Source organism: Mycobacterium barrassiae (assembly GCF_025822765.1).
GTDB classification, from domain to species: domain Bacteria; phylum Actinomycetota; class Actinomycetes; order Mycobacteriales; family Mycobacteriaceae; genus Mycobacterium; species Mycobacterium barrassiae.
Genome location: NZ_JACKUK010000045.1, coordinates 8,675 through 65,475, shown reverse-complemented (window position 1 = coordinate 65,475; position 56,801 = coordinate 8,675). Strand labels below are relative to the sequence as shown.

General features: G+C 63.1%; 55 protein-coding genes and 1 pseudogene (2 of these 56 running past the window's edge). 27 read left to right on the top strand and 29 right to left on the bottom strand.

Annotated elements, in window-relative coordinates:
- Nucleotides 1–139 carry the 3' end of a hypothetical protein gene (locus H7J93_RS28685; RefSeq protein WP_372508064.1) on the top strand. 314 nt of this gene lie to the left of the window's left edge, so the window shows 139 of its 453 coding nt (coding positions 315–453); its start codon lies beyond the left edge, outside the window; the stop codon is at nt 137–139.
- The gene (locus H7J93_RS28680; RefSeq protein WP_267309651.1) at nt 136–1,506 is read left to right on the top strand and encodes a hypothetical protein; all 1,371 of its coding nucleotides are present in this window, start codon (nt 136–138) and stop codon (nt 1,504–1,506) included. The genes H7J93_RS28685 and H7J93_RS28680 overlap by 4 nt, the downstream gene beginning before the upstream one ends.
- A 357-nt stretch (nt 1,507–1,863) precedes the next feature.
- Here the strand turns inward: H7J93_RS28680 and ctaE are convergent, their stop codons facing one another.
- Nucleotides 1,864–2,457, bottom strand: a complete 594-nt coding sequence (gene ctaE / locus H7J93_RS28675) for an aa3-type cytochrome oxidase subunit III (protein WP_059088549.1) — start codon at nt 2,455–2,457, stop codon at nt 1,864–1,866.
- A 289-nt stretch (nt 2,458–2,746) separates the two neighbouring features.
- Between ctaE and ripC the strand changes: the two genes are divergently transcribed.
- Entirely contained in the window at nt 2,747–3,838 is a 1,092-nt protein-coding gene (gene ripC, locus H7J93_RS28670; RefSeq protein ID WP_267309650.1) for a peptidoglycan hydrolase RipC, read from the top strand.
- Here the strand turns inward: ripC and H7J93_RS28665 are convergent.
- A complete protein-coding gene (locus H7J93_RS28665; protein WP_267309649.1) occupies nt 3,835–5,067 on the bottom strand; it encodes a L,D-transpeptidase in 1,233 nt (410 codons plus the stop codon). The genes ripC and H7J93_RS28665 overlap by 4 nt on opposite strands.
- Before the next feature lie 348 nt (nt 5,068–5,415).
- Between H7J93_RS28665 and H7J93_RS28660 the strand changes: the two genes are divergently transcribed.
- Together H7J93_RS28660 and H7J93_RS28655 are read left to right on the top strand one after the other, a co-directional pair.
- The gene (locus tag H7J93_RS28660) at nt 5,416–6,000 is read left to right on the top strand and encodes a TlpA family protein disulfide reductase (protein ID WP_267309648.1); all 585 of its coding nucleotides are present in this window, start codon (nt 5,416–5,418) and stop codon (nt 5,998–6,000) included.
- A gap of 85 nt (nt 6,001–6,085) precedes the next feature.
- On the top strand, nt 6,086–7,018 hold the full coding sequence (locus tag H7J93_RS28655; RefSeq protein ID WP_267309670.1) for a cytochrome c oxidase assembly protein: 933 nt from the start codon (nt 6,086–6,088) through the stop codon (nt 7,016–7,018).
- A 61-nt stretch (nt 7,019–7,079) separates the two neighbouring features.
- Here the strand turns inward: H7J93_RS28655 and H7J93_RS28650 are convergent, their stop codons facing one another.
- The 5 genes from H7J93_RS28650 to H7J93_RS28630 form a co-directional block, all read right to left on the bottom strand.
- Nucleotides 7,080–7,784, bottom strand: a complete 705-nt coding sequence (locus H7J93_RS28650; RefSeq protein WP_267309647.1) for a DUF305 domain-containing protein — start codon at nt 7,782–7,784, stop codon at nt 7,080–7,082.
- 394 nt (nt 7,785–8,178) lie between these two features.
- Nucleotides 8,179–9,123 (bottom strand): M56 family metallopeptidase, encoded by a 945-nt coding sequence (locus H7J93_RS28645; RefSeq protein ID WP_267309646.1) that lies wholly within the window; start codon nt 9,121–9,123, stop codon nt 8,179–8,181.
- Nucleotides 9,120–9,506 (bottom strand): BlaI/MecI/CopY family transcriptional regulator, encoded by a 387-nt coding sequence (locus H7J93_RS28640; RefSeq protein WP_066811077.1) that lies wholly within the window; start codon nt 9,504–9,506, stop codon nt 9,120–9,122. The genes H7J93_RS28645 and H7J93_RS28640 overlap by 4 nt, the downstream gene beginning before the upstream one ends.
- Nucleotides 9,507–9,606: 100 nt before the next feature.
- Nucleotides 9,607–10,200, bottom strand: a complete 594-nt coding sequence (locus H7J93_RS28635; protein WP_267309645.1) for a M23 family metallopeptidase — start codon at nt 10,198–10,200, stop codon at nt 9,607–9,609.
- Between the two features lie 17 nt (nt 10,201–10,217).
- Complete coding sequence (locus tag H7J93_RS28630) at nt 10,218–10,403, bottom strand: hypothetical protein (protein ID WP_267309644.1); 186 nt, start codon at nt 10,401–10,403, stop codon at nt 10,218–10,220.
- Nucleotides 10,404–11,060: 657 nt separating this feature from the next.
- Here H7J93_RS28630 and ctaD point away from each other — a divergent pair.
- From ctaD to H7J93_RS28615, 3 genes are all read left to right on the top strand, one after another.
- Nucleotides 11,061–12,806: an aa3-type cytochrome oxidase subunit I gene (gene ctaD / locus H7J93_RS28625; RefSeq protein ID WP_267309643.1), complete on the top strand. Its 1,746-nt coding sequence runs from the start codon at nt 11,061–11,063 to the stop codon at nt 12,804–12,806.
- Nucleotides 12,807–12,898: 92 nt separating this feature from the next.
- Complete coding sequence (locus H7J93_RS28620; RefSeq protein ID WP_372508063.1) at nt 12,899–15,484, top strand: heavy metal translocating P-type ATPase; 2,586 nt, start codon at nt 12,899–12,901, stop codon at nt 15,482–15,484.
- Nucleotides 15,485–15,486: 2 nt separating this feature from the next.
- Complete coding sequence (locus tag H7J93_RS28615; protein WP_267309641.1) at nt 15,487–16,161, top strand: adenylate/guanylate cyclase domain-containing protein; 675 nt, start codon at nt 15,487–15,489, stop codon at nt 16,159–16,161.
- A 59-nt stretch (nt 16,162–16,220) separates the two neighbouring features.
- Here H7J93_RS28615 and H7J93_RS28610 read toward each other — a convergent pair whose 3' ends face one another.
- Entirely contained in the window at nt 16,221–17,159 is a 939-nt protein-coding gene (locus tag H7J93_RS28610; protein ID WP_267309640.1) for a L,D-transpeptidase, read from the bottom strand.
- Nucleotides 17,160–17,329: 170 nt separating this feature from the next.
- On the opposite strand from H7J93_RS28610, the gene H7J93_RS28605 reads away from it, so the two are divergent.
- Together H7J93_RS28605 and H7J93_RS28600 are read left to right on the top strand one after the other, a co-directional pair.
- Nucleotides 17,330–18,100 carry a cytochrome c biogenesis CcdA family protein gene (locus H7J93_RS28605; RefSeq protein WP_267309639.1) on the top strand — a complete coding sequence of 257 codons (771 nt, stop codon included), beginning with the start codon at nt 17,330–17,332 and terminating at the stop codon, nt 18,098–18,100.
- A 40-nt stretch (nt 18,101–18,140) separates the two neighbouring features.
- A complete protein-coding gene (locus H7J93_RS28600; RefSeq protein ID WP_267309638.1) occupies nt 18,141–20,069 on the top strand; it encodes a bifunctional copper resistance protein CopD/cytochrome c oxidase assembly protein in 1,929 nt (642 codons plus the stop codon).
- A gap of 40 nt (nt 20,070–20,109) precedes the next feature.
- On the opposite strand, the gene H7J93_RS28595 is transcribed toward H7J93_RS28600, so the two are convergent.
- The 4 genes from H7J93_RS28595 to H7J93_RS28580 form a co-directional block, all read right to left on the bottom strand.
- Entirely contained in the window at nt 20,110–20,775 is a 666-nt protein-coding gene (locus H7J93_RS28595) for a DsbA family protein (protein WP_267309637.1), read from the bottom strand.
- 202 nt (nt 20,776–20,977) lie between these two features.
- On the bottom strand, nt 20,978–21,559 hold the full coding sequence (locus tag H7J93_RS28590; RefSeq protein WP_267309636.1) for a hypothetical protein: 582 nt from the start codon (nt 21,557–21,559) through the stop codon (nt 20,978–20,980).
- Nucleotides 21,560–21,706: 147 nt separating this feature from the next.
- Entirely contained in the window at nt 21,707–21,976 is a 270-nt protein-coding gene (locus H7J93_RS28585) for a metal-sensitive transcriptional regulator (protein ID WP_066811056.1), read from the bottom strand.
- 74 nt (nt 21,977–22,050) lie between these two features.
- Entirely contained in the window at nt 22,051–22,923 is an 873-nt protein-coding gene (locus tag H7J93_RS28580) for a sulfite exporter TauE/SafE family protein (protein ID WP_267309635.1), read from the bottom strand.
- 231 nt (nt 22,924–23,154) lie between these two features.
- On the opposite strand from H7J93_RS28580, the gene H7J93_RS28575 reads away from it, so the two are divergent.
- A complete protein-coding gene (locus H7J93_RS28575; RefSeq protein ID WP_267309634.1) occupies nt 23,155–24,558 on the top strand; it encodes an MBL fold metallo-hydrolase in 1,404 nt (467 codons plus the stop codon).
- Nucleotides 24,559–24,588: 30 nt separating this feature from the next.
- On the opposite strand, the gene H7J93_RS29340 is transcribed toward H7J93_RS28575, so the two are convergent.
- From H7J93_RS29340 to H7J93_RS28560, 3 genes are all read right to left on the bottom strand, one after another.
- Entirely contained in the window at nt 24,589–25,284 is a 696-nt protein-coding gene (locus tag H7J93_RS29340; protein ID WP_267309633.1) for an adenylate/guanylate cyclase domain-containing protein, read from the bottom strand.
- 325 nt (nt 25,285–25,609) lie between these two features.
- Entirely contained in the window at nt 25,610–26,236 is a 627-nt protein-coding gene (locus H7J93_RS28565) for a methyltransferase family protein (protein ID WP_083997716.1), read from the bottom strand.
- Nucleotides 26,236–26,868 (bottom strand): class I SAM-dependent methyltransferase, encoded by a 633-nt coding sequence (locus H7J93_RS28560; RefSeq protein ID WP_267309632.1) that lies wholly within the window; start codon nt 26,866–26,868, stop codon nt 26,236–26,238. The genes H7J93_RS28565 and H7J93_RS28560 overlap by 1 nt, the downstream gene beginning before the upstream one ends.
- A gap of 285 nt (nt 26,869–27,153) precedes the next feature.
- On the opposite strand from H7J93_RS28560, the gene H7J93_RS28555 reads away from it, so the two are divergent.
- The 4 genes from H7J93_RS28555 (at nt 27,154) to H7J93_RS28540 (ending at nt 31,116) form a co-directional block, all read left to right on the top strand.
- Nucleotides 27,154–27,540: an ArsR/SmtB family transcription factor gene (locus H7J93_RS28555; protein ID WP_083997715.1), complete on the top strand. Its 387-nt coding sequence runs from the start codon at nt 27,154–27,156 to the stop codon at nt 27,538–27,540.
- Nucleotides 27,537–29,507: a heavy metal translocating P-type ATPase gene (locus H7J93_RS28550; protein WP_083406465.1), complete on the top strand. Its 1,971-nt coding sequence runs from the start codon at nt 27,537–27,539 to the stop codon at nt 29,505–29,507. The genes H7J93_RS28555 and H7J93_RS28550 overlap by 4 nt, the downstream gene beginning before the upstream one ends.
- A gap of 94 nt (nt 29,508–29,601) precedes the next feature.
- Entirely contained in the window at nt 29,602–30,195 is a 594-nt protein-coding gene (locus H7J93_RS28545) for a cadmium resistance transporter (RefSeq protein ID WP_267309669.1), read from the top strand.
- Between the two features lie 159 nt (nt 30,196–30,354).
- Entirely contained in the window at nt 30,355–31,116 is a 762-nt protein-coding gene (locus H7J93_RS28540) for a serine hydrolase (protein WP_267309668.1), read from the top strand.
- A 405-nt stretch (nt 31,117–31,521) separates the two neighbouring features.
- Here the strand turns inward: H7J93_RS28540 and H7J93_RS28535 are convergent, their stop codons facing one another.
- Nucleotides 31,522–32,274, bottom strand: a complete 753-nt coding sequence (locus H7J93_RS28535) for a helix-turn-helix transcriptional regulator (protein WP_267309631.1) — start codon at nt 32,272–32,274, stop codon at nt 31,522–31,524.
- A 115-nt stretch (nt 32,275–32,389) separates the two neighbouring features.
- Here H7J93_RS28535 and H7J93_RS28530 point away from each other — a divergent pair, with 115 nt between their 5' ends.
- The gene (locus H7J93_RS28530; protein WP_267309630.1) at nt 32,390–33,295 is read left to right on the top strand and encodes a sterol desaturase family protein; all 906 of its coding nucleotides are present in this window, start codon (nt 32,390–32,392) and stop codon (nt 33,293–33,295) included.
- Nucleotides 33,296–33,339: 44 nt separating this feature from the next.
- Here the strand turns inward: H7J93_RS28530 and H7J93_RS28525 are convergent, their stop codons facing one another.
- Complete coding sequence (locus H7J93_RS28525; RefSeq protein ID WP_267309673.1) at nt 33,340–33,555, bottom strand: hypothetical protein; 216 nt, start codon at nt 33,553–33,555, stop codon at nt 33,340–33,342.
- On the opposite strand from H7J93_RS28525, the gene H7J93_RS28520 reads away from it, so the two are divergent.
- Entirely contained in the window at nt 33,466–35,016 is a 1,551-nt protein-coding gene (locus tag H7J93_RS28520) for an amidohydrolase family protein (RefSeq protein ID WP_267309667.1), read from the top strand. The two genes, H7J93_RS28525 and H7J93_RS28520, sit on opposite strands and share 90 nt — an antisense overlap.
- A gap of 264 nt (nt 35,017–35,280) precedes the next feature.
- Nucleotides 35,281–35,937 carry a DUF305 domain-containing protein gene (locus H7J93_RS28515; protein WP_267309629.1) on the top strand — a complete coding sequence of 219 codons (657 nt, stop codon included), beginning with the start codon at nt 35,281–35,283 and terminating at the stop codon, nt 35,935–35,937.
- 41 nt (nt 35,938–35,978) lie between these two features.
- On the opposite strand, the gene H7J93_RS28510 is transcribed toward H7J93_RS28515, so the two are convergent.
- Together H7J93_RS28510 and H7J93_RS28505 are read right to left on the bottom strand one after the other, a co-directional pair.
- Nucleotides 35,979–37,136 (bottom strand): sensor histidine kinase, encoded by a 1,158-nt coding sequence (locus H7J93_RS28510; protein WP_267309628.1) that lies wholly within the window; start codon nt 37,134–37,136, stop codon nt 35,979–35,981.
- Nucleotides 37,133–37,885 carry a response regulator gene (locus H7J93_RS28505; protein ID WP_066811022.1) on the bottom strand — a complete coding sequence of 251 codons (753 nt, stop codon included), beginning with the start codon at nt 37,883–37,885 and terminating at the stop codon, nt 37,133–37,135. The genes H7J93_RS28510 and H7J93_RS28505 overlap by 4 nt, the downstream gene beginning before the upstream one ends.
- A 916-nt stretch (nt 37,886–38,801) precedes the next feature.
- Between H7J93_RS28505 and H7J93_RS28500 the strand changes: the two genes are divergently transcribed.
- Together H7J93_RS28500 and H7J93_RS28495 are read left to right on the top strand one after the other, a co-directional pair.
- Nucleotides 38,802–39,650 (top strand): M56 family metallopeptidase, encoded by an 849-nt coding sequence (locus H7J93_RS28500; RefSeq protein WP_267309627.1) that lies wholly within the window; start codon nt 38,802–38,804, stop codon nt 39,648–39,650.
- Between the two features lie 202 nt (nt 39,651–39,852).
- Nucleotides 39,853–40,563, top strand: a complete 711-nt coding sequence (locus tag H7J93_RS28495) for a winged helix-turn-helix transcriptional regulator (protein WP_267309626.1) — start codon at nt 39,853–39,855, stop codon at nt 40,561–40,563.
- 35 nt (nt 40,564–40,598) lie between these two features.
- Here the strand turns inward: H7J93_RS28495 and ripB are convergent, their stop codons facing one another.
- Both ripB and H7J93_RS28485 read right to left on the bottom strand, forming a co-directional pair.
- Complete coding sequence (gene ripB / locus H7J93_RS28490; RefSeq protein ID WP_267309625.1) at nt 40,599–41,348, bottom strand: NlpC/P60 family peptidoglycan endopeptidase RipB; 750 nt, start codon at nt 41,346–41,348, stop codon at nt 40,599–40,601.
- A 425-nt stretch (nt 41,349–41,773) separates the two neighbouring features.
- A complete protein-coding gene (locus H7J93_RS28485) occupies nt 41,774–42,643 on the bottom strand; it encodes a L,D-transpeptidase (RefSeq protein WP_267309624.1) in 870 nt (289 codons plus the stop codon).
- A 728-nt stretch (nt 42,644–43,371) separates the two neighbouring features.
- Between H7J93_RS28485 and H7J93_RS28480 the strand changes: the two genes are divergently transcribed.
- The 4 genes from H7J93_RS28480 (at nt 43,372) to H7J93_RS28465 (ending at nt 47,074) form a co-directional block, all read left to right on the top strand.
- The gene (locus tag H7J93_RS28480) at nt 43,372–43,980 is read left to right on the top strand and encodes a DUF4396 domain-containing protein (RefSeq protein ID WP_267309623.1); all 609 of its coding nucleotides are present in this window, start codon (nt 43,372–43,374) and stop codon (nt 43,978–43,980) included.
- A 10-nt stretch (nt 43,981–43,990) separates the two neighbouring features.
- Nucleotides 43,991–44,593, top strand: a complete 603-nt coding sequence (gene lpqS, locus H7J93_RS28475; RefSeq protein ID WP_267309622.1) for a putative copper homeostasis (lipo)protein LpqS — start codon at nt 43,991–43,993, stop codon at nt 44,591–44,593.
- A 112-nt stretch (nt 44,594–44,705) separates the two neighbouring features.
- Complete coding sequence (locus H7J93_RS28470) at nt 44,706–45,815, top strand: PLP-dependent cysteine synthase family protein (RefSeq protein WP_267309621.1); 1,110 nt, start codon at nt 44,706–44,708, stop codon at nt 45,813–45,815.
- Nucleotides 45,812–47,074: an MDR family MFS transporter gene (locus H7J93_RS28465; RefSeq protein WP_267309620.1), complete on the top strand. Its 1,263-nt coding sequence runs from the start codon at nt 45,812–45,814 to the stop codon at nt 47,072–47,074. Before H7J93_RS28470 ends, H7J93_RS28465 begins: the two co-directional genes overlap by 4 nt.
- Nucleotides 47,075–47,153: 79 nt before the next feature.
- Here H7J93_RS28465 and H7J93_RS28460 read toward each other — a convergent pair whose 3' ends face one another.
- Nucleotides 47,154–47,666, bottom strand: coding sequence for a rhodanese-like domain-containing protein (locus H7J93_RS28460; protein ID WP_083406456.1), 513 nt, complete (start codon nt 47,664–47,666; stop codon nt 47,154–47,156).
- Between the two features lie 102 nt (nt 47,667–47,768).
- Here H7J93_RS28460 and H7J93_RS28455 point away from each other — a divergent pair, with 102 nt between their 5' ends.
- Nucleotides 47,769–48,482 carry a DUF1326 domain-containing protein gene (locus tag H7J93_RS28455; protein WP_267309619.1) on the top strand — a complete coding sequence of 238 codons (714 nt, stop codon included), beginning with the start codon at nt 47,769–47,771 and terminating at the stop codon, nt 48,480–48,482.
- Between the two features lie 265 nt (nt 48,483–48,747).
- On the top strand, nt 48,748–49,257 hold the full coding sequence (locus tag H7J93_RS28450; protein WP_267309666.1) for an MPT63 family protein: 510 nt from the start codon (nt 48,748–48,750) through the stop codon (nt 49,255–49,257).
- Between the two features lie 26 nt (nt 49,258–49,283).
- Here the strand turns inward: H7J93_RS28450 and H7J93_RS28445 are convergent, their stop codons facing one another.
- From H7J93_RS28445 to H7J93_RS28420, 6 genes are all read right to left on the bottom strand, one after another.
- The gene (locus tag H7J93_RS28445; protein WP_267309618.1) at nt 49,284–49,985 is read right to left on the bottom strand and encodes a hypothetical protein; all 702 of its coding nucleotides are present in this window, start codon (nt 49,983–49,985) and stop codon (nt 49,284–49,286) included.
- A gap of 250 nt (nt 49,986–50,235) precedes the next feature.
- A complete protein-coding gene (locus H7J93_RS28440) occupies nt 50,236–50,703 on the bottom strand; it encodes a hypothetical protein (RefSeq protein WP_233151512.1) in 468 nt (155 codons plus the stop codon).
- 577 nt (nt 50,704–51,280) lie between these two features.
- Complete coding sequence (locus H7J93_RS28435; RefSeq protein WP_267309617.1) at nt 51,281–51,514, bottom strand: hypothetical protein; 234 nt, start codon at nt 51,512–51,514, stop codon at nt 51,281–51,283.
- Nucleotides 51,515–51,771: 257 nt separating this feature from the next.
- Entirely contained in the window at nt 51,772–53,118 is a 1,347-nt protein-coding gene (locus H7J93_RS28430; protein WP_267309616.1) for an ApeA N-terminal domain 1-containing protein, read from the bottom strand.
- Nucleotides 53,119–53,190: 72 nt separating this feature from the next.
- On the bottom strand, nt 53,191–53,460 hold the full coding sequence (locus tag H7J93_RS28425; RefSeq protein WP_267309615.1) for a hypothetical protein: 270 nt from the start codon (nt 53,458–53,460) through the stop codon (nt 53,191–53,193).
- 197 nt (nt 53,461–53,657) lie between these two features.
- On the bottom strand, nt 53,658–54,524 hold the full coding sequence (locus tag H7J93_RS28420; RefSeq protein ID WP_267309614.1) for a TIR domain-containing protein: 867 nt from the start codon (nt 54,522–54,524) through the stop codon (nt 53,658–53,660).
- Between the two features lie 326 nt (nt 54,525–54,850).
- Between H7J93_RS28420 and H7J93_RS28415 the strand changes: the two genes are divergently transcribed.
- Nucleotides 54,851–56,359 (top strand): ApeA N-terminal domain 1-containing protein, encoded by a 1,509-nt coding sequence (locus H7J93_RS28415; RefSeq protein ID WP_267309613.1) that lies wholly within the window; start codon nt 54,851–54,853, stop codon nt 56,357–56,359.
- Nucleotides 56,360–56,679: 320 nt separating this feature from the next.
- Here H7J93_RS28415 and H7J93_RS28410 read toward each other — a convergent pair.
- Nucleotides 56,680–56,801, bottom strand: a pseudogene (locus H7J93_RS28410) (transposase); its annotated part runs 49 nt beyond the window's last position; the annotation flags it as partial.

The window sequence follows — 56,801 nt, the reverse complement described above, 5'->3', positions numbered from 1 at the left end:
TTCAGTGCCTGAGCACACTTTTCAGGTCGAGCCTCGGCCGGACCAGCAGTTCGAGTTCACGGTTGACGTGCCGGGCCAGGTCGACATCGAGTTGCATGATCTCAATCGCACGGTCGTGACGATCCAAGTTCGGCCGTGACACCTGCGCGGAGCGTGGATGTGCTGGCGCACGGCGTAGGCGGTTCCACTGACCTTCCGGTGCCGCTGTCGTTCGCGTTGATAGGCGCTGCGTGGGCGTTGACCGCGACTTTCGCTGTGGTCGCATTGGCTTGGAAGACACCACGTTTCGACCCGAACAAACCGGGGCGCGACCTACCGACGTGGATTACCCGCGCCGTGGACTCTGTGGTACTGCGATGGATGGTGTCGCTGGCAGCGTTGTTCTTCGCGGTTTGGGTGGTCGTTGCGGCGGTCTTCGGACCGGACGGTGGTGAGAACGCCTTGCCGGGGGTGTTCTACGTGCTGCTCTGGGTCGGGCTGGTGGCGGTGTCGGTGATCGTCGGCCCGGTGTGGAGAGTCATCTCGCCGATGCGGACGGTATATCGGTTGCTTGGCATGAGGCGTCGTGAGTCATCCGACCGGCCCACGTCGCGTGAGTATCCAAAGTCGTGGGGGTTCTGGCCGGCGGCGTTCGGTCTCTTGGCTTTCGTTTGGCTCGAATTGGCCAGCCCGGACCCCGGCTCGCTGACGGCGATCAAAGCGTGGCTGCTCACGTACACGGTTCTAATGTTGTTGGGCGCTGGACTTTTCGGTTCGCGCTGGTTCGCCCGGGCCGACCCGTTCGAGGTCTACAGCATGGCCGTGTCGCGGCTCGCGCCATTTCGGCGCAGCCCCGTGACCGCCCGGATCACGGCGATCAACCCGATGGACCACTTACCGACCATGCCGATCCGTCCGGGAAGCGTAGCCGTCCTCGCGGTGTTGCTTGGCTCTACGGCCTTCGACAGCTTCTCGCAATCACCCGCGTTCCGTAATTTCGTGGATCGGTATGCGGCATCGTTACCGGTGCTAAGCGAATCCTGGGCCGCCTCTCTACTTCGGACCGTCGGTTTGGTGGTGTTCGTGTCCGTTGTCGGCGTGACCTTCTGGGCTGCGGCGAGGGCAACCGGCGGGGTGGACCCGGACCGCCGCCGGCAACTACCCGGCGAACTGGCTCATTCGTTGATACCGATCGTCGTCGGTTACATCTTCGCCCACTACCTCTCATATCTGGTTGAGCGCGGCCAAGAGACCATCGTGCGGCTGGCCGATCCGTTAGGCCGCGGGTGGCACCTACTCGGGTTGGATTCGACCGACGTGGTGTACGTGCTGTCCCAACACCCTTCGGTGCTGTGGACGATCAAGGTCTCGTGCGTGGTGATCGGCCACATCGTGGCTGTGATCGCCGCGCACGATCGAGCGCTGCGGTTACTTCCGAAACGGAATCAAGTCAGCGGACAGCTCGCGATGATGCTCACCATGGTCGGGTACACCTTCACCGGCTTGTATCTGTTGTTCGGGGGTTAACGACGATCGGCCGGGACGCTGATGCACTTCGGGTGAGGTGGTGGCGTTCACTCTTGCCAGCCCGAAGCAGGATGACTGCGATCGCCATCAGGCCGAAGAGCGCACCCCCCAATATATAAAGGGCTGGGCTTGCACCTTCGGGTTGTTGCCCGCTGTGGGTGTCGTCGTAGGAATGCTTGGTTGGAGTGGGAATGGCAGGGGTTTGCGAGGTTGTCGTCGACGCAGACTGCACCGACGGGTCTGCAGCGCCAGACGGCACAGCATTCGAGACCAGTCCTACCAGTATCGCGGCGAAAGCAAGCACGATCGCCTGCCGGGCGCGACGACCGACTTGGCGCAGGCACGGCGTTGCAGTCGTCACCGTACGAAGTAGATCGTGGCGAACAGTGCGATCCAGACGATGTCCACGAAATGCCAGTAGTACGAGACGACGATGGCGGCCGTCGCCTGCGCCGGGGTGAACTTGCTCATTCGCGTGCGCATGAGCAGGAAGACGAAGGCGACTAGACCGCCTATGACGTGCAATCCATGAAACCCAGTCGTCAAGTAGAAGACGGAGCCATACGCGCTGCTCGACAGGGTCGTTCCCTCATGCACCAGGTTGATGTACTCGTAGCCTTGGCCTAGAACGAAGAAGAACCCCATGACGAAAGTGACGAGGTACCACCGGCGCAGTCCGAAGACGTCACCGCGTTCGGCGGCAAAGACACCCATTTGACACGTGAACGACGACGCGATGAGTACCAATGTCACCGGCACCGCGAGCGCGAGGTTCAACTCTGTGGGCGGCGGCGGCCATTCGTCAGCCTGGGAGCGAGCGGTGAAGTACATCGCAAATAAGCCGGCAAAAAACATCAGCTCGCTGGATAACCACACGATGGTCCCGACGGAGACCATGTTGGGCCGGTTTAGAGAATGAACCCGGGCCGTGATGGCGGTTCCACTTGTCATGCCGTCCCTCAATGCAAATCCGCAGGCGATCTACTAAGTCACTGCATACTATGGCACATAGTAGATAGACGTCCGGCCACCTGGACGCTGGCATTCGCGAGATGCGAAAGACCCTCTGCAACTCGACCTTCCACCCGAATCGCCGAGTTGTGGACGCGCAAGCAGTGGTGTGGACGACGTCTGCCGCGCTTCTATGCAGTTGAAATCCGACGCATTCGCTCGTAACCTTTTCGTGATCTACGTAGTTAGACCATAGATGCCCTGCGGTGTGAGGATCTGTGTTTTGAAGATGGACTGCCCTGCCGCGATATGCCGATCGGCGGGTGCTCTCGTCGTGGCGATCGTGCTTGCATTGACGCTCGGCAACTCGACGGGCACCGGCCGGGCCGACCCAGCCGCCGATGCGTTGGCCCGCATGACGGAGCTGTCTCGGGAGGCCGAGCGAACCTCGGAAGCCATCTACTCGGCCGAGCTCGACCTCGAGGCGAAACTGGCAGCACAGCGCCAAGCCGAGGATCGCCAACGCGCCGAGTCTGAGGCCTTGACCGCGGCGCGAGCAGATCTGCGCGAGTATCAGAAAATCGTGGACCAGGTGGCGGCCGCGTCCTACATGGGAGGTGCGACCAGCGGCATCAGCGCCGTGCTGGCCGCAGAGTCTCCGCAAAGCTTGCTCGACGAACTCTCCTTCGACCGCCTGATGGCCACCCAGATGTCGGACCGCATCGCGGCCTATCGCGCCGCATCAACCCGTGCCGAGAGTGCCGCCCGCGCGGCCGAATCTTCGACGCTCGATGCCAGGACGGCAGCAGAACAGGCGTCAGCGGTCCGTGCAGGCCTTCAGGCCGAGCAGAGTCGGCTGCGCACCCAGATCGCAGACGTGGAGGCTCAATACCGAGCATTGACTCCGGATCAGCGTGCCGCGCTGGCGGACCCTGGACCGGTGCCGCCTCAGCCGCCTCCGCCAGCGGGGGACCCCGCCATCGTGGCGATGCCTGAGATGGGACTGCCGCCGGTCGCGCCGGGGCCCACCGGCTCGCCGGAGGGTGCGGCGGTCGTGCAGGCCGCGTTGAGCCGCGTCGGATCTCCGTACTCTTGGGGCGCGACCGGACCGAACGCATTTGACTGCTCAGGACTCATCAAGTGGGCATTCCTCCAGAACGGCAAATCGCTGCCGCGGTCGAGTCAAGCCCTGGCCGCCGGTGGGCAGCCCGTCGCCACGTCCGACGTCCAGCCCGGTGACATCGTCACCTTCTATTCAGACGCCTCGCATGCGGGAATCTACATCGGAGACGGGAACATGGTGCACGCCTCGACGTACGGCACCCCCGTCAAGGTGGCGCCGATCTCGTCGGCTCCGATTTACAACGTTCGACGATATTAGCCCGTTACTGTGGCGTTTCCCGCTTTCCATTGGTCCCACGGGATGTTCCAGTCGCCGAGTCCGTCAGTACCAGAAAGGGTGGGCCCCACCGTGTTGACGACCTCGACGATGTCGCCGCGTTTGGTGTTGTCGTAGAACCATTTACCGTCCTCCGTACTGGCGTTGAGGCAACCGTGGCTGACGTTGGCGCGCCCCTGGCTGCCGACCGACCATGGGGCAGCGTGGACGTAGATCCCGCTGTAGGACATCTGGGTGGCCCAGTTGACCTCGGTTCGGTACCCGTCAGGTGAGTTCACCGGCACGCCGTAGGTCGAAGAGTCCATCACCAGGAATGAGTATCGATCGCCGATGACATACGTGCCGTTGTCGGTGGGCGTCTTGTCCTTGCCCATGGAAATCGGCATAGTTTTGACGACGTTGCCGTTGACCCGCACGGTCATCGTCTTGGTGGTGTCGTCAGCGGTTGCGATCACCTCGTCGCCGATGGTGAAGCGAGTGGAGGCATCGTCCTGGCCAAACAACCCTTGACCCAGATCAACCCCATAGGCCTTAACTTGGACGTCGACCGACGTTCCCGGCTTCCAATATTGCGCCGGCCGCCAACGAACCTCGCGATCGTTCAACCAGTAGAACGCACCCTCGACCGGAGGGTTCGTGGTGACGGTAATCGCCTGCTGGGCGGCGAGACGGTCAGGAATGTTCTCGTCGAAGCGCACGGCGATGGGCTGCCCGACGCCCACGACTTCGCCGTCGTTGGGTAGCACATACGGCATCGTGAGGTTCTGGGGCGAGTGGGTCTCGAAGGTTGCACTGGTCTGTGCTACTCCACCGAGCCCACGCGCTTCCGCGTTGAGCGTGTATTGCCGGTTGTAGCCCAGCGGTTCCGCAGAACTCCACGTGACACCGTCAGGACTCATCTCGCCGGCGACGACGCGCCCCTGCTCGTTGACCAATGTCACTGCCCCCAACACCCCGGCGTCGGCGGTAACGGTCACGGGTGACTCAACCGGAACCCCGATCGCGCCATCAGTCACAGACGCCTGGACTTTCGGCACGAGCAAATCGCCAAAGGGTGTTCCCTTGTCAACAATGGCCTGGGGCTGCTGCGGCGGCGGCGAACCGCCGCAGGCGCCAACCCCCAGGACAACGCCGGCAATTGCCAGTAGCACCAACGTCGTCCACCCGAAGCCCCTGCGCCGATGGATGGCCGCGGAGCCGATCCGCCTCATTTGTGTTTATCCCGTCATTCGCCATGAACTGGTGTCGTTACCATCGTACGTAGTCTGTACGTAGAACGTGTTCTGTGAGCGGACCTCGAAGCGTTGGGCCTGACGTCGAGTGCCTTGAGGTAGTTCTGGCGATGACGCACGTCACGCGTGGCAATCTCCCGGGTCGGATCGCGCGACCCGATTCGCGGCAGGGTTGGGAAGAAGATGAAACGTGAGATAGGTCATCCGCAGGTTTCTGCATTACCTCCGCCGAGGATCGACACGGACGATGAACGTGTGCGGGGCCGAGGACGAACCGCATCCGTTTCTTCGGCGATACGACGACACATTATTGCGGGCGTTAGCGCGATGCTGCTTGGTGCCGCAGTGTCCGGGTGTTCGAGTGGCGACGACGCGGTCGCGCAGGGTGGCACGTTCGAATTCGTTTCGCCAGGAGGGCAAGTCGACATCTACTATGACCCGCCGCAGGACCGCGGTAGCCCCGGACCGATACGCGGACCTGACCTGATGGACCCGAACCGCACGGTGTCCGTCGATGACTTCGCCGGCCAGGTGGTGGTCATCAACGTGTGGGGGCAGTGGTGTGGTCCATGCCGCACCGAGATGCCGGAATTGCAGCGGGTGTACGACGCGACCCGCAACGCGGGAGTCGCTTTTGTTGGCATCGATGTCCGCGACAACAACCGCCAGGCCGCGGTCGATTTCATCGTTGACCGTAAGGTCACCTTTCCGTCGATCTATGACCCGCCGATGCGCACGATGATCGCCCTGGGGGCCAGGTATCCCACCACGGTGATTCCCTCCACGATCGTGTTGGACCGAGCCCATCGCGTCGCCGCGGTGTTTCTGCGGGCGCTGCTTGCCGAGGATCTCGAACCGGTGGTTCGACGCCTCGCAGTCGAGCCCGCCACCGACACCGGGCCACCACAGTGAACGGCGACTGCGCGCCACTTCGTTGGCGCGACGAACGGTGATTGGTCAAGTGGCGATTCCTGCGTCGCCACCGTCGGTATCGGCGATGCTTGGCTGGCTGCCGCCGCCGGTTCCGCTTCTTCCCATGGTGGCGGTCGGCTTGGCGGTGTGGTATCTGGTGGCCGTTCGAATCGTCAGGTCGCACGGCCGGCAATGGACGTGGATGCGAACTGCGAGTTTCCTGGCTGGGTGCACCGCCTTGGCGGCGGTGACGGGTCTGGCCATCGACAGCTATGGCTATCGGTTGTTCAGTGCCTTCATGTTTCAGCACCTGACGCTATCGATACTCGTCCCGCCGCTGCTGGTGTTGGGCGCACCTGGCCGGCTGTTGCTCAGGTCGACACCACACCGTGGCGTTGGACGCTACGTCTTGATCGCTGCGTTGGGGGCATTACGTTGCCGCGCGAGCCGAATCGTCTTGCACCCCGGCTTCACCATTCCGGTGTTTCTTCTGAGCTACTACGGCCTTTATCTGTCCGACCTGTTCGACGCGGCGGCGGCCAGCGTCGCCGGCCACGTCGCACTGCAAGTGTTCTTCCTCGCCAGCGGGCTGCTGTTCATCCTGCCGATCTTGTCGACTGGTCCGCTGCCGGTCCGGCAGAGCAATCTAGGTCGTTTCTTCGATATCTTCGTCGAGATGCCGCTGCACGTCTTCATCGGTGTAATTCTGATGATGGCACCACGCGCGCTGACCGACACATTCGCGCAGCCGCCGGCGAATTGGAACGTCGACCCGGTCGCCGATCAGGCGGTCGCCGGCGCCTTGGCATGGTCTTACGGTGAACCTGTTGCCCTATTGACCACCTTGATCTTCGCCATCCGCTGGCGTCGTGACGAGGAGTCGGAGTCGGCGAAGAGGGAAGCCGACGTCGAACGCGGCGACGCCGAACTGGCCGCATACAACGCATTTCTGCGCGGACTGCATCAACGGCCGCCGCGACCCACCGGGGCGGAAGGCGTTGCGAACGAGCACAACTGACGGGGGATGTCGACAACGCCTGGGAGTACATCCGGTCGTGGTGCACCTCGCTGCGCAGCGTTCAGCGTTGCAGCGCCTCCATGACGGAGGTCTCGGCCTCCTGACTTTCGACGAGCAATCGGGCAATGGCCATCGCTGCGGGGTGCGACCCTGATTGAAGTTGGTCACGCGCGGCAGACATCGTGAACTGGTGCTGCCTGATCATCAATTCGAGATACACCTCCGCCGCATGTGCTCCGGCCGCGTCGCGAAGGCGGCGGAAATCGACTTCGGTGGCGAGGGGGTGTTCGCCTGGCTGAACCGGAAGGTTTTGTGCGCCCGCCGGAGGAGCTGAGCTGGCGCTCATCGGGGCAAATCCCCAGGCCAGGAGAAGCGCCTGCAGCTCATCGGTGCGCCGGGAACTGTCGGCCGTGATTCGGCCTGCGATGGCGACGATTTCGGGTGCAAGACCGTCCTTGACCATAGCCAGGTTGCTCAACGCAATAGCTTGTGCGCTGTGGTCGATGATGTCGCGTGCGAATAAGACATCGAACCGGGTGTGTGCTTCTTCGGCGGTGACAACCGAGGTACTTGAAGAACGTTGCGCCGAAACACCCTCTGTCTCAACACATCCCGCTACAATAATTGTGATCAGGATTCCGAATGCGACGGATAGCCGGCGGAATTTGCCACCTATACGAGGTGTCAGTTCGAGCGTACGCAGTGCATCAGGTGCTTCACGCAGACATGACGAGAGCGTCCGGGGGCCGCGTTCTCCGAAGGCCATCACCACACCTCGTATCGGGTGACCAATGAAGCGATGGTCACATACGTAGTGACATAGTAGATTGGTGCCGTGAAGAGCGCACTGGCAGTGTCCTGCGGTGGGCCGCGATGGAGCTGGAACCGACAGCGCCGAGCGCTACAGAGGGAACGGCTGACTCGCCGATGGATTGTGGCTGCCCTGCTGCTGGCCTTCGGGTTAGCGGTGGTGGCCTTGCTCATGGCCGAACCGACGTCCGCTGACCGCGCCATTGCGGCTGCGCTTTCGTACGTTTAGACGCGCAGACTGAAGCGTCCTCCGTGATGTTCACATCCTCGACCCCAAGGCTGCTGGGCAGCAGAGCATTCGAGGTGCGCTGCGCAGAATTGCGATGGACCGAGTCGAGTGCGCTAGCGGGTCACGCGAAGCAGATCAATACACCCGATAGTGATAACGCGACGATAGCCACCGGGGTAGCGGCCATCGCCGCGACCGCACCACTGAGCGTGAGGTGGGTTTGTACTCGTGCGAATCCATTGGGTGGATCCGATAACCGCTCGGCACGCGCGAGCACGGCAACACCGGCGGCAGCCAAACCGTGGGCCGGCGTGTGGGCGCCTGAAAGGGTCAACAGACCCGCCAGCAGCGGCTGACGACCGTGTCGCCGCGCGGCGGCGTCATCGGCACACATCTCCAGCAGAGAACTGATGTGCGTGGCTGCGCTTGTGAAGAGCCCGATCTTGGGCAGCGCGGTGGTCAGTCCGCGCATCGCGGCGACGACGTAGGCATGGCGCCCGTGGAGGTGAGCACGCTCATGGGCGATGACGGCCGCCAGTTGCGCTTCATCGAGTGCGGCGAGAGCAGCCGTGGTTACGACGATCGCCGGTGGACGGCCCGCCACGCAGTACGCCGCACGCTCGGATGCCTCGATGTACACGACGTCGCTGCCGTCTGAACTACCGACCAGGCGCACGGCGTCTGCGTGCGCGAAGGTGTGCCTGCGCATGCGACTCAAAGCGCGGCCGACTCGAACGCAAACTGCCAGCAGGCTCCCGGCAGCGATGGCCACTGCGGCTGTTGCCACTATTCGGGCCGGCCACCCCGCGTGCCCGACGAGAATTGCATGGAGACGCTCCAGACAGGATACGAGTAACGCGTCAGGGCTGTCCCAGTGCCCGGCGCCCTCGATGAGTAGCAGAGCGATAGCAGCAATCGAGCAGCCGAGCACGGTAACGACGGCCGTGAGCCAAGCTGATATCGCCAGGCGTGGAGCCCCGCCATCGGCTGTGATCCGGGCCAAAAGCTTCGGCCCGATCGATAGGACTGCCACGACGTACAGCAGCAATGCCGCCGTGACGGTCATCGCCGACCAGACTTACGGGCAACGCGCCGCAGCGCAGCGCGCAAGTCCGCCGATTCCTCCGCGTCGATTTGCGCCACGAAATGACTGAGGACCGCCTCGGATCGGCCGCCGCCGCTTAGGGCCTCAAGCATCAGACGGGCGCTGTGCTCTTCTCGAGTCAGCGTCGGTCGGTATCGGTAGGCCTTACCGTCGCGTTTCCGCGACAGCCAGCCCTTGCCATGCAGATTGTCCATCGTCGACATCACGGTGGTGTATGCGATGTGACGTTCGATGCTCAACTCGTCGAATATCTCCCTAACCGTGGTATCGGTCTCGGGATCGCGATTCCAGAGGCGATCCATGATCGCCGCCTCGAGCTCTCCGAAGCCACGCACCCGCGCCATGAACGAACCTCCTGAATTAGTCAGTAGGTAGCTTACGGTGTCGGCAGCATCTGACGCTGAATTGTGGTCTGGTAGACCTAGTCAGTTGCGGATCCACCTGCTACTGGCGGGGCACCCCGCGCTCCTGCAACCACGCCATCGGGTCAATCTTGTCCGATCCGTTGCGGTGGACCTCAAAATGCAGATGTGGACCTGTCGAATTGCCACGGTTGCCCATGGTGGCAATTTGATCGCCAGCCAAGACACGGTCGCCTTCTTGAACCGTCGCAGTGTCGATATGACCGTAGAGCGTGACCGTGCCATCCGAGGCGCGGATCTTGACCCACATGCCGTAACCGGGTGTCGGCCCGGAAGCGACCACCTCGCCATCGGAGGCGGCATAGATCGGCGTGCCGACGGCGTTGGCGATGTCGAGTCCCGCGTGCAGGGAGCCCCACCGTGTTCCGAATCCCGAAGTCAAAATGCCACGGGCCGGAAAGACGAACTGCGGGCGTCGCATTCGCGCCTCTCGCTGGGCACGCTCTTGGGCGAATGCCGCTCCGCGAACCAGTTCTTCTTGGTGGACTGCGGAGTCGAAACTGTTGGCTACTTGGACGATCTGCACTCCCGCCGCGTCCGGTACGGAATCGCCTTGCGCTGTTGTGGCGTCCGCGATCAAAGTCGGGTTGGCCGGAACTTCCGACGCTTCCACCATCGCATTCGCCCCAGCGGCTATGGCCCCAGCAGCAACACCCGCAACGACGAGCCGGCCGTGCACTGACCCGGCGCCCGCGGGCGTTCTCCGATGTGTCGCGGGTATCCGACGGTGCGCACCGGCCGACGTTGCACGTTGGCCAGCTTCTTGAACGTACACGCGTGAAGGGCCAGTGGAGGCGGGGCGAGGAGATCGCGATGCACGCGTAGGCGCAAGTAGAAGTAGTGGCCACTCGTCGGTCAGGTCGTTCAGATCGTCGAGCTCGGGTGCGGTCAGTACCTCGACGTCGGTGGCGAAAGGACTGCGATTGACCGTTGAATCGGCCGCCGGGCTGAACTCATTGACAGGGATGATCTCAGTGACGTCGGCGTCCCACAGGTGCTCGCGTGGCGCGTTCGACCGCGCGGTCAGGCGGTGAGACACCAATTCGAGACGTTCCTTACCGTTACCGGTTTGTTATCAGGTTGGCGAGACGCTAACCGAACACCCGCGATTCGGCAAGTTCATGGTCGCCGCTTATCGCGCGCGATCGCCTTCCGGCCAAGTTCATGCCCCATGTCAAGACGTGGTCACCAGGCAATCCCTCGAGGTAGTTGCGACTATTAGATGTGTACGTACGTAGTTGAAGACTATTCGGCAAACGAAGCAAGCTGCCGACGCCTCCGTCAAGCGGGAGGGCCGGAGCGGGTGCGAGTACTCGGCACCCGCCCCAGCGGGACACCCGTCGTGCCGGGTGATGCGGCTTGCCGGTAGGGGCGTGTTCAACTACCTCGATTAGTACTAGGCTACTCAGTAGAACAACCTACTGAGTAGATCAGTAGATCGCACATCACGTCACCGAACGTAGCGGGAGGATTTCGTTGGTCGCCGAAGCGCCGCCTGTCGGAGAACTCGAGGCACGCCGTCCCTTCCCGGCCCGCGTGGGACCCAAAGGCACCTTGATCTACAAGCTGGTGACGACCACTGATCACAAGCTGATCGGCATGATGTACGTCGTCACGTGCTTCGTGTTCTTTTTCGCTGGCGGGTTGATGGCGTTGTTCATCCGGACCGAGCTGGCGATACCGGGGCTGCAGTTCCTCAGCAACGAGCAGTACAACCAGCTGTTCACCATGCATGGCACGGTGATGTTGCTGTTTTACGCAACGCCGATCGTGTTCGGGTTCGCCAACCTGGTTTTGCCGCTGCAGATCGGTGCTCCCGACGTCGCCTTCCCGCGGCTCAATGCATTCTCGTTCTGGTTGTTCTTGTTCGGTGCGCTGATCGCGATGGGCGGCTTCATCACGCCGGGCGGCGCCGCTGATTTCGGTTGGACCGCCTACACGCCCTTGTCGAATGCCATCAGTAGCCCGGGCGCCGGCGCGGATTTGTGGATCATGGGCCTTATCGTCGGCGGGTTGGGCACCATCCTGGGCGCGGTCAACATGATCACCACGGTGGTGTGTATGCGCGCGCCTGGTATGACGATGTTCCGGATGCCGATCTTTACCTGGAACATTCTGGTGACGTCGATCCTCGTGCTGGTCGCGTTTCCGATCTTGACGGCCGCCCTTTTCGCTTTGGCGGCCGACCGCCATCTGGGCGCTCACGTTTACGACCCGGCCAACGGCGGAGTGTTGTTGTGGCAGCACTTGTTTTGGTTTTTCGGCCACCCCGAGGTGTACATCATCGCGTTGCCGTTCTTCGGCATCGTGTCCGAGATCTTCCCTGTCTTCAGCCGTAAACCGATCTTTGGCTATACCACGCTGATCTACGCGACGCTCTCGATCGCCGCTCTGTCGGTCGCGGTGTGGGCGCACCACATGTACGCAACGGGTGCCGTTCTCCTACCGTTCTTTTCGTTCATGACGTTCCTCATCGCGGTGCCCACCGGTATCAAGTTTTTCAACTGGATAGGCACGATGTGGAAGGGGCAGTTGACTTTCGAAACACCGATGCTCTTCTCGGTCGGCTTCCTCGTCACCTTCCTGCTCGGTGGTCTGTCGGGTGTGCTGCTGGCCAGCCCCCCGCTGGACTTCCAAGTCACTGACAGCTACTTCGTGGTGGCGCACTTCCACTACGTGCTCTTCGGCACGATCGTGTTCGCGACCTACGCGGGCATCTACTTCTGGTTCCCGAAGATGACGGGCCGCCTGTTGGATGAGCGATTGGGCAAGCTGCACTTCTGGCTGACGTTCATCGGATTCCACACCACCTTCCTGGTGCAGCACTGGCTCGGGAACGAAGGCATGCCGCGCCGCTACGCCGACTACCTACCCACCGACGGCTTCACCACCCTGAATGTCATCTCCACGATCGGTGCGTTCATCCTGGGAGTCTCGACGCTTCCGTTCGTATGGAACGTGTTCAAGAGCTGGCGCTACGGCGAGCCGGTCACTGTCGACGACCCGTGGGGCTACGGCAACTCACTGGAATGGGCCACGAGTTGTCCGCCGCCGCGGCACAACTTCACCGAGCTGCCGCGTATCCGTTCGGAACGACCGGCTTTCGAGCTGCACTATCCGCATATGGTCGACCGGATGCGCGCCGAGGCGCACGTCGGGCGCGCCCATGGGCCAGACGACGGGGACGTGACGCGGCTTGACGATGAACATGTCCGTACCTGATTGAGCGCGGTCGGGCCGGGGCAGGGCGTCGGGCGACGCACTGAACCCGCGCCGAACGATTAAACGTAGGTATTGACTCAGTACATGCATACATGCGTATAGTCGCATGTATGACACGTCGCGACGAGTGCGATATGAACCGCGATGCTGATCGTCTCTATGCGAACGAGACATTGGCGCTTGACCTGGCGGACCTCTTGCCGGGCAGTGACGACCGCTGCGCGGACCGTTTGACGCGCGATTTGGCAGCGACTCCGCTGATTGACGAAGTTCACGTCGTCGACGGCGGGACGCTCACGCCGCGCCTGTGCGTGCACTACGACGCTGCCGCGGCGACGGCAGTCGATGTGCAACGACGCGCTTGGCAGGTCGCCGAAACCATCAATTCGCATTACGGCCATCTGCGCTGGTTGCTGACCGGAACCGCAGAGGATGACGAATCGACGAGGACGGCACTGGTCGACCGATTAACCAGGATGCCCGGCGTCGTCGCCGCAACCGCTGCAACGAACTCACTCGAAGTGGAGTTCGAACGATCTTCGGTCACGGCCCAGGAATTGGTAGACGTGATCGCCGCCGTCGCTGGACCAGACACGACACCTTCGACTGTCGCTGAGACGGACCATGCCGTGGACCACGGTGCAAGGGAAGGGGAGCACACCGGGCACCAGCATGAGCACGGCGGAATCTTTGGCGAGCGCACCGAGCTGATCTTCGCGGGCCTGGCGGGGACGCTTCTTCTGGTGGGTTGGTTGCTAGCGACCTTCGCCGACACACCGCGTTCCGCGGAGTTGGTGGTCTACTCCCTGGCCTTTTTCTTCGGTGCGTTCTTCACCGTGCAGGAAGCCTTCGCCAGCGTTCGTCAGGGTCGGTTCGAGATCGACTTCCTGATGCTGGTGTCGGCCGCCGGTGCGGCGGCGCTCGGTGAAGTCGCCGAAGGCGCGCTTCTGCTGTTCTTGTTCAGTGTCGGCCACGCGCTGGAGGGCTATGCGATGGGGCGAGCCCGCCGAGCGATCGAAGCGCTCGCCGAGATCGCTCCGAAGACGGCACTGATCCGCCGCGGCGGCACGGGCGACACTGTGGAAGTGCCGGTGGGCGACCTGCGCGTTGGGGATATCGTCGTCGTGCGACCCAACATGCGGCTTGCTGCCGACGGCTTCGTCGTGGCTGGCGCCACTAGCGTTGATCAGGCCCCCGTGACCGGGGAAAGCGTTCCCGTCGATAAGTATCCGGTTCCGGATGTGGCGGCAGCCGCGGCGTCGCCCGACCTCATTGACGCGGCATCGCGGGTGTTCGCCGGGACGATCAACGGTGCCGGCGCCATCGAGATCCAGGTGACTCGGCTCGCCGGTGACTCCACTCTGGCCCGAGTCGTCCGGTTGGTGGCCGAGGCGCAAACCAAGACGACATCCACCCAGCGGTTCACCGACCGGTTTCAGCGGATTTTCGTGCCGACGATCCTCATCGGAGTCGTCCTGCTGCTGTTCGCCGGTTTCGTGGTCGATGAACCGTTCACTGCCACCGTGTACCGCGCACTCGCCGTGCTGGTGGCTGCCAGTCCGTGTGCGCTGGCGATCGCCACGCCCAGTGCGGTTTTGTCGGCGGTGGCGCGAGCGGCCAGAGCCGGAATCCTGATGAAAGGCGGAGCCGCGCTCGAAGAGTTGGGCCGGGTGGATGTGCTGGCTTTCGACAAGACCGGCACCCTCACCGAGGGCAGGCCCAGGATCGCCGACGTCGTTGCCAGCACGGACAGTGATGAGGTGGAGCTTCTTACTGTCGCCGTCGCCGTTGAGGAGCAGAGCGATCATCCGCTGGCCCGTGCCATCGTCCGCGACGGCCGCGAGCGCCTCGCTGGGGCGACGGTACCCCGCGCGACGGACGTTCGAGCTCTCACAGGCCGCGGCATCGTGGCGTCCGTCGAAAGGGTCGACGTCCGCATCGGCAAGACCGAAATGTTCACCGGCGCCAACGAGCGACCGCCAGCCTATTTGGCCGGCGAGGTGAAGCGCCTCGAACGGGCCGGGCGCACCACGATGCTCGTCCGCGCAGGCGAGCGTTGGCTGGGTGCGATCGGACTGATGGACGTTCCTCGCGCAGAAGCGTCGGCGGTCATCGCCCGTCTCGCCGAGATCGGGGTTTCAAAGACCGTGATGCTGTCCGGAGACAACCAGCGGGTGGCCGACGCCGTCGCCGGCGAAGTCGGTGTTGCCTACGCCCGCGGCAACCTGATGCCCGAGGACAAGGTGGCTGAGATCGCTGCTCTGCGTGAGCGTTACGGACGCGTGGGCATGGTGGGAGACGGCGTCAACGACGCGCCCGCAATGGCGGCCGCAAGCGTAGGCATCGCGATGGGTGCGGCCGGTTCCGACGTTGCCTTGGAAACCGCTGACGTCGCGCTGATGGCCGACGATCTGCGAGCGTTGCCGTTCGCCGTGAGCCTGAGTCGGCGCTCCTCACGGATCATCAAGCAGAATCTATGGGCGAGTCTCGGCATCGTCGCGCTTCTCATTCCAGCGACGATCCTCGGATTGGGCATCGGTCCCGCCGTGCTCATTCACGAGGGCTCGACACTGATCGTGGTCGCCAATGCACTTCGGCTCTTAGGGATGCGGATGGAACCCGTGAGAGCCCCAGAACCGAGCGTTACGGCGGACGCGAGGCTCGGACAGGATTCGTGATGATGTTGAGTGCAGCAGCGAACTTCGAGCACGCCGATTTGGAAGCAGCCGTCGTCTTCGTCGACATGTCTGGCTTCACCGCGTTCACCGAAACCCACGGCGATCACAGCGCTGCACAGCTGGCAGAAACATTCGCCGCCTCAGCCACACGGGTTCTCGGTCCCGCCGACGAGGTCATCAAGACAATCGGCGATGCGGTGCTGGTGGTGTGTGAGAACCCGGCTACGGCAGTGACTTTCCTCCGAAGACTCACCGCCGAGATCAGGCGCGTCCAAGGCTTTCCGATGTTGCGGGCCGGCATCGCCGCTGGCCCCGTGGTGAAGCGACGCGGAGACGTCTTCGGTTCGACGGTCAACACCGCGGCGAGGCTCGCTAGCCTCGCGCAGGCCGGGCAGATCGTCGTCAATGACGGTGTCGCGTCGGCGCTTCCGGCAGCCGATATCGCGGCGATGACCGCGTTGGGATCACTGACGCTGCGCAACGTCGGATCGCCTATTGGTGCATTTGCTCTCGACATCGGTACCCATCACCGCGAGCATGTGGATCCTGTCTGTCGGATGCACGTCGCGACGGGCGTCCGAGAATTGACGATCACGCATGCGGGTACGTCGTACCGGTTCTGTTCGACCGCCTGCATGCAGCAATTTGCTCAGCGCATCGACGGTGACACCACCTAGCCTCCGGGCACCGAGGAGCGGCCACCGGCTCGGGAGACTCGGGACCCGTTGTGCCCGTATCAGATCTGCCAGTCCTGCGCACCGTCGTTCTCGTCGTACACGCCGACGGAGTTCTTGACCACGACCGGGTCGCCGCTACCAAACGTGTCGTAGAACCACTGGGCGTTGGCTGGACTGAGGTTGGGACAGCCGTGGCTGACGTTCCGTTTGCCTTGGTCCGCCACCGACCAGGGTGCGCCGTGAACGAAGATGCCCGCGTTGTTGATGCGCACCGCGTCCTTGACTTTGAGCTTGTAGCCCTCGGCGGAGTTGATGGGCACGCCGTAGGTCGAGGAGTCCATCACCATGTCGGCGAACTTCTCGAGCACGTAGTAGGTGCCGTTGGGTGTTTCATAGCCCGGCTTACCTAGAGACACGGGAATGGTCTTCTCGAGCACGCCGTTGCGCATCACCTCCATTTGGAGGGTTGCGTTATCGATGGTCGCCACCAACGCGTCACCGGTGCGAAAGCTCGACTTAGTTCCGCCCGCGTCGACGGTCACCGTGGTGTTGGCGGGCCAGAAGTCGATCGGGCGCCACCTGAGTTGAGTCGCGCTCATCCAGTAGAACTTGCCCGGAACCGGGGGGTTCGACGAGACGTGGACGGCTTGTTCGGCTAACGGTCGGTCGGCGATCGGCCGTTGGAAGTTGACGATGATGGGCTTGGCGACGCCAACGGTTGAGCCGTTCACCGGGTTGAACGTGGGTGGCGCGAATACTGGCGGGCCGAGGTACGGTGCCGGATTCTGGCCGGCGGGTGGGTCTGCAGTCGCCGGTGCCGACCCGAGGGACGGCACGAAAGGGTTCGACGACGTCGGTACTGGGATCCCCATAGGGTCGCCGGGCGTAGGCACGGGTACTGGTGGTTGGGCGGAGGCTGACGGCGCGGCCAGGAGCGTCATCGCCGCGAAGAACGATGTCAATATCGCGACGACTGGCGTTAGCGGCGGACACCGCATACAGGTCTTCTCCCATCCACTGGTCGCCGTCAATGCGTTAGAGGACGTCGACGGCCGCCGAGTTGCTACGTAGTTGCATAGTAGATGATGGTGCAGCGCATAGCGTGACTGCTGACCTACGTAGTAGATGTGGGAGTTCAGGACAGGTGGATGGAAGAGTCTGAAACGCCGTGACTAGTTTCACGGAGATCGCGACGTCTGGACATGTGCTGTTGGCCGTGCTTGTCTCGGTGCTGGCGGGGCTGGTGTCATTTGCATCGCCGTGCGTCGTTCCGCTCGTACCCGGGTATCTGTCCTATTTGGCGGCCATTGTTGGCGTCGACGACGAGGCACGTGCCCACCGGCAAGTCAGTGCGCACTTGCGGGTCGCTGGCGCCGCGGGTTTGTTCGTGGCTGGCTTCACGTCGGTGTTCCTGATGGGTTCTGTCGCGATCCTGGGCCTGACGTCGACGGTGATCAGTAACGGGTTGTGGTTGCAACGCCTTGGTGGGGTCATCACGATCTTGATGGGTCTGGTGTTTATGGGTGTCATCCCTGCACTGCAACGGGAAGCGCGTTTGGCGCCGAAGTCGTTGTCAACGCTCGGGGGTGCACCGCTGCTTGGGGCGGTCTTCGGGCTCGGCTGGACTCCTTGTTTGGGTCCGACGCTTACGGGGGTCATAGCAGTGGCCTCTGCCACCGAGGGGCCAACTGTGTTTCGTGGCGTTTTGCTTGTAGTCGCCTACTGTCTCGGGTTGGGCAGCCCGTTTGTGCTGTTGGCAATCGCATCCGGGCGCGCAGTTAAGGCGTTGGGCTGGCTTCGTCGAAACACGCGGCGAATTCAGATTTTTGGTGGCGTGCTCCTCGTCGTCGTCGGCATCGCCTTGCTGACCGGATTGTGGAATGAGGTGGTGACGTGGGTGCGCGATGTCTTCGTCAGCAACACCACACTTCCGATATGACGGTGCGTGAGCGGCCTTCTGCGCTGACGGAGCGCAAGACGTGACGGCGACTTCCGTTGCCGGTGGGCGTCGCCGGGTGGTGTGGCCGGTGTTGCTCGGTGTCGCATTGGTGGCGGGCGTGACCGCCGGCGCGATCGGCGCCCTCATGTTGGACGACGCGCTTGAGGTAACAGGACTCAGAGATCCTGGGCCGATCACTGCCTACGGGCTGCCCTTCCTGCGCGGCGCCGGTGAGATCGCTGCGATAGTGACGATCGGGCACTTCTTGTTCGCCGCCTTCCTCGTGCCGCCACAAACCGGTGGAGTGCTCGACGTTGATGGGTACCGCGCGGTGCGGGTCGGCGCTGTCGCTTGTGTGGTGTGGGCGATGTGCGCTGCGCTATTGGTGGCGCTGACCGTCTCCGATGTGTCGGGGGTGCCCTTAGCTGAGCTGACACCGCTGGATGTTTGGTCGGCGGCCGGCCTTGTCGAAACCACTGCGGCGTGGCGCACCACCTTCATCCTGGCCGCAGTCGTCGCCGTGGCGAGTCTGACGGTGTTGCGGTGGTCGTGGACACCTGGCCTATTGATCGGGGGGCTGGTGACTTTGGTGCCGGTCGCCGTGACGGGGCACTCTTCCACGGGCGGTTCACACGATATTGCGACCAACAGCCTGCTCATCCATCTGGTTGCCGGGTCGTTGTGGGCCGGTGGACTGCTCGCGCTGGTCGTACACGCGCTGCGCCGTGGCAGTTACACCGACCTCGCCGCTCGACGATTCTCGCGACTGGCGCTTGGATGCTTCGTTGCGATGGCTGTCAGTGGGCTCATCAATGCCGCGGTGCGGATCGACCTGACGAACCTCTGGACCAGTACCTATGGACTCTTGATTCTGGCGAAGGTGGCGGCGCTTGTTAGTCTCGGTGTTCTTGGCTGGCGCCAACGGCGTTCGGCAATCGTTGCGCTGCAGCATGATTCGACCGCACGTCGACCGCTCCTGCGGCTCGCGCTCGGCGAGGCTGCCCTGTTCGGCATCGCGGTCGGAGTCGCGGTCGGGCTTGGTCGCACTCCGCCGCCTCCGACGAGAAGCGAGCCCTCGCCAGCTGAGGTTGCGCTCGGATTCGACCTTTCCGAGTCGCCAACGATTGCTGCAGTGTTTACCGATTGGCGATTCGACCTCATCTTCGGTACAGCAGCGGTCGTCATGGCAAGCATCTACCTCGCTGCGGTGTACCGGCTGGCCCGCCGTGGGGACCCGTGGTCGAAGCGACGCACCATATGTTGGCTGATCGGTTGTATCACAATGCTATTCGCTACCTCGTCGGGACTGGGCATGTACATGGCGGCGATGTACAGCATGCACGCCATCGTTCAATTGCTGCTCACCATCGCGGTGCCGGCGCTGCTCGTCCAGGGCGCGCCTGTGACGCTGGCACTCAAGGCGCTGAAGGCAGCTGAGCCGAATTCTGCTCCCGGCCCACGCGAATGGGTTCAGAGCGTCGTGGCCGCACCGATGACGCGCCTACTCACCCAACCGTGGACGGCGCTGGCGATACTCATGGTGGGCGTCTACGGCCTATGCATTGCGGGCGTCTACGACGTCGCAATGAGCGACCATGCCGCGCACATGGCGACGATCGGCTTTTTCCTGTTCAGTGGCACGCTGTTCTTCGGTGCCGTCAGCGGCGCGGGGCCAATGCCAGGGCCGATGTCCAAGCAGCGTCGAGTCGCAATGACGTTGTTCGCGCTGTCCCAGTTCGTGGTCGCAGGCATTGTGGTGGTGCAGATGCAGGCTGTCCTTGGTGGCAACTTCTACCGTTCACTGAGGCTGAACTGGCAGACGAACCTTCTGAGCGACCAGAGAATGGGCGGTGTAATCGTCTCAGTCAGTAGTGCTGTGGCGATGTTGACGGTCATCGCAATCGTCGCCGCAAAGCGTACCGGTTGCCTGCGAACGGACAACCTACGTGCGCCGACCATTGACGCGTGAAGGTGGCCACGTACCGCAAGAGGGCATACCCGCCCATCCTTTACGGCTGCTCCTTCAAGGCTTTCTCAACCGCGGCCGACAAGTCGTCGTAGCTTCTGAATTCCACTTCGTTTCCGTTGAGGAAGAAGGTCGGGGTGCCCTGGACGCCGAGGGCCTGACCGTCGGCGACGTCCACGTTGACGCGCTCGAGCGTGGCGGGATCGTCGTATGCGGCGTCGAACGCGGCCATGTCGAGTCCCAGTTCGGTGGCGAAGCTGCGGAAGGTGGAGTCGGCCGGAGTCCGCTGTTCACCCCACTGGCTCTGGGTTTCATACATCTTCTTGTACATCGGCTCGAACTTGCCCTGCTGGGCGGCTGACTCGACCGCACGTGCTGCTCGCTCGGCGTTGAAGTGAGACGGAATGGGGAAGTAGCGGATGACGAAGTTGACGCGGTCCCCGTACTGGGATCGCGCCTGCTCGACCATCGGGAATGCTGCGCGGCACGCCTCGCATTCGAAGTCGAGAAACTCGACAAGGGTGACATCGCTGTCCGGGGCGTTGTTGAGGCGGCGGCTGTTGTCCCGGACCAATTGACCTACCTCGCCGCCTCCGGCCTGCGCTGCGGCGGGCGTGTCCTTATTCTGGACCGAGAGGTAGACGCCGGCCCCGATGATCACGGTGATGACTGCAAACGCGGTCAGCAGAATACGTGTGATGGGTGCCATCTGAGTACGTCCTTCTGTCAGAGAGCGTCCGTTGGGCGATGGGGCGGCCGCGCACTGTAGCGGCGCATCGGAACGGACGTGAAAATATGCATCTCCCGTGACTATATACGTAGCAACACCGTAGATCTGCGGCGTGCCCGCTGGCGCACAGCTGACCGACGACAAAGCAGCAGCGCCGTGCGTTACCGTTTGCACGGTCGCCTTAGGTGATGGATGGCGCTCGAGCGAGACGCCACATTCCCCACCAGGCGGCTGGAGCGAGCGCGATCACGCTCCACATTCCGGGCACGTAGCCGGCGCCGGTGGGATCGAGCCACGGAAACACCAGGAAGTGCGCCAACTCGGTCAGGCCCATCGAGGCAAAGAACGTCCATGCGAGATAGCGGGCAATTGGTCGCCGACGGTGCATGAGGACCGGCACCAGCAGCCAGGCGCCAGCCGAAACGACGACCAGCAAGACCACGGGAACTGACGTCACCGCGGGAGTGGGCACCCCTGTGACCTCCGCCAGGAAGGCGAAGAATTTCATCTGCTTCTCTTCGACGCGGTGAATCACAAACAGTGTCAACGCGATCCAGTATGGCGCGCGAATGTCGGTCCAGGTGCCGCCATCCGGCCGCACCAGCCATAGGAGTAAGCCCCCGACGAACCCGGCGGTGAAGATGATCATGGTCGCCAGCCCGAGCGCCCAATAGCCCACGGCCAACGTCCCGGCCGTCAACGCTACGGCGATAGCGACGGCCGGCGCGGGCAGAGCGCTGCTGTTCGATTTCGTGACAGTCATGGTGATGGCGTCCGGCAAACCTCTCGCAAGCGAGGCAAACTCAAATTTGCGGGTTGTCCGCTGAACCCCGTGATGCGGAATTCGAGCGAGCACCACACGACAACTTGTACCTGAGGCGTTCAGCATCATTCCGCCGACAGCGACCGGTCATGCTAGCGCGAGGAACAACTTCTCCAGTTCGGCTTCGGTCATCGGCTCGACACCCTCGGTGCTGTCTCCGGTGATGCATTCGCGCAGACCGGTCGCGACGATCTTGAAACCCGCCCGGTCCAGGGCGCGTGAGACGGCGGCGAGTTGGGTGACGACGTCTTTGCACTCGCGTCCCTGCTCGATCATCGAGATCACACCGGCGAGCTGTCCTTGAGCGCGCCGCAGCCGATTCAATACGGCGGCAATGCTGTCTTCGTCGCCAACCATCGCGGTTTCCCTTCTGCGGTTTCGAGCAGGTCAACATTACCCGTGGGGGTATTCTTCCCGGTGCCTTCGCCTGGTCAGGCCGCGGCGGCTGGGTGCACGCGAGGGATGAGCCGCCGCAGGGGACAGTAGGCGGTTCGACGGCAGGTGACATAAGTGCCGACGCCGATCATGATCAGGGCTGCAGACGCGGCACCGACAGCCAGGGTTGTCTCCTGCGCGAGGAGCACCGACGCCATCACCAGAACGAACCAGCCGAAGACCGTGCGCAACGCATCGGGATCGACCGCGCCGGTAAAGCGTGCGCCGATCAGAGCGCCCACAACGGCGGCGGCGGTGACCACAGCGGCCATTGGCCAGTAGACCTGTCCGCTGGCCAGATGCCCCGTCAGACCGGCGAACGATTGCATCGCGATCACCACCAGGGAGGTGCCGACCGCGGCGGGCATCGGGAGCCCGGTCAGCACGGCCAGCGCAGGCACCAACAGGAAGCCGCCACCCGCGCCGACCAGCCCGCTGACCGCGCCGACGGCAACACCCAGCACGGCCATCTTGACCATGGCCACGCGCCGGACCGCGTCGCACGCATGGGTGTTGCTGCGGCCGCGCAGCATCGCACCCCCGGCGGCGAGCATGATCACCGCGAATGCGATCAGCAGTGCGGTCCCGGGAATGAAGCGGGCTAGCAGACCGCCGCCCACGGCCCCGGTCATGGCCGCCGCGCCGAACGGCAGCGCGACGCCCCACCGCACCCGCCCGGCCCGCACATGGGCGATCGCGCCGACCGCGCTGGTGACCGCGATCACCAGAAGCGAACTTGCGATCGCCTGCGTGGCGTCCAGGCCCCCGACATAGGCCAGCAGCGGGACGGTCAGGATCGCGCCGCCCCCGCCCAGCAGCCCCAGCGCGACCCCGACCAACACGGCCAAGGCGACGGTCAACGCCATCATGGCGACCTCATCGCGGCAGATTCGAACCTCGCCTTGTTCAACATCTCGTGTCGTCCTGTCTGTCGGGGCCGGGACCGAACCGCGCCATCTCCGGAATACCTCGGGGGGTATGCGGGCTATAGTAGTTGATACCCCCCTGGGTATACATCGGATGACGCCGGAATGCGCCAGGGGTATCGGCTGAGACCGCACGGGTTTCTGCGTATCCGCGGGACATAGGAGGACGGACGGATGATTCTGGAGCAGTACTACATCGAGTGCCTGTCGCACGCGTCGTATCTGGTCGGCGACGAAACCACCGGGCGCGCAGTCGTTGTCGACCCGCGCCGCGACATCACCGAATACCTCGACGACGCCGCCAAACACGGTTTGACAATCGAAGGCGTAATCAACACCCACTTTCACGCCGACTTCGTCTCCGGTCACCTGGAATTGGTGCAGGCCACCGGGGCGTGGATCGGCTTCGGCGCGGCCGCCCAGACCGACTACCCGATCCGCCGGTTGTCTGACGGGCAGCACCTCTCGCTCGGTGAGGTCGACCTGGAGATCCTCTCCACCCCCGGGCACACCTGGGAATCGATCAGCGTCCTGGTGCGTGAACGTGCCGGGGTCGACCCGGTCGCGGTGCTGACCGGCGACGCGCTGTTCATCGGCGATGTGGGCCGCCCGGACCTGGCCAACCTTGGTGATGGCTCAACTACCGACCTGGCTCGGGCGATGTATCGAACCATCCACGACCGGCTGCTAAGGCTGCCCGACCACGTCACGGTGATGCCGGCCCACGGCGCCGGGTCGTCGTGCGGCAAGAACCTCTCTGCTGAACTCACCTCAACCATCGGTGTGCAGCGCCGCACCAACCCGTCGGCGCAGCCGATGACCGAGGCCGAATTCGTGGAGCTGATCACCCACGGCCAGCCGGCGGCGCCCGCCTATTTCTCGGTTGACGCCGCGATGAACAAACGCGTGCATCCACTGCTGGATCAGCACCGCAACATCCCCGAACTGACCGCGGCCCAGCTGCGGTCCGCTCTGGCGGCCGGTGTCCGCGTGGTGGATGCCCGGTCGGTAGACGACTTCGCTGCCGGTCATCTCCGCGGATCGGTCAACGTCGGTTTCGACGGCCGCTTCGCCGAGACCGGCGGCATGGTTGCCGAGGTGGGTGCGACCATCGCGCTGGTCACCTATCCCGGTGAGGAGCAGCTGGCGGCCATGCGGCTGGCCCGAGTCGGCTCCGACAACGTGATCGGCTATCTCACCGTCGCGCATGACGGAAATTTCCCCGCCGAGCTGACCGACCTTGTTCAACCCGCACCGCGAATCGATGTCGCTGAGCTCGACCGCCTGCGGGTTGCGCATGCGGTGACGGTGATCGACATCCGCAATCCCAGCGAACGCGAAGCCGGGACGATACCTGGCGCGGTGCACATCCCGCTGGCACAACTGCGCACCCAACTGGCGCACATTGCCGGTGACAAGCCGATCGTGGTGCACTGCGCCGGCGGCTGGAGATCCAGTGTGGCCGCCTCCATGATGCGGGCCGACGGATTCGGACGCGTGAGCGACCTGATCGGCGGTTACAACGCATGGGCGCAGACCCACGCCGCAGCTGAAAGACAACAGCGCCAATCGATCTGAGCCACGGCGCCAGGTGAGCCGGATTGGCGCTCAGTCCCGGGGAATCCCACGCTGCTGGTGATCGCTGACTGTGTCGACACTCGCGTATTGCGCTGGTGCGGCGGCGAATCGTTGAGCGCACTCTGGTGAGCAGAACCACCAGTCACGATCGGCGTGACGCAGATGGCTGGCCGCCGTGCCAGGGTCGACCCGCACGCGGCACACCGGGTCGGTTGGGTAGCGAGCCGCCGGCAGGCACACCGCGTACACCTCCATCGGTGTCGCAATGTTGCGGAGTTTCTTGGCGCCCAATGGATCTGGCGATAGACCAAGCTGCGCGCAGGCCTGACGAACATTGTCGGTGACCACAGCCTGCCCGGCGCCGGCCAGCGCCGTGATGCGGGCGGCCACATTCACGCCGTGTCCGAAGTAGTCGTTGTCGCGGTGCACCGCGCTGCCGTGGTGAATGCCAGCCCGCAGTGCAAGGAAGCCGTCCTCATCGGCGGCCCGGTCAGCAAGCTGCAGGATGGTCGCCACCATCTGCTCGGGCTTGCTGGAGCGCAGCATGACCGCATCACCCATCGTCTTGACGATGGTGACGCCCGGCCATAGCGAGTCACGGGTCACGGCAAGCAGGCGGCCGGCCAGACTGGCCGCCTGTTCATCACCGCACATTTCAGTCAGGACGCTGAACCCAGACAGATCGACGAACGCGAACGTCGCCTCGACACTTTCCGATTCAGTCACCTGATCGTCCCTCCATCATCCCTCAGATGCGCTGATGTCTGGCGGCGCATCTGAACCGATGAATCACCCGCCACGGGCTCAGCAGCGCTCATACCCGCAAGCCCACGGCGGACATGCGCGCTATTCGCAGCAGGCCGCGAGATCCTCGAGCATCATTCGGTGCCACCTCCTCGAGCATCCTTGTGCCGGCGGTGTTCGACCGCCAACAAGCGCCAGAGTGATTCGGTTGTGACGCAGCACTTTTGGCGGCTACTTTTGTGGGCCGCAGCCCGCGATCACGGCGCGGTGAGTAACGCAACGGATCGCTCCATTTCGCCCGCATCGGTTAGCTCCGGTACTGGTGTTCGGGTTGCAGGCGTCCGATCCCGGGTAGGAAGCGACCCACGCGGGAGGCGTAGCTGGTGTAGGCCACGCCGTGGACGCGGCGTAGGTAGGGCTCTTCGGCGAAGCGCACCTGTGCTTCTATGCCGATCACGGAAACCACCAGCCCGGCGACTGCCACCGCGTTGGGCACCATGAGCGCCAGGCCGATAAACGCGACAGTTGCGGCGGCGAAGACCGGGTTGCGAACGACCCGGAAGGCACCGGTGGTTACCAGAGTCGTGCGTTCCGCCTCGTCGATCCCGGTCCGCCAGGACGCGCCCATGGCCATTTGAGCGGCGAAGGCCAAGACTATGCCGAGCACTGCTACCGCGACACCGACCCCGCGCAGCATCGAATGATCCAAGATCGCCAGCGGCGACATGCCGGCCAAGTCGGCGACGGGTGCCCCGATCCCCACAGTCAGCCAACCGAGGTCGGTTCCGGCCAGCGCCCACCACTCCAGGGAGCCGTCAGGGCGCATCGAGCGCCGCGTGCCGATCTCTCCGGTGTGGCGCCGTTGAATCGCTGCGCGCAGGGCGCCCATCACCAACATCATGGCGGCGAACAGGGCCAGCACAGCATTCGCCATCACCGCTCACCCCCGGTGGGCACGGGCTTGGTTGCAGCGCCGAGCAGGTAATCACCCTGGATTCGGGTGAGCGATCCGAGCACCACCAGGCCGTGGTGGGCCAGTTCATCGAGGAACTGTTCGGCGCTGAATCGGTCGTCGGTGGGGTGATCGAACAGCCGCCGGTAGATGGGGCGCGCCAGGGCGTGCGAGGTGACCTCCTCGAAGTAAAACCGCCCACCCGGTGCGATCACCCGGGCGACTTCGGCGATGGCTTTTCGCCAGTCCTGGATGTGGTGCACGATCCCGAAATCGAAGACCCCGCCGTAGCTGTCGTCGTCGGCATCCAGTGCGGTGCGCAGATCGGTGGCGCTGCCCTGGGCCAGCCGGACCCGATCCCCGTAGCGGGCGAGGCGCCGGCCGGCGCGATGGATCATCGCCGGGTCCAGATCCACCGCGTCCGCGGTACCCGCCCCGAACCGTTCCAAGATCAGCTCCAAGCCGTATCCGGACCCACACCCGATCTCCAAGGCTGGTGTGCCGGGCAGCAGGCGACCGCCAAACCGCAGCAGCACCGGCACCTCATAGATGCGTTGCAGCCAGCGCCGCGGCGGCGAATTCACCAGCCCGATCTCGGCCCGGTTCATCAACATCGCAGCCACCCCTTTCTACGATCGACGACGGTGTTCGAGTCATCCCACCGCTCGGTCCACTGATTGGGTTGTGACCGAACGCTTTTCGGCCCGAGAACGGGTAAGTTGTGTGTCGAGCAGACGCCACGTTCATGATCGTGATGTCGAACCCGCGATCAGCGACCCCGCCAAGATCCACCACCGCGTGCGTTTCCTACTGGATCTTCTCCGCCTCCCGAATCAGCGCCAGTGAACGCTATCACCGTAATTTGACGATCGATGCACCTCGCACGCTATCATCGTCGAATGGCGATGACAACGGGGGGATCCTCAACGCGACCCACCACAGACCTGGCACCGGCTGTGGCGCTGTTTCACGGCCTGTCCGACCCGACCCGGCTGGCGATCCTGGAGCGACTCACCGAAGGCGAAGCCCGCGTGGTGGATCTGACCGGCCTGCTGGGAGCGGCGCAGTCGACCGTGTCGGCGCACCTGGCCTGTCTGCGCGAGTGCGGCCTGGTCACCGGCCGTCCCGAAGGGCGGCAAATGTTCTACTCGCTGACCCGCCCGGAGCTGATGGATCTGCTGGCCTCGGCCGAGACGCTGCTGGCCGCCACCGGCAACAAGGTGGCGCTGTGCCCCACCTACGGAATCCGCGCCGGGGCAACGACCAAGACGAGGGGAAGTAAATGAGCGACGCGTGCGGCTGCGGCCACGACGAACCCACCACCGACGAACAGGCCGAGGAGCACGAGCCCGAACGCCTGTGGCAAGTGCGCGAACTGCAGTTCGCCGCCATTTCGGGGGTGCTGCTGCTGGCCGCTTTGATCGCCGGGTTCGCTGATGCCGCACGCCCAGTGGTGCTCACGCTAGAAGCGCTGGCCCTGGTCGTCGGCGCCTACACCTTCGTCCCCTCCACGCTCAAGCGGCTGGCCAAGGGCAAAATCGGCGTCGGCACGCTGATGACCATCGCCGCCGTGGGCGCGGTCATCCTCGGCGAGGTCGGCGAGGCCGCCATGCTGGCGTTCCTGTTCTCCATCAGCGAAGGCCTAGAGGAGTACTCCCTAGCGCGCACCCGCCGCGGCCTACGCGCACTACTGTCGCTGGTGCCCGATGAGGCCACCGTGCTGCGTGAGGGCACCGAAACCGTTGTCGCATCAGGCGAATTAAGGGTCGGCGACCGTATGCTGGTCAAGCCAGGCGAGCGGATCGCCACCGACGGGGTCATTCGCGAAGGGCGCACCGCGCTGGACGTTTCGGCCATCACCGGTGAATCGGTGCCCGTCGAAGCAGGACCCGGTGCCGAGGTGTTCGCCGGGTCGATCAACGGCACGGGCGTGCTGGAGGTCGAGGTCACCACCACCGCCGAGGACAACTCGCTGGCCCGCATCGTGCGCATCGTGGAGGCCGAACAATCCCGAAAGGGCGCCTCGCAGCGCCTGGCCGATCGCATCGCCAAACCCCTCGTGCCCGGGGTAATGATCGCCGCGACGCTGATCGCGGTGATCGGCAGCCTGCTCGGTGACCCGACCACCTGGATTGAACGCGCGCTGGTGGTGCTGGTCGCGGCCTCGCCGTGCGCCTTGGCGATTTCGGTGCCGGTCACCGTGGTCGCGGCGATCGGCGCCGCCAGCAAGCTTGGCGCCCTGGTCAAGGGCGGCGCCGCACTCGAGGCTATGGGTGCCGTCCGCGGTGTGGCTCTCGACAAGACCGGCACCCTGACCGCCAACCGGCCCGCTGTCATTGATGTAGCCGTCGCCGACGGCGCCACCCGCGAACAGGTTCTGGACCTGGCGGCGGCCCTGGAAGCGCGCAGCGAACACCCGTTGGCCGCGGCGATCCTTTCCGCCGTCGATGACGTCATCCCAGCCACTGATGTGGCGGCCGTGACCGGCGCCGGGCTCACCGGCCGCCGCGACGGACACACCATCCGTCTGGGCCGCCCCGGCTGGCTCGACGCCGGATCACTGGCCAGCGATGTGGCGCGCATGCAACAGGCCGGCGCGACCGCCGTCCTCGTCGAGGACAACGCGCGGGTGATCGGAGCGATCGCCGTGCGCGACGAACTGCGCCCCGAGGCCGCCGACGTCGTCGCCCAACTGCATCGCGACGGCTACCACGTCGCGATGCTCACCGGCGACAACCACGCAACCGCGGCCGCACTGGCCAAGGACGTCGGCATCGACGCCGTGCACGCCGAACTTCGGCCGGAGGACAAAGCGCGGCTGATCGAAGCGCTGCGCGCCGAGCGCTCCACCGCCATGGTCGGCGACGGCGTCAACGACGCCCCCGCGCTGGCTACCGCCGACCTCGGTATCGCCATGGGCGCGATGGGCACCGACGTGGCCATCGAAACCGCCGACGTGGCGTTGATGGGCGAAGATCTACGGCACCTGCCGCAAACTTTCACCCACGCGCGCCGGGCCCGCCGGATAATGCTGCAAAACGTCGGCCTATCACTGGGACTGATCGCTGTATTGATTCCGCTGGCGCTGCTCGGCATTCTCGGCCTAGCCGCCGTCGTGCTGGTCCATGAGGTCGCCGAAATCGTCGTCATCGCCAACGGTGTCCGGGCCGGCCGCGCCACAGTGCTGGTCACCGCGCCGGGGGAGCGCTCCGTGAGCCGGATTTCCGCGGCGCCGGTGGGCGCAGGTCAGTGAATGCCGGCAGATCCGCCTTCGCTCTCGCCGAGGCATTCGTAGTCGCGTCGATCGTCGGGTGTGCACGCGATCCCGGAGACACCGCGACTTGCACATGATGCTGTCTTCGGTTCTGCCCGCAATCGGCTTGTTCATCGCCACCAACGTCGACGACATCATCGTGCTCTCGCTGTTCTTTGCGCGCGGCGCGGGGCAGCGCGGGACAACGGCACGGATCACCGCAGGCCAGTACCTAGGTTTCGCGGGCATCCTGGGTGCGGCGGTACTTGTGACGGTCGGCGCAGGGGCATTCCTTCCTTCCGAAGTGGTCCCCTATTTCGGACTTATCCCCTTAGCCCTGGGACTGCGGGCGGCATGGGAAGCGCGGCGCGGCAACGATGAAGATGACAACGATGGAGGGATCGCAGGCAAGAACGTCGGTATTTGGGCTGTCGCAGGAGTTACTTTCGCCAATGGCGGCGACAACATCGGCGTCTACGTTCCCGTCTTCCTCAACGTCGTACCCGCGGCGGTAGTGGCCTACTGTGTCGTCTTCCTCGTCCTCGTCGCAGTGCTGGTTCTCGCCGCCAGATTCGTCGCTACCCGCCAGCCGATCGCCGACGTCCTCGAACGCTGGGAACACGTGCTATTCCCCATCGTTCTGCTCAGCCTGGGCATCTTCATCCTGGTGAGCGGCCTCGCTTTTTGAGGATTGCGGCCACTGCTGGCCGACACGATAAGGCTCGTCGACCACACCTACGTAGACGAGCAGTAGGAAGCGGTGTCGGCAGCGGCGTGCCTTAGGCCAACATGCGGAAGGGACTGAGAAGCTGAACCTGTGAAGGCGCTAGCGACTGGACTTGTCGCACTGGTGGTGCTGCTCGTCGTCCCGACGCCCGTCGCGAACGCGGACATGGTCCAGCGTATTGCGCAGGCAGAGGCCTACCTCACCACTCGTCCTGGCACCGTCGGCTATGTGTTCCGCGACCGCACAACTGGACAGGCGCACCGCAACGACGCCGCCGGCACGATGAGATGGACCGCGTCCACCATCAAACTCGCGATGGTGGTGGATCTGTTGACGCGGGCGCGCGCTGGCCAAATCAGTTTGAGTCCGGCCGACAGCCAACTCATGGCCGACATGATGCATTCCTCTGACAGCGACGCCGCCGATACGCTCTGGAAGCGCTACAGCGGACCCGACAACATGGCGTTCAACCGCAATTTCCCCGCCTATGGACTGACCAGTCTGCAGGCGCAACAAGGGTTCAGCGAAACGTATCCCTACTGGGGTTTCCAAAAATCGACGAGTGACGACCTCGACCGACTGATGAACTACACACTCACCAAATTGCCGCCGGCGCAGAGCGCGGCGATTGTCGCGGAGATGCAGCACCTCGATTCAAACCAACAATGGGGCGTGTGGGGCGCGGGTGCGGAAATGTCTCCGGGCAACAAGAACGGATGGTCACAGGAGCAAGGCGGGTGGGTGGTCAACAGCGTCGGTTTCGCGGGTCCACAACAGCGCTACACCTTGGCAATCATGAACTCACTCGAAGGGGAGGGCGGCTACGAAGACGGCGTTGAAACGACAACGCGCCTGGCCCAGATATTGCTCTCGCCGGCCTAGGGGTTGCCCGCAATAGTCGGAGCTGCGAAGTCCGCGCGCGGGCATATGATGCCATCGGTATTCAGCGTCAAAACTGGTGCGGGACTGAGGAAGACGGTAAGCGACACCTCGCAGTGAGGCGTGGCTACTGCCTCGACGGATGAGGTGGCCAACGAAAGGGGAGTGGCAAGGCTCAAACGGCCCGGCCCGCTCCGTGACAATGTACGTACTTAATACGTAGATGAGCGTAACTCATTCGTACCATAGATAACAGGCCTCACATGCGCCGTAATCGATATAAGCAGGAATCAGATGACGAAGATCTTGGTCGCACGAGCACAGATCACCCCTCTGCTACCTGCACCACCCGCGCAGAAAACACTAATGCGCCACGGAGGTGTGAGCCCAGGCGCTCCCGACGACCGGTCAGGCAAGCCGAACGCTTCGGTGGACGTCGATCGGTGCGACGCCGAACATTTCGTGGAACGCGCGGTTGGCATGAGAGCTGTCGGCGAAGCCGGCGGCGTGAGCCGCGTCGGTGATTGTCCCTCCCGTACGCGCGACTTCCATCGCTCGGATCAGGCGCGCCCACCGGACATAGGCTGGAAAGGACAGACCGACGTCGCGCGCGAACAGCCGGCCTAGCCGGTCGGCCGACAGATGCACCGCAGCAGCGACGTCGGTCAGTCGAACTGGGCCGCTGAGGAGGTCGGGTATCAACGTGATGGCAGCCGACACAGCCGGGTGCGTTTCGGCGTGAGCGTTAACTTGTTTTTCTGGTCGGACAAGCTCGGCGATCACGGCATCGGCTGCAGCTGCGAGATCGTCTGATCGCGGAAGATCTGCCGAAAGGCGTTGAGCCGCTGCAATCCATCCATCCACCTCTGGCCTCGTGGTCCGGTCGACGAGAGCTTCGACTCGGCGCCCGTATGCGCTGGCCGAATCGAGATAAATCATGAGTCCAGTCGCTGCGCCGGCATCCACAGCGTGTGCGGCGCCAGACGGAATGACACCGACGCGACTCTGGGCACTGTGTCCGGACGAGTCGGTGAGAAGCACAGGGTCATCGGCGGCGATGGCGATCTGAACGGCCGCATGCGAGTGACCATGCGCGGCACCGAGGCGGCCGCCGTAGATCAGCCGACCCGGCTCGATCACCGCTGCACCCGACCACGTCACCTCTTGAGTATGCCGTCGTCGGCCCCGGCGCCTAGAGACTTCGACGACTCGCTTCGCGTGAAGGTCACCGGATCTGTACATGCGCCGCGGTCTAGACACTTTGAAGACTGAAGACATGGCGAAGACACTTGTTCGGTACGGCTACGTGCCGCTGATGTTGATCGGTATAAACGGCGCCGCGATCGGGCTGGCACATGCACCGTGGGCTGAGTCATGGATGGCTGCGCTCATTGTTGCGGCGATCGGATTGTCGTTCGTCGCTGAGCGGATTCTGCCCTACACCGATGAATGGAACACCTCGGTTGGTGATGGGCGCCGCGACGTGGTGCACGCTTTCATCAACGAGACCTCGCTGCTCTTTACAGTGCTGGTTATCCCGCTGATGGCCGCGCTGTCACCATTCGGTCAACGTTGGCCTTCGTCGCTGCCCTTCGTCGTGCAGGTTCTGATCGCGATCGTCGTCACCGACTTCGGCGTGACCGTCGCGCACCTGGCCAGCCACAAGGTGGGGTGGCTGTGGCGCTTTCACGCCGTGCATCACAGCGTCAAACGGTTCTACGGATTCAACGGACTCATGAAGCATCCCCTTCACGGAGCTTTGGAACTCGCGGCGGGGACCGTGCCTCTGCTCTTACTCGGCATGCCCAAGACTGTGGCCGAGGTTTTGACCGTGTGCATTGCGGTACAGCTGTTGCTTCAACACTCCAACGCCGACTACCGCATAGGTCCGCTGCGGAAAATGCTGGCACTTAACGAAGGTCATCGCTTCCATCACCTCAAGTGGGCAGGCATCGGTGACGTGAATTTCGGCCTGTTCACGCTCATCTGGGACCACGCGCTGCGCACATTCTCTTTCGACCCGCATCGCCGGTTCAGCAGCGACGACCTCGGCATGGCCGCCAAGCCGAACTACCCGGTCGGCTATCTGGCTCAGCTGGCTGAGCCGTTCCGCGCGACCGGCGCTTGCCAACTCAAGGACGACGCAAACGACAGCGCTCAAACTGTGGCGAACCATTCATGACGAGCACCCTCTATACCAATGCCACCGTCCTCACGTGCGACCGCTCAAACTCGATTGCCGAAGCGGTTGCCGTGGCTGACGGGCGCATCACCGCCGTGGGCAGCGAGGCTTTCGTGCGCCGCACTGCCGGACCGGACGCCGCCGTCGTAGACCTCGACGGGGCCACGGTGATGCCCGGCTTCATCGACACCCACCCTCACCTGCTGCACTTCGGGGTGATCGCCGAGCCATTGGTCGATCTCGGTGACGCAGTCGACCATATGGACATCGCCGCGCGCCTCGCTGTCCGCACCAAAACGACTCCGGCGGGGGAGTGGATCATGACCACCCCGGTAGGAGAGCCGCACTACTTCCTGCGACGGTCCTACCGCCACCTCACCGAAGGGGTCTTGCCTGATCGAATCACACTCGACCGTGCCGCGCCGCACCATCCCGTGTTCATTCAGGCTTGGGCGCCGGTCATCCCGAACACCTGCGTGCTGAATAGCGCAGGATTGCAGCGCCTGGGCATCGACCGGCACACCGCCGACCGCGTCGGCGATGTCTGGGTCGAAAAAGACGCCAGCGGTGAGCCGACCGGGCGGCTCCACGGCGCGGTCACCCTCTACTACAACAACGACGACTTCATGAATGGCCTGCTGCGGCAGCTACCGCTGTTGCAGCCCAATGCATTCGAGCCTGGCGTCGTTCACGCGATGCGAGACGCTAATGCACGCGGTGTAACTACCATCTACGAAGCCCACGCTATGGACTTCTCCCACATCGAGCTCTACCAGTGGCTGCGCAGCACCGATCAGCTCAGCTTGCGCGTGCAGTGCGCACCCGAAGCCCACATCTATGGCATGCCCGACGACGATCCGCTTGATGTCGACCGATTACTTGCCCGGCTTCGGCGAGCGGCCGGCATGGTCGACCGAGACGACGACATATTGCGCATCGACGGCATCACCATTGGCCGCGGCGGATCCTGCCACGCCGGACAGTTGCTGCTCCGTGAGCCGTATCGGGGGCCTTTCGGCACCATGACATCTGGACGATCATTTGTGCCTGCGGACACCGTCGAGAAGGTCATGCGGTTCTGCCTTGCCAGCGGCCTACGGCTGAACATGATGATCGCCGGCAACGGTGAACTCGATGACTATCTCGAACAGCTCGAAAGCCTCGTCGGGCCGCTACGCGCGGAGGACCGTCCGTGGATCGTGCAGCATGCAGCAATCGCCGAACCCGAACAGATCAGTCGCCTCGCCGCCTTGGATCTCGACCTCACCACCACCATGTCGTTCTCCTGGGGCAAGGGTGAGCTGTTCGCCGACCGTGTCGGCGAGGCCATCCTCGAGCACCTCGTGCCGCTGCAGCGGTTTCTCAACGCCGGGCTCACCGTAGGCTGTGGCACTGACTGGGGGCCGAAGAACGTCTTCGAACATCTGGCCCTGGCTGCGAAACCGCGCTACGGCGCTTCTGGACGTGCCGCCGCTACCGCCGGGGTCTCTCGCATAGACGCGCTCGCCACCTGGACGCGCACTGCTGCACAAGTATTGAGGTGGAATGACATCGGGTCACTCGTCGCCGGCCATCATGCCGACATGATTGTCGTGGATCGCAACCCGTTGACCTGTCCGCTCTCTGACCTGCCTCATACCCGCGTCCTAACCACCATGCTCGGCGGTCGCCCGGTCGGCGGAAGCGTCACTGACAGCACTGCAACCGTAACTCCCGCGTAGAGGCTACGTGACCGGAGGCCAGCCGGTCTGAGCGCTTCGGTGTCGTGCAAGCCATTTACCCATCATGCGCTAGTGGCGGCCAAGCGCCGAGCTCAGCGTCGACTCAGCGGCGCTCGGCTGGTAACAGGTAGTCGAGGTGTCTTCATCAAATCTTCATCGGAACACGAACGCACCCATACATGGGGTCCTGAGGCTGAACTGAGGCGGCGAGAGCGCTCGCCCCGCTGATGCGTGATGTCACGAAGTTGTGAGGAAGGATGTGCCATGCAGCACAGGCGAAATGGATTGAGGCTCGCGGCTTTGGCGGCGGCGGCCATGTTGGTAGGAGCCTGTTCGAACACCGGAACAGACTCTGCGCCAGCGGCCAGCCCTACCTCGGCGGAAGCGTCGGTCTCGCCCAGCGCGGCCGGCAGTGTCGCTACCCATAATGACGCCGATGTGAGGTTCGCTCAAGGAATGATTCCCCATCACCAGCAGGCGATCGAGATGAGCGACATGCTTCTCGGTAAACAAGGCATCGACCCCGAGGTTGTGTCGCTGGCAAACGAGATCAAGAACGCTCAGGCTCCCGAGATCGAGCAAATGCAGGGATGGCTCCGAGAGTGGGAAGTCTCTTCCACACCTACGCCGAGCGGCACTGGCATGCCCGACCAGGGCATGCCCGGACATCAGATGCCTGGTATGAGTGGCGGGCACGGCATGATGTCGGATGCCGATATGGCCGCGCTGCAGAACGCGCAGGGCGCTGAGGCCAGCCGGCTTTTTCTAACGCAGATGATTGAGCACCATAAGGGCGCGATCATGATGGCGCAGCAGGAAATTGACAATGGTCAGTTCCCCGCGGCGATGGAGATGGCGCGCAACATTGTGTCGTCTCAGCAAGCAGAAATCGACACCATGCAGGGAATGCTGGACAAGTGACCAATCCCAAGTGGGCTGGGCGGGATCGCGTTGATGTGCGGTTATCCGAGATTCTGTTGAGGTTGCGCGATAGGCAGGTCGACGGTGAATACTGCACCGGCGTCGAGTCCAGCGCTGGCTGCGACTATTGAACCGCCGTGAGCCTCGACCAGCGCCTTAGCGATCGCGAGCCCTAAACCGGCGCCGCCGTGTTCGCGATCGCGGGCGGTGTCTGCGCGATAGAACCGATCGAACACTCTCCTGAGGTGCTCTGCCGGGATTCCCTCGCCTGTGTCGGAGACAGCGATCTGTAGCCGGCCGCCGTCCCGGCCACAGCTCAGCTCGACAGAGCCGCCGAATGGCGTGTGCCGCAACGCGTTTTGCAGCAGATTGCCAATGACCTGGGACAGTCGTTGCTCGTCTGCCCACAGCGGCGGTAGTCCCTCCTGGACGCGAACAAGCAGCGCCACTCCTTTCTTGCTGTAGCTTTCCTGCGCAGCGACGACGCACTGGCGCGTTAAGCGGTCGACATCAATGTTCGCGTAGGACATCGAAACCGAGCTTTCTTCGGCGTTTGCGAGGGCGGCGACGTCATCGGAGAATCGCACAAGCCGCCGGGTTTGGTCGCGCAGCATGGCGGCTGTCTGCGGCGTCAGAGTGCGGATGCCATCTTCGAGCGCCTCGATGTATGCCTCCAACACAGCGACTGGTGTCCGGATCTCATGCGCTAAGTCTCCGAACAACCGCTGCCGCGACGAATCAACAGCCTGAAGCCGGGAAGCCATCTGATTGAAGGCGGACGAGAGGGCATCGAAGTCGTCGCCGAGGCCCGGCGGCGACACCCGAATGTCATAGTTGCCCTGCGCGACATTGGTTGCAGCGGAAGCGACCTCGGCGATGGACCGCTGGAGCCGTCGACTGATGTAGAAACTGACAGCCAGTGCGGCCAGTATGGACACCGCCAAGGCGCCTCCGAGGGAGATCACCGTTGCGTAGCCGTAGGCTTCTTCGGCGTGAACTTCCTCCGGGGAGTCCATCGGCACCCCTGCGCGATGCAAATGCTCACGAAACAGGGGAGGGCCGACGACGGCGGCCACTACCAAGGTTGTCGCGGCCCCGGCCGCGAGCACAATGGCTTGGGCTGCCAGGAGCCTCAGGCCGATGCCGGGGCGGCCACCTCGTCGAAATGGGCGCAGCGTTGACGTAGCCGGGGGACTCATTTTCCGGACCCCATCCGGTAACCCACGCCTCGGACAGTGGCGATGTAGCGCGGGCGAGTTGCGACGTCGCCGAGTTTGCGCCGCAGGTGCCCGATGTGGACGTCAACGAGGTGCTCGTTACCGACCCAGGGTCCGTCACGCACGATTTCGAGAAGTTGGCGACGGGTCAGCACGATGCCCGGCCGACCTGAAAGAGCTTCGAGAATGTCGAACTCTGTGCGAGTCAACAGGATCTGTTCGTCGCCGATGCGTACCTCACGGGCGGCGACGTCGATGCTCAGCGCGCCGAAGCAGCGTGGTGGCCTCACGTCAAGTTCGGCGCGTGCAGTGACCGACTGCAGGACACGCGGCCGCCGCAACATGGCGCGAATGCGCGCTACCAACTCGCGCGGGCTGAAAGGTTTGGTGATGTAGTCGTCGGCGCCGACACTGAGGCCGAGGACTGTATCGAGTTCGGTGTCGCGAGCGGTGAGCATGACGACGTAAGCGTCAGAGAATGTGCGCAGCTGCCGGCAGACCTCCAGCCCATCGATGCCGGGAAGACCGAGATCAAGGATGACGACATCAGGATCAAGGTCGCGGGCGACGGCGATCGCGTCGACGCCGTTGCCCGCGACGACGGCTTCGAACTGTTCGCGTTCCAAATAACTGGCGACCACTTCGGCTAGGGGAAGCTCGTCGTCGACGACGAGCGCGCGGTAACCGTTTGCCTGCTCAGGCGGTGTGCCCGGGTGGTGCTCCATGCCCATATGGTGCCCGCTGATGCGGCCGCGGTGACGTGCCACCGTCGGAGAGCCTCGATCTTCAGCAGATCTTTACCAGACTCATACCGATTGCAACCTGCGGCGGGGTGACGCTGGACGCCGAGGAGGCGAGATATGCGTTGGATGACTGTCGTGTGCGCGAACAGTGTCGGGTCGGAAGTGTGGCTCATTCTGAGTGTCGTTGTCGTTGTGCTGTGGGCTGCGGCTATCGCCGGAGCAATGGCGTTACTTGGCGCTTCGCCGTGGCCGCGCCGTTCCGAGCGGCCGGACTCTGCGCAGGAATCTGTTGGAACTGCCGCGCCGGTGCGGACTGACCGGTAGAGCGGTGCACTCACAGTGGCCCCGCTGCCAGATGTCAGCACTCGATCAAGCTGGTGACGTACGGCGTCGCGCCGGATCGGCCGTGTCTGTTCAGAAGGAACGAGATCATTCGGCCGAACGGCGGACCTTGAAAAGGACGGCAGACATTTCCAAAGCGATGATCACACGTTGGGTGTGGCGAATCGACGGTTTATCCAAGCCGGCCGCTACATTTGGGGGCTGGGTCACACGGCGACTGGGCGAACTCGTCGGGGAGATCAGGAGTGGCACGCAAATGGACAGCGACAACGAAAACTCGGCGACCTCGAAGCGTTGGGCATGAACTGCCTGTGGATTCGCATGGAGCCCGTCACGGTGCTCCATCTCGTCGACGAGATTTCACGACACCGCCAGGTCGCTCGCACCACCGTGATGTGACTGTGGCCAATCTGTACCGCAAGCCCTGGACGAAGAAGAGTGCTGACCACTTGGTCCCACCGAGGGCGGTTCTGTGTATGGAACGACGATGATGACAACGGCGGTGTGGCTACTCCTCTACGGCGCTACGCTCGCATGGTTGGCTCCGCCCATTCTTGGGCGGATGACCGCTTCCGGCATCAGCCCCCGCATGGGCGCCGCCGCATGGATAGCCGCGGTGGCCGCGGCGCTGGTGACATGGCTGGTTGCGCTCGCGCTCGCCATCGGAGCGACGGCAGACAGCGTTCACACAGGCGCGGTCGTGACGCTGTGTCTGGAACTGTTCGGCTTCTCCGATCACACGCGTATGGCCGGCCCTATCGGGTTACTTACCCTCATCGTGGCTGCAACGTTGACGTTGGGGCTTGTCGCGCTTCGTGTTTGCCGGTGCATATCTCGCCTACGCGCGCGAAGTCACGAGCATGCGCAGGCCGCGCGGATCATCGGCCGGCCCACCGGTCATCCGAACGTCGTCATGGTGGAAGACGACCGTCCGGCCGCCTACTGCGTCGTCGGACGCCCCAACGCAATCGTCGTCACCTCAGCGGCACTCAGGTCGTTAAGCCGGTCTGAGCTGAAAGCGGTCCTTGCCCATGAAAACGCCCACATTTCTGGGCGTCACCACTACATTCTCATGGTGCTGCGTGCCGTGGCGCTCACACTTCCGCGACTACCTCTCTTCGCCCGGGCTGAGCGCTGTGTGGCGGAGCTGCTGGAGATGTGCGCTGATGACACCGCGGCACGTCGGGTGGGTACCCGACCTCTGCTCACCGGCTTGATCGCTTTGGCCGGACACCAACCCGTTGCGTACGACGGCCTCGCCGCGGCGGCGACGGCGGTCGTCACTCGCGCGCAGCGGTTGGTCACTCCTACACGCAGTCACGTGCAATGGCGCCATCGCATCTGTTTGGCCACCATGATTTGCGCAGTGGTTGCCGCGCCTACCCTTTTTCAAGTGCTCTGCCACCACTAGACATTCGAAGGCTGCCGAGGCTCGCAGCAGGCGGATGAACGTCGACATATCAGCCTCAATCATCAACTACTGATATACGTAGTAGATACATAGATCGTGATACGCTAAGGCTCCCAGTAACCATGTAGGTGACGCAGTTAAACGATGCCCCACATCGGCGAAGGAGACTGTCACGACCATCGACTCACACCCCGGAGTCCGAGTGGACGGTGACGCACGTCCGGTGGTGGCCGCCGGCCGAATCCGCGTCTTGCTCGTTGAGCCGCGGCGCATCTACGCCGACATTCTGGCCCACAAGATGCGCGCCGATGATTTCGTCGTTGCTGTCGCATGCTCAGAAGCCGCAGCATTCAGTGCACTGCGCGAGTATGACCCCGACGTGGTGGTGGTGTGCGTGGGCGAGCAGGGTGCTGCTGTTCTGGATCGGGTTCGCCAGGCGGCAGGCGGTGGTGTCGTCGCGCTTGCTGACGCAGAGATCGCGCCACTAATGTCACGTGCTGGAGTGGTCGCCATTGGGCACTGCGAGACGCTGAGCGCACGAATTCGGCGCGCCCTCAGACACATTCGCCTCTACGGTGAGATCGGCGACACGCGGCGACGCCGCATTGACGACCTCGTGGTCGACGTGGCCGCCCGGCGTGCGTTCCGAAGCGGAGGCGCCATATCGCTTACTCGGATCGAGTTTGCGATCCTTCAGGCTTTGTCTGACAATCCGGGCGAGCCCGTGACCTGCCGACGCCTTGAGGAGATCGTGTGGGGCTCTCCGCATTCTGGCGGTCGTTCCGCTCTGGGAGTGCACATCGGAAATCTTCGCCGAAAGCTGGGCGACGACCCGACATGTCCGCGCTACGTCCGCACGGTCCGCGGCATCGGCTATTGTTTACTCGGATTAGCTCATCACGCGGCGGCCTGAATTGCGTTGCGAGCTAGCGAATTTGGGCGCTGCAACTAGCTCTCGATAATTCGAACGACGTAGGGTGTCATTCCCGCCGTACGTACGGGTGAGACCTTGATGGGAACGCCTGTCTGTTGGGCCTCAATCATCTGTCCCCCGCCCAAGTAGATCGCCTCATGCTGACTTCCGCCGGGCCCCCAGAACAATAGGTCGCCGCGCTTGGCTTGAGAGGGAGGCACCTTTCTGCCAGCGTTGTACTGATCGCCCGACCATCGTGGCAGCAGTACACCGACGCCGGCGAACGCAAAACGTGTCAAACCAGAGCAGTCGAATCCGACGGTGCCTGCTCCCTGGTCGACACCGCGGCTCGGGCCGTTCAGGCTGCCGCCTCCCCAGGAGTAGGGAACGCCGATCTGCGTTCCGGCCCTGCGAATGACGTATTCGATCGCCTGGGCACCGTACAACCTATTGCCGCGAACGGTCGTTTGAGGACTAGCCGTGGGACTGGCAATTCCGAGGCTGCTAAGAAAGCTGCGCCCTAAGTCGACCGCTGTCTGAGTTGCGGCGGCCGTTGCCTGCAGCGACGCATTGGCGATGGCTACCGGATCGCCGGGCGCTCCCGCGCTCGGCAGCTTTGGCAGTAGTGGATCCCATTGCCCGGCGGTCGGTTCGGCGGATGCCGCTGGGGTGCACGCGAGGAATAGCGACGCGACAACAGTGAGGACCACGCTAGCGGCGCGCCGAAAATCGATCCGGGAAGGGCAGGCGCGCTTTGAGCGCACGCCACGGGCAGTAGGTCCCATGTTGAATCTTTCTTCCGGCGGTCGAAGCGGCGGGCCGCGGGCTGCCAAACCTTGGATCTGGCGACGGTTCGCATTGAGTAGCAACCTCGTACGTAGTGAGTACGTAGATCAGCGTAACTCACAATTGCATCATTAGTAACACCGGCAACATAATTACAAGGCTGGAATTCGCGGGCTGCAGGTGGCAGTGAAAGCGCATCAAGCGCGCTGTGCACGTGTGCGGGGCCAACTGCTTCGGATGCAATAACGTCCAGGGCATGGCCGAAGTCTCTTGCAATGGCCCGCCCACGCAACCTAATTGGTGCTGGCCGACATCATCGTCGGTGGATAACGATCCGACCGAAGACAAGGGCTGTTTTCGGACGTTATCCCAAGGCGCCGGTTGCAACGACGACACAATTCTCTGTAGCAGCGTTGAGGCCTCGTCAGCGGGGGATTACGCGAGGAACTTCAACTCCGTTTTCCGGCGCGGGTACCGATCGAGGAACTTCTATGCTGTTCTCCTGCACGATTATCGGGTCACCGATGTTGACCGTGTTGAAGTACCATTCGGCATCCTCAGGGCTGAGGCTGATACACCCGTGGCTGACGTTCTCATAGCCGAGCGAATTGATCGCCCACGGAGCTGAATGCACGAAGAGGCCACGTCTGGTGAAACGGACGGCGTATTCCACGTCGAGTAGATAACCGTCGGGCGAGTCGACGGGGATGCCGACGCTGCTCGAATCCATCACCACGTCGCGCTCTTTCGCCAAGACGGTGTAGGTACCTACGGGTGTGGGGTACTCGGGGCGACCCATCGAAGCTGGGAACACGCCCGGCTTTCCCCAGTTGGGACGGTGGTGTGGCGCTGGGAGCACGGCCGCCTCCACGCCGTCGATAGTCACGGTGAATGTGTGATCCGCGGTGTTGGCAACGCCGACCACAGCGGGACCCGTCGCGAAGTTCGTCTTCATCCCGCCCACAGATAGCGCTATCGCGCTGTTAGCAGGCCAGAATTGATTGGGAACCCATTGAACGACGTTGTCTGCGAGCCAGTCGAATTCACCGGTCATCGCGGGCGACGAAGTGATGTCGAGGGCACGTTCGGTTGCGCGCCTGTCGGAGACTGGCCTGCCGAAGGTCACGACCACGGGGTGTGCGACGCCAACGACCGCGTCTCGCGTCGGTGAGACAGACGCGATGCTATTCCCCGACGGCTGCTTCGTTGCCGCGAGGCTTGTATCGACCGGGCCCATGATCACACTCGCAGGAATCGTGATCGCGGCAAGGACATACCGAACAACCCCACGCATCGTCTCCGGCTCCCTCGAAATTTCGACTGTGTCAATTGATGCTATGGGTGGCGCCGCGAATGAATGCGCAAGGGCGTGTTAGCAATTCGATCAAGTGTCCGTCACGGTTTGGCTACAGCGAGTAACAGCATTGACGCCGACACGGAAAATCTCCGGGCGAAGGCCGACCTCCCAAAGATCCCACGCCCCTGTGAAGGAGGGGTAGTCACAGATCCGGCGGCACCCCTCAGGGACTTGCAAGTGGTCATCTCCCTCCCGGGTGACAGGCACGGCTCAGCCCGCCTCAGAAGCGAAGCCGATTGCCGCGCACGCTCCCAGAACCGTTTGATTCGAAGCAATTTCAGCAGCCTGGTGGCGGCGCCGCGGGTAGGCGCGAAGGTAGTCATCGAGGGGGGCGGTCTTGCATCATATACCCCTGTGGGGTATACAGGCGGTTACCCCTGTGGGGTGTACGGGAATCGGAGGAGCAAGATCAGGTCTGCATGGGCGCTGCCGGCGACATCCACCAACTCGGCACCGCAAACACCACGGTTTACGACGATGCGGGTTGCTCAAACACGCCATGGGGAATACGCCGTTCACGGGCTATTGCCTGAAGGGACCTCATCGATCAGCCAATACCGCTACACCGTCCACAGTTAACTCTGGAGTACGTCATGACCGTCCACACTCACGACCACGAACCCAGTGGTCATGCTCATCACGAACACGATGGCAGCACAAACACGATGGCCCTCAGCGCGACGCTGCACTGCCTGACCGGGTGTGCCATTGGCGAGATCGTCGGCCTGATCATCGGCACCGCTTTGGGCTTGAGCAACGTGGGCACGATTGCGCTGGCCGTTGGGTTGGCCTTCTTGTTCGGCTACACCCTTTCAACCCTGCCGCTGCTGCGCGCGGGTCTCGCACTGGGGACAGCACTGAGTGTGGTGCTGGCCGCCGACACGCTGTCGATCCTGACGATGGAGATCGTCGACAACGCCGTCATGGCGGTCATACCCGGGGCCATGAACGCGGGCCTGGTGAATCCGGTCTTCTGGGTGGGCATGATGATCGCGCTCGGGGCCGCCTTCGTCGCTGCCTACCCGGTGAACCGCTACCTGCTGGGCAGGGGCAAAGGACATGCGCTGACGCACCAGTATCACCACGGCGCCAGCGCGCCGACGGGGGCGAGGCGGTACATCCCCGCTTTCAGTACCGCCACCCTGGTCGCCGCGATCACCGCATTCATGCTGGGTGGCTTGGTGGTGTCGCTCGCCGACGAGCTGACACGCCCTGACACCGAGTCTGGGCATTCAGCATCGGCGATAGGCGCGACGGGGCATGATCTGACATGACGAGGCGCTGATGACCATGTTGGCGAATGCACAGTGTTCTGCTGCGGTTGCCCGCCAGCACTCGTCGGGTTCGATGCAACGAGCGTCCGGATCGACGCACCGTCGCTGGCGACGGCTCTATCGCGGCGCGGTAACGACTATGCGTCGAGTTCGTGGGCGCCGAACCGACGCGCGATCCGCTGCTACATTTGGCACCATTGTGAACAGCAACGTGGGCTTTCTCGGGACGCGAACCCGCGCATTGATTGCGCTGGTGCTGGCGTCTTGGGTCGTCGTTGTTGCCGCTGAGTGGGCGTTGCCAATAGGAGACCAGCCCTCTGCGCACGGGCCGCATGCCCTGTCTTCTGACCTTCTTCCCGACCATTCCGTGGTCATTGAGCATCCGCATATCAGCGATGGATCGGTGCCGCTACTGCCGGACACAGTCGCCGAGGGAGTGCTGCCGCGCACATCGACCATACTGATCGCGTTGGGGCTGATCGCCGCTTTGGCCGTCGCGGCTTCACTGTGGAGTCAATCGACACTGGCTGTGGTGCGTGGTCCGCCACGGCCGCTAGCGACAGTTATTTCCGGTCGGGTGATGCTCACCCGGCTGTGTATCGCACGCTGCTGATCCGGTGGCGCCAGACCACGCTGCCTCGCTGCGGCGGGGTCGGTGACCGCCGTCCCTTTCAGCTGCTGCGCGCCGGACGGCGCGCGGCTCGAAGCAGAAGCGATGTACTTCCATGAATCACGCCCTGTCCGTTCGCAACCTTGAACTTCACACGCCTCGACAGCGATGCCTCGGCCGTTATGACCGGCCCGGCACAATGGTCGGCCACACACCGGTGCTGCGCATCGCCGAGCCCTTCACCTCGCCCGGTCGAGGTTTCTGGGCCAAGCTCGAAGGCTTCAACCCCGGCGGGATGAAAGACCGCCCGGCGATGTACATGGTGGAACGAGCGCGCGCCACCGGTGCCCTGCGCCCCGATGGCCGGATCGTCGAATCAACAAGCGGAACACTGGGATTGGGCCTGGCACTGGCCGGAACCGTGCACCACCACCCCGTCACGCTGGTGACCGATCCTGGAATGGAACCGATCATTCAGCGGATGTTGACGGCCTACGGCGCCGAGGTCGACTTGGTGACCGAACCGCACCCCGAAGGCGGCTGGCAGCAGGCGCGACGGGACCGGGTGATGCAGATCCTCGCCACCGACGAATCCGCCTGGTATCCCGATCAGTACAACAACCCCGACAACGTCGACGCATACCGCGGGCTTGCTCTCGAGGTGCAGGCGCAACTCGGCCACATCGACGTACTGGTGTGCTCGGTCGGCACCGGGGGGCACTCGGCCGGCGTGGCTCGCGTGTTGCGGGAATTCAATCCCCACATGCAACTGATCGGTGTCGACACGGTGGGCTCCACGATCTTCGGTCAACCGGCAACCGCACGACTGATGCGCGGGCTGGGGTCGAGCATCTATCCACGCAACGTGGACTACGACGCCTTCACCGAAGTCCACTGGGTCGCCCCGGCCGAAGCCGTCTGGGCATGCCGCACGCTGGCCGCCACCCACTACGCCAGCGGCGGATGGAGCGTGGGCGCCGTTGCCCTGGTCGCCGGCTGGGCGGCGCAGACCCGCCCCGAAGACACAACGATCGCCGCGATCTTCCCCGACGGCCCGCAACGCTACTTCGACACCATCTACAACGACGACTACTGCCGCAAGCACAATCTCCATGACATAGCGCCGCCCGCTGAGCCGGCGCTCATCGATGACCCCACACAGCATGTGGTGGACTCCTGGACACGGTGCCCCAGGGTGGTAGATCCGGTCAAGGCACCGCGATGACGGGCTTCCTCACCGAATTCCGCAGTTTCGGATGGCCGAGCCGGCTGCTGATGATCAATCAGTTCGGCATCAACCTTGGCTTCTACATGTTGATGCCGTATCTGGCCGGCTACCTCGCCGGGCCGCTCGGGCTGGCCGCATGGGCCATCGGCCTGGTGCTGGGCGTGCGCAACTTCTCCCAGCAGGGCATGTTCATCATCGGCGGCACATTGGCCGATCGCATCGGATACAAGCCGCTCATCGTTGCCGGCTGCCTGCTGCGCACCGCGGGATTCGGGCTTCTGGTGATTGCCGATTCGCTGCCGGCAATGGTGATCGCTTCAGCAGCAACGGGTTTCGCCGGAGCATTGTTCAACCCAGCGGTGCGCGCCTATCTTGCCGCCGAGGCCGGCCCACGCCGGGTCGAAGCCTTCGCGTTGTTCAACATCTTCTACCAAGGAGGGATCCTCGCCGGTCCGCTCGTGGGACTGGCGCTGATGGCGCTCGACTTCCGCATCGCCGCCGCGGCCGCTGCGGGGGTTTTCGCAGCTTTGACCGTCGCGCAACTTTTCGCTCTGCCACAACGCAAGGCCTCTCCGACCGAACATGGCACGTCGGTGCTCGACGACTGGCGCACTGTACTGGCCAACCGCTCATTCCTGCTGTTCGCCGTGGCGATGATCGGCTCCTACGTGCTGTCCTTTCAGGTCTATCTGGCGCTGCCGCTGCACGCCAAGAACCTGGTGCCCAATGCTGAACCCGCCGTAGTGGCAGGCGTATTCGTCATCTCCGGCCTGATCGCCGTCGCTGGTCAGCTCAGGATCACCCGATGGTTCGCTAAGTGGTGGGGACCAGGACACTCACTGGTGATCGGTATGCTGGTCCTCGCGGCGTCATTCATACCCATGGCCGTGCTGCCCGATGATCGGCGTGCCGGCCAAATCGCCGCCATCAGTGCGCTTCTCGTCGGCGCTGCGGTGCTTGCCATCGGATCGGCTGCGGTGTTCCCGTTCGAAATGGACACCGTCGTCTCACTGGCCGGTGGCCGGCTCGTCGGCACACATTACGGCTTCTACAACACCATCGTCGGAATCGGCATCCTCGTCGGCAACCTCGCCACCGGAACGCTCATGCAAAAAGCTTCCGACGCCGGGATGCCCGAGCTGACGTGGATCGGATTGGTCGTCATCGGCCTGATCGCGGCGCTCACCCTGTACCGCCTAGACCGCGCCGGCCGGCTACAGGCACCAAAGTCCCTCGATGCAATGACTCCTGCGTAATAGTCTGCGCGGCTATCACGTCGATACCGGCCTGAACGTCGGGGTCTACCCGGTGGTAGCCCCGAGTGCTCGACCGTCATCAGATGCCGACCAATTCGCGGCCGTCGGCTTGCCAAGCGCGCATGCCCCCGCGAAGTTCGACGACATCGGTGTAGCCGAGATCGCGAAGCGTCTCCGCCGCGGTCGCACTCATTGGCCCCGACCGACAATAGATCGCCAACCCGGTGTCACGATTGGCTGGCAGCCAACCAGCCTGTGCGGTGATCTGATCGAACGGTATCGACAGGTCCGTGCCCGGGATGTCGCCCTCAAATGGCACATGGACGTTCACCGTCACGCGATCAGGCTCAGCGATCACCGCGGCGAACTCGCCGGGATCTACCAACCGGGCCGCACCCGAGGCCGGGGCCTGCGACGTCGGCGCTGCAGGTGCGGGCGGGGATGGGCCGTCCGATGCACACGCGGTTAGGGCAAGCGCGCCGACTGCTGCCAGAACTGCTGCAAGCAGCCGGGACGCCGACCCGGTCCTCACCGCACGTCGAAGCGAGGTTTGTGACCCCTCGACACGCCTGGGGCACACCGATTCACTCATGACATAAATATACCCCCTGGGGGTACTTGTGGAGAAGCGCTCATGGGGATATGGTCAACCCGCCCGATACCCCCATGGGGTATACAACGAAAGGTTTGAACGATGAAAACAATCTCGACAACCACCGACTGGCATCTGCGTGGTGACTGGTTCGACGTGTGTAGCTGCAAGCTGCCCTGCCCATGCACCTTCGCTCAAGAGCCCACCCACGGTGACTGCCTGTTCACCCTCGTATGGCATATCCGGGCAGGCCACTTCGGTCCGGTAGATCTGGGGGGACTCAACGTCGTTTCCCTCGGGGAGTTCACCGGCAACATGTGGGTCGGCGATCCCAACGCCATGATGAAGCTGATGTTCTACATTGATGCCGACGCCGACGCCGCCCAGCGTGAGGCCCTAGAGCGCATCTTTACCGGACAGGAAGGCGGCTGGCCAGCCGAATTCGCAAGCCTGATCGCGGATTTGCGCGGCATCGAGTACGCGCCGATTACCTTCGATGCAGCAGATGACCTGGCCTACTGGCGCGCCGAAATCCCCGGCAAGGTCGATGTCCGCGTCGCAGCGCTAACCGGACCCACCTCTGATCTCAACCGTCGCGTGACCACCGCCAACCCGCCGGGCGCCGAGGTCGGTCCCGGCCAGGTCGCCACGTGGGGGGTCGTCGAGCGCGATCACGCTGTCGGGTTCGAGTGGTCGCGCGACTATCAAGGCGCCTCCAGCAAGCACTTCCCGTTCGACTGGCGGCCGGACGGCAACGGAGCGGGCCAACAGGAATTCAGCAGCAGTGCGGCGGCGCCATGCACGTCTCATGCCTGAACCGTTCGGGCCTCGCGTGGGTCTCGCCCATTCGCCGACTCGATCTTCGCGCCTCTCGCGCCCCATCGAGGCGCCACCATCCGAAATCAACACTCATCTACTATCCCAGTACGTAGTCACTCATCTACTATCCCAGTACGTAGTATTGGGCGAGCTGTCCGCGCCTGATTTTGTGCTGCTCGCCAATTCTCTTGAAAGGAGAGGTTGCTTGCGACTCCTAACAGTGCTCACCGCGACGCTCGCCGCCGCATTCGTCGCTGGAGCAATAGCGTTCGCTGCCCCAGCGGCCGCCACGAAGCATTGCCCCCATAAATTCGGTTCAGCGCAACAGATCGTCGATGCCGGGGGTGCGGTAGTCCAGGAGTGGACTGTGGCCGACCTTCAGAAGTCGGCGACTATCCTGCCGGGATATACCCCGCGGGGTCAGCTCTGGGAAAGCTCGGCGACAGTGCGCGCAGTCACCGGCACCGTTACACCCATCATCCCCAACCTGCACGCCGTTTCAATCGACGGTCAGCGGCACCCCGTCCTGTGGCAGATCGCAACCCCGGAAGGGCTGCCCGCCACCACACTGGCACAAGGCCAAAGCTCTACCGGCAAGGTCTATTTCGACATCGTGGGGGCAGATCCGATGGCTGTACTCTATGCCGACGGAAACGGCCGCCACTTAATGTGGTGCTGCGACCAAGCCATGCAGATGCCGATGTCGATGGACAAATGCCCGATGTGCGCCGCTATGGAAATGCCGTGCCCGCACTGTCGCGATCGGATGTAGCTGCTTTTGCTGTGCGGCTGGATCACTCACTCGCTGTGGTGGTGATCCTCCGCGGTTTTATCTGATAGTTCCGTCGCCGGAGCGGGGTGTTCGACCGGAGCCGGAGAATCGCTCTTCGGAGCCGCCTCCACCACGGGTATAGCGGCAGGAGTTGGAACACCGCTATGGCTGCCCGCATGGTCACTAGCCGACGGATGGTCGCTCTGCTCCGCCTCACTCGACCCGTGGTGGTCGAGCAGCACCCCTGACGCTGCCCCCAGCGTCGCTGCGATGGTAACGACGGCACTGGCGCCGCCCAGGATGATCGCGTTTCCGAATCGCGATATCGGATCGGCGCGTTCGACGCGATACCACCCCCAGCCGGCCCCCATGACGACATAACACTCAAGTAGGAGAGCGCAAAGACCTGCAGTATCAACCGCTTCTGACTGTCCCGAGTGCGGGCCAAAGGGTACGCCCGCGGTCCGCGACATCACCCAGAGCGCCGCCGCAGCGACATTGGCCAGGATGCCTGCGGCGAACACTGCCGGCATCGGGCGTCGCGACACCAGGAATGCCCACAACACTTGAAACATCGCGATGGAGGCGAAAAACACTCCGGATTGCGTCCACGCTTGCCAATGTGTGGGCATGACCGCGAAGTGAATTATCGCCGCGCCGAAGGATGAGATCGCCGCCAGGCGGATAGCCAGCTTGCCGTCAGTCTTCGTCCCTGCTCTCGAGGTCACTCGAGAATGATGGCACTGTGGGCCCAGTCGTTGGGGAAGAGACATCACTTCTCAATCGCAATGAGATGCCACTGTCACTGTCCTCGGGGGAGATGCGGTCGGACAGGCGTGTCTTGGCAAAGAGGCTTGTGCATTCGACCTCCGCGGTCTGCCGAATGAGCGGCGTTGACCGTTCTCAGAATCGTCCTGGTATCAATGCATCCACGGCAACATCGGCGGTTGTGATGACGGCCGAAGTGGCGCGGCGGTGCTAGTGGTTGTCGAGGAGAACGAGGGTATGAGCCAAGCCGCTGTCGACGAAATATGCGCGGCATGTGAAGGGAGTTTTGATTGTGCCTCCGAAGTCGTTCTTCGCGTCGACAACGCCCGAAACATTCCAAACTCGTATGCGGGAATGATCAACCCCTTTGAGAGGCTCGTCCAGTAGCGAAAAGAGATCGCGGCTGCCCGCGTCGAGCTGACTAAGCTCCGTTTGCACTTTTGTTAGCTGTGCAGTCGATGGTGATATCAATCGATTGAGAGTTTCGGTTTCGCAGCGCTTCTGTGCCTTTTCTCTTTCCGACTCATCACGGTCATCAGAACCACCGAGACCGAAAACAGTTGTTGTGACCGCGATTACGCCGACAATCAACGCGCAGCCGACCGCCGCGATCCACCACCACCGCCGTGCATTCTTGCCGGGACGGCCATCGTGTCCTTGCCTATGGCGGCTCATCATAGCGTCACGCGAATCGCACGAGCTGAGATGTCATTGCGAAACCGCCCGTATCCACTCTTGACGTAAAACGTTCTGTGGCTGTCGATAAATGCCGGCACCGCCAGTGTGATCGGCCGCTTCCTTTTGGCGCATGGCCACCTGGTCCCACATAGTCTCCAATCCTCCGTGGATCCGCGATGCTACTCGGCACTATTGCGTCCGCGCGGTGTCGGCACCCGTGCGTCTCGGCCAGCGGCGGCGAAAAATTCCGAGTGTTGTCGGCGTGCAGGCGCGAACCGGGTAATGCTGGCGTACCCGACATAGGGAGCGGTTATCGGCGCTCGATCCGGCTGGAGTCACACTAAAGTGAGTGGATCTTCGAGCAACAGCAGGGGGTGGCCACGTGACGGACGACGAGGTGAACCCTGCCCGATGCTGGCGATCATCGGCTGAGGTGGCCGACCTTTTCGACGGACCCGAGGATCCTGAGTGGGCGGCGGACCGAGACCGAATCGCGGATGAACTGCAGGATCCGTGGCAGCGGGCGGCCCGAGCGGATGAAGGTCGTTCTCGTGAGTCCGGTGGCTGAACGGAGTGATCAGTCGCGGTGGTCGCGCGCTCGGTGAACGGTGCGTGATGACGCTGCGGCAGTGAGCAGTGTTCGTAGTTCGGGATTGGTCCAGTACTCGTACTGGGCGTCGGTGACAACCTGGGCTGGTTGAATAAGGATGCTGCCATCCGCGTTGTGGCGCAACAGGAACCGGCTATTAGGGCGGTCAGGCAGAGTGATCCGTCCGCGGTCATCTGTCTGAACGAACTCGAGGTCGGGCACTTCACGATTGTAGTGGCCGCGCCAGCGGACCGATGACTTTCTTGACCCGACGGGATCGGGTGTTATCGGTAGATGAAGGGCGGCAGTCGCAGACGACGCCAAAATTCGCCACCGTTGGCGTCTGGCGGAGAGCGGCCAACAGATGACGGATCACAGCGGTTATCCACGGTTGGTGTTCCCGCGCTCGAAGGTACGCTAAGCGCTCTTAAGGTCCGCCCAAGTGTCGGTTCGAGTCCGACTCGGCCGCCGAAATTGCGCTATTCGGTTGAGAATTCGCCAGCGCCGAGTAGCTTTCGAATGTTGTACCCCATCATGTGTGTTCTGTGGCTTTGGCAGAGCGTCTTCATTGGGACCTTGTTGCCCGCAACCCTATTGAGCAGAGCTCCGAGCAGAAGCAGCTCGCCGGTGTCGCCGAGTAGCTGCACTTCGGACGGGTTGTACTCGTAGTTTGGGGCGTGCTTCAAGCTGTTGTATGTCTCCCAGAACATTTGGCTCCACTGGTCCAAGTCGCCGACGAACTCGGCGAAAGCAGGACCGACGTGGCGCCCGATCGACATCGGAAGCGGCTCCCAAACGCGTCTGCTCCTACGTCTCGGCTCGGCCCAGGTTCGCCCCAGCTCGCGGTGGACTTTCGTCCAGTACTCCATCCCGGTAGCGATCTCAATCAGATGGACCTCTACACCGGTTGTCCCGTACCTGTATGCGTTAGTGATTGGTCCGGTCGCGCGCCCGTGATGGTGGTCAAGACGGATCCAGTTGCGGAGTCCTTGAACGCCGCCGATGTTTTCGAGGTAAAACAAAGGGACCTCGGTCATCGACTTTGGGCCTGACACACCGCCTTGCCGTGGCAGCGCCATCAATCGAGAGTTCCAAAGTGTGGCGGATTCACGAGGTCTGCCGTCGTCTTCCATCTTGAATTCGACCCTTGCTTGCTCCGCTGGCACGAACCCTTCATGCGCGAGATTAATCAGATCTTGAACGGCCAGCAACGGCACAAGGTGGTCGTGCCACTTACGCGGCCTTCGGCTCGAGGTGCCAACTACGAGCGGCGCGTTGATAGTTCGGCGGTCATCAGGACCGTCGACGTGCCACGTCGAGTCAAGCTTCAAGCTCAAGCCGCGCCTAATCTCTAGCTCAAGAGGTTCCACCTCAACTGTTTCGGCCTTGTACTGTTTCGCCCGACTGCCGCCGGGAGGAACACTCTCCTCGCGAATGCTGGTTAGCCCTGCCCATCTGGTTACCTGAGGAATCTCGAGCTCTACGGCGAGAAATTGGTCATCCTTGAGCGACGCTAGCGGCACATTCACTATCACACCGCGCGTCCGGACAGTTTGGGTCGATGCTCTTTCCCCCATCACGTTCGACTGCGAGATGCCGGCGACATCGAAGAAGATGGAACGGGTGACGTTCGTCATCGCGTAGATCGTGTCTGGCAGAGCAAGTCGCTCGCGGTTGGTGCCGAACTCGCTGTTGTACTGGCGAGTGCGCAACGTGCCTATGTGGAAAAAATCATCGTCGCCTAGCTTCACGTAACCATCGGTTGCCTTATCGAGGTCGTACACATCGGCGAAATTCATCCAGAAATGGCCGAGCGTGCCATCCATGGTTGCTCGGAGGCGATCAACCATTGTTCGACGTCGGTTCAGACGAAGCGCGGGATTGCCGCCGAATAGCCACTATGCCGAAAAAGTTTCGCCACACACCAAGCAGTACAAGGCTCCGTTGTCCGCCCGCTCCTGCGGTACCTTTACGGGTTCCCATGGGTGACATGGTGATTCGACGATAATCATGTCGTTCGGCTCGTGGAGCGCTGTCGGAGCGGGCGCGGTGTTCTTGCCCGGTGTGTACTTGATAGTTTTCGACCCTCGCAACGCCTGTTTCATCGCATCGTTCATGATGTCTCCGGCGTAGAAATTTACAACCTCTTCCTGGTACTGGATCTGCACTTGCGTCCACCATTGATCCGGCCCTGCTGGTCGGCCGCACAGAGGACACGTGTACATCGGTGGATCGACTGCCTCGGGGGGACGCGATTCTGTTGGGCCGTAGTGCCACTTGAATTGTTCTGTGCACGTAGGACACTCGCGGCGGATGAAGCCGTCAACGTCGAGCGGGAACTCGACCGGAATTTCCACGAGTAAACCTATCCGTTGAAGTCGAGAAACACTGAATCGCGGAAATCTTCGCCGCCTTCAGTCTGACCGACGATCACCAAATCGAATCTGTCCCTCTCACCATGGGTGAACGTCATCAGCTTCACGTCCTTGAAGGCGGGCAACCGCTCGATGGGAAAGCCCATAATTCTGCCCGGGTAGTCGCCAAGGTTTTCGGGACGCAGGTTCAGCAAGTTTTCCCCGCTGCGGTTGATGATCTGGAGTTGATCGCTGCCCGCCGACCGCTTGAAGTACCGCCCATCTACCCGAGCCGCGCCCTGACCGGATTGGCTGGGAACACGTCGTCCCAACGGCCTCCCGGCTCCCGGCACCTCGGGCGCCGTGAAATCGCCTGTCTGCATCCAGTCGTCGCCGTTGAGATTCACCTCACAGCCTGCAGTCTTTAGCCGCTGGGCCAAGTCCTTACGCTTCTCGGGCGTGGGCGCTAGGCGCACGGCATGCAGTCCGGACACGTCGCTGAAGGGCCGCACCGAACCAAGTTCGACCAGCACTGTCCTCTTGGGGTCCCGGCCCATCGCCATGCCGGCCTCGAACAGTACATTCGGTCGAGCCTGCGCGGCGGGCTGAGTTTCGGGGTCGTGCTCGCCATGGCTGTACGCAGGGATCAGGTAGGCGATCTCATCCGGGGTCATCAACACAACGATCGCTTGAGCCATCCCGAATGCCGTGTCGAGAACCTGACCGATGTACGGACTCGCCGTCCCGGTGGCGTGAAGCGCTTCGCTCCACTCGATGGGGTGGAGGCCTATGGCCCGCAGGAATGTGAACATCTCGCGGCGGGCCGCGTCGTTGCGACCATGGATGACGAATACGCGCTTAGCGTCAGGCTCGGCCATGGTCCCAGGATATTGGCAGGGTGCGACAGCTCTAGGCGTGTCGTCCTCCGTGTTGAGGAGCTATTCGAGATAGCTACTCGTGGACGCGAAAGGACGCCGGCGGGGTGCGTCTCAAGCCCGTACCGGAGGCGACAAAGACCCGAACCTATACAGCCTATGAGCAGCGTCTACGCACCTTCGGTCGGGCTGTTTCTACAGTTCGAGACGGGTCGTCTACCCGTTCGGCGATTGTCGTTCTCGACCGGTTGGCTGTTCAGCGCAGAACTCGACGACGCGCGCGCCACTCACCCATACCGCATACGCTCAACGCGGGATGCTGACCCCCGATGATGCCCTGGAAAGCTTGCGTCATGAGACAGTGCGAAACGCAAAGGATCAAGGGCTGGTTCTACCTGCCAGAATCTCCCGACGACCGCAGGCCAGGAATTTTGACCTGGCTGCCCGACGAAGGTGCCACGCTCGAACTGATCGGCGGCTTCTCGCCGGAGCCAGAGTACCGAGAGACCGACACCGGTGGATGGACCGCCAACCAGGTTGTAGGAGATGTGCGGCCGGGCAGCATCTATGGAGAATCTGACTCCGGCCAGCCAATAACCCTATGGGATGCACAGCGCGGCAAGTACACCGCTGGGCTCATCCGTGGCGTTCACGACGAATTTTGGCAGTCCTCGTGGATCTGCGTCGGTGCGCACATCCCGAGCCCGCAGGTACCGTCCTTCGCCGAAGCTGTGGTCACAATCGACGAGCTCTACTACCTCACTGAGGATGCGCGATTCTGTCCGCCGCAGTGGGCGCGTATCGAAGGTGTCGAGCATCCCGGCGAAGAACAGCCGGACGGCACGCGATTGATGCCGTACATCCTTCCTGTGATCGGAGGCCTCCGAGCGGAATATGCGCGGGGTGAGGACAACGACGCCGAATATTCAATTGCCACTACAGCGACGCACCCGTGGGTCAGCGATGCGACAGAAACTTGGCCCGACCTGAAGCTTCAGATGATGACGACGAACCTGCGGTGTGGGCCGGTGGTGAAGTTGCGAGTTGGTGCTCACGTCTCGATTCGGTTGCGCGACGGCGCGTTGATCTCGGCGGCCAAGGTCGTTGAGAGGATCGGCCCAATCGATGATTTGGTCCAATTGGCAACATTCGAGGCCTGCGGCATCGAGAAGATCAGGTTGGACGCCGACGACGGCACAACGGTCGCGATCCTTGTGCATGACGGCAAGCGTGCTCGCCCAGATGGGGTCCATGACGCCACCGCCGTGGTGTTCACCCTCGTCGACGTTCCGCTCAACCGTTACATGCAGGCGCAACAACGGCTGACCTACGGCAAGCAAGCGAGTTACGCGTGGAGCGTAGTGGTCGGTCTGTGTGGACGCTCGTCGCGAATAGTCGAGGAATACGTGAGTCAGGCCGTCGCCGCAGCCGAAGGCTTTCACCGCTGGTGCCTGCAGGGGCCAGACAATGCGTCTTTGAACACTCGCCTCAAGGCACTGCACGACCGACTCGCCCCGGAAATACAGGAACGGATCGGGCTAGACACCGAGCAGTGGGCAAGCTGGGCCGTCTGGGCGCGAAACCACGTTGCCCACGGCGGAACCAATAGGTGGCGTGAACTTCGCGACTACTTCCAACTCCATGCAGTCGCTGAGTCTGTGCACCTGGTCACCTATCTCGCCGCCCTGCAGGAACTCGAAGTACCCGTGACAAAGGTGCTTGAGGCGCTCCTTAACCATCCTCGACTTCAGCTGCTGGCCGAGCGGGCCTATAAGGTCAACGAACTCTCTGGGGAACCGCCCTTATCTGATACCGACCAAGGGTCGGTGCGATGGTAACGACATAGCCGGTCATGAGGGGAACGCGTATCCGCTACGGCCGCAGAACGTTTGAAGTCACAGCGTTGACCGGTCAGACGCGGGGCGACCGCGCCGGGCGCCTCGACTGCGGTGCAGTCGGCTACTGCCAGCCTCTGTACACCGCTCGACGGCGTGTGAAGTGCGCGATGGTGCCTGGTTCAGGTGAGCACCGCGAGCGTAGAGAATCCCGGCTACAAGCTGGACTTTTGCAAAGTTCTTTAACAAGCTCCTGCGACACGCCGAAGTCTTGTCAAAGTACCCAGGCGTGTCCTGTCAATCTTCGTTGCATCTCGACACTGGCGCTGCCGATAGCCGTTGCGCTGATTGGTGCGCTCGGCGCTGCGCTCGCCGTATCCCGCACCGCACAAGGCGTCGGCTTCAGCGCCCATCAGGGTGTGGATGAACGTGGCCAGCAGCTCGC

Excerpts from the sequence above, each read along its gene's own strand:
- ctaE (WP_059088549.1), bottom strand. The coding sequence starts at position 2,457 with ATGACAAGTGGAACCGCCATCACGGCCCGGGTTCATTCTCTAAACCGG.
- ripC (WP_267309650.1), top strand. The coding sequence starts at position 2,747 with ATGGACTGCCCTGCCGCGATATGCCGATCGGCGGGTGCTCTCGTCGTG.
- H7J93_RS28665 (WP_267309649.1), bottom strand. The coding sequence starts at position 5,067 with ATGAGGCGGATCGGCTCCGCGGCCATCCATCGGCGCAGGGGCTTCGGG.
- H7J93_RS28660 (WP_267309648.1), top strand. The coding sequence starts at position 5,416 with ATGCTGCTTGGTGCCGCAGTGTCCGGGTGTTCGAGTGGCGACGACGCG.
- H7J93_RS28655 (WP_267309670.1), top strand. The coding sequence starts at position 6,086 with ATGCTTGGCTGGCTGCCGCCGCCGGTTCCGCTTCTTCCCATGGTGGCG.
- H7J93_RS28650 (WP_267309647.1), bottom strand. The coding sequence starts at position 7,784 with ATGGCCTTCGGAGAACGCGGCCCCCGGACGCTCTCGTCATGTCTGCGT.
- H7J93_RS28645 (WP_267309646.1), bottom strand. The coding sequence starts at position 9,123 with ATGACCGTCACGGCGGCATTGCTGCTGTACGTCGTGGCAGTCCTATCG.
- H7J93_RS28640 (WP_066811077.1), bottom strand. The coding sequence starts at position 9,506 with ATGGCGCGGGTGCGTGGCTTCGGAGAGCTCGAGGCGGCGATCATGGAT.
- H7J93_RS28635 (WP_267309645.1), bottom strand. The coding sequence starts at position 10,200 with ATGGTGGAAGCGTCGGAAGTTCCGGCCAACCCGACTTTGATCGCGGAC.
- H7J93_RS28620 (WP_372508063.1), top strand. The coding sequence starts at position 12,899 with ATGCGTATAGTCGCATGTATGACACGTCGCGACGAGTGCGATATGAAC.
- H7J93_RS28615 (WP_267309641.1), top strand. The coding sequence starts at position 15,487 with ATGTTGAGTGCAGCAGCGAACTTCGAGCACGCCGATTTGGAAGCAGCC.
- H7J93_RS28610 (WP_267309640.1), bottom strand. The coding sequence starts at position 17,159 with ATGCGGTGTCCGCCGCTAACGCCAGTCGTCGCGATATTGACATCGTTC.
- H7J93_RS28595 (WP_267309637.1), bottom strand. The coding sequence starts at position 20,775 with ATGGCACCCATCACACGTATTCTGCTGACCGCGTTTGCAGTCATCACC.
- H7J93_RS28590 (WP_267309636.1), bottom strand. The coding sequence starts at position 21,559 with ATGACTGTCACGAAATCGAACAGCAGCGCTCTGCCCGCGCCGGCCGTC.
- H7J93_RS28585 (WP_066811056.1), bottom strand. The coding sequence starts at position 21,976 with ATGGTTGGCGACGAAGACAGCATTGCCGCCGTATTGAATCGGCTGCGG.
- H7J93_RS28580 (WP_267309635.1), bottom strand. The coding sequence starts at position 22,923 with ATGATGGCGTTGACCGTCGCCTTGGCCGTGTTGGTCGGGGTCGCGCTG.
- H7J93_RS28575 (WP_267309634.1), top strand. The coding sequence starts at position 23,155 with ATGATTCTGGAGCAGTACTACATCGAGTGCCTGTCGCACGCGTCGTAT.
- H7J93_RS28565 (WP_083997716.1), bottom strand. The coding sequence starts at position 26,236 with ATGGCGAATGCTGTGCTGGCCCTGTTCGCCGCCATGATGTTGGTGATG.
- H7J93_RS28560 (WP_267309632.1), bottom strand. The coding sequence starts at position 26,868 with ATGTTGATGAACCGGGCCGAGATCGGGCTGGTGAATTCGCCGCCGCGG.
- H7J93_RS28555 (WP_083997715.1), top strand. The coding sequence starts at position 27,154 with ATGGCGATGACAACGGGGGGATCCTCAACGCGACCCACCACAGACCTG.
- H7J93_RS28550 (WP_083406465.1), top strand. The coding sequence starts at position 27,537 with ATGAGCGACGCGTGCGGCTGCGGCCACGACGAACCCACCACCGACGAA.
- H7J93_RS28545 (WP_267309669.1), top strand. The coding sequence starts at position 29,602 with ATGATGCTGTCTTCGGTTCTGCCCGCAATCGGCTTGTTCATCGCCACC.
- H7J93_RS28530 (WP_267309630.1), top strand. The coding sequence starts at position 32,390 with ATGGCGAAGACACTTGTTCGGTACGGCTACGTGCCGCTGATGTTGATC.
- H7J93_RS28520 (WP_267309667.1), top strand. The coding sequence starts at position 33,466 with ATGCCCGGCTTCATCGACACCCACCCTCACCTGCTGCACTTCGGGGTG.
- H7J93_RS28525 (WP_267309673.1), bottom strand. The coding sequence starts at position 33,555 with ATGGTCGACTGCGTCACCGAGATCGACCAATGGCTCGGCGATCACCCC.
- H7J93_RS28515 (WP_267309629.1), top strand. The coding sequence starts at position 35,281 with ATGCAGCACAGGCGAAATGGATTGAGGCTCGCGGCTTTGGCGGCGGCG.
- H7J93_RS28510 (WP_267309628.1), bottom strand. The coding sequence starts at position 37,136 with ATGAGTCCCCCGGCTACGTCAACGCTGCGCCCATTTCGACGAGGTGGC.
- H7J93_RS28505 (WP_066811022.1), bottom strand. The coding sequence starts at position 37,885 with ATGGGCATGGAGCACCACCCGGGCACACCGCCTGAGCAGGCAAACGGT.
- H7J93_RS28500 (WP_267309627.1), top strand. The coding sequence starts at position 38,802 with ATGACCGCTTCCGGCATCAGCCCCCGCATGGGCGCCGCCGCATGGATA.
- ripB (WP_267309625.1), bottom strand. The coding sequence starts at position 41,348 with ATGGGACCTACTGCCCGTGGCGTGCGCTCAAAGCGCGCCTGCCCTTCC.
- H7J93_RS28485 (WP_267309624.1), bottom strand. The coding sequence starts at position 42,643 with ATGCGTGGGGTTGTTCGGTATGTCCTTGCCGCGATCACGATTCCTGCG.
- H7J93_RS28480 (WP_267309623.1), top strand. The coding sequence starts at position 43,372 with ATGGCCCTCAGCGCGACGCTGCACTGCCTGACCGGGTGTGCCATTGGC.
- lpqS (WP_267309622.1), top strand. The coding sequence starts at position 43,991 with ATGACCATGTTGGCGAATGCACAGTGTTCTGCTGCGGTTGCCCGCCAG.
- H7J93_RS28470 (WP_267309621.1), top strand. The coding sequence starts at position 44,706 with ATGAATCACGCCCTGTCCGTTCGCAACCTTGAACTTCACACGCCTCGA.
- H7J93_RS28465 (WP_267309620.1), top strand. The coding sequence starts at position 45,812 with ATGACGGGCTTCCTCACCGAATTCCGCAGTTTCGGATGGCCGAGCCGG.
- H7J93_RS28460 (WP_083406456.1), bottom strand. The coding sequence starts at position 47,666 with ATGAGTGAATCGGTGTGCCCCAGGCGTGTCGAGGGGTCACAAACCTCG.
- H7J93_RS28455 (WP_267309619.1), top strand. The coding sequence starts at position 47,769 with ATGAAAACAATCTCGACAACCACCGACTGGCATCTGCGTGGTGACTGG.
- H7J93_RS28440 (WP_233151512.1), bottom strand. The coding sequence starts at position 50,703 with ATGATGAGCCGCCATAGGCAAGGACACGATGGCCGTCCCGGCAAGAAT.
- H7J93_RS28430 (WP_267309616.1), bottom strand. The coding sequence starts at position 53,118 with ATGGATGGCACGCTCGGCCATTTCTGGATGAATTTCGCCGATGTGTAC.
- H7J93_RS28420 (WP_267309614.1), bottom strand. The coding sequence starts at position 54,524 with ATGGCCGAGCCTGACGCTAAGCGCGTATTCGTCATCCATGGTCGCAAC.
- H7J93_RS28415 (WP_267309613.1), top strand. The coding sequence starts at position 54,851 with ATGATGCCCTGGAAAGCTTGCGTCATGAGACAGTGCGAAACGCAAAGG.